42 protein-coding genes and 6 pseudogenes (2 of these 48 cut by a window edge) are annotated in these 57,671 nt (G+C 72.4%); 33 read left to right on the forward strand and 15 right to left on the reverse strand.

Annotated elements, in window-relative coordinates; genetic code table 11:
• A protein-coding gene (locus ET495_RS00245; protein ID WP_129201682.1) for an ABC transporter ATP-binding protein crosses the window boundary here: on the reverse strand, positions 1–30 show its start. 948 nt of this gene lie to the left of the window's left edge; the window shows 30 of its 978 coding nt (coding positions 1–30); its start codon is at positions 28–30; its stop codon lies off the left edge, out of view.
• Between the two features lie 251 nt (positions 31–281).
• Between ET495_RS00245 and ET495_RS00250 the strand changes: the two are divergent.
• A pseudogene (locus tag ET495_RS00250) lies at positions 282–1,186 on the forward strand (Bax inhibitor-1/YccA family protein).
• Between the two features lie 65 nt (positions 1,187–1,251).
• Positions 1,252–2,658, forward strand: a complete 1,407-nt coding sequence (locus ET495_RS00255) for a cystathionine beta-synthase (protein ID WP_129201684.1) — start codon at positions 1,252–1,254, stop codon at positions 2,656–2,658.
• Between the two features lie 21 nt (positions 2,659–2,679).
• Here the strand turns inward: ET495_RS00255 and ET495_RS00260 are convergent, their stop codons facing one another.
• Complete coding sequence (locus ET495_RS00260; RefSeq protein WP_129201686.1) at positions 2,680–3,366, reverse strand: DUF4190 domain-containing protein; 687 nt, start codon at positions 3,364–3,366, stop codon at positions 2,680–2,682.
• A 180-nt stretch (positions 3,367–3,546) separates the two neighbouring features.
• Between ET495_RS00260 and ET495_RS00265 the strand changes: the two genes are divergently transcribed.
• Positions 3,547–3,948 (forward strand): FKBP-type peptidyl-prolyl cis-trans isomerase, encoded by a 402-nt coding sequence (locus ET495_RS00265; protein WP_129205800.1) that lies wholly within the window; start codon positions 3,547–3,549, stop codon positions 3,946–3,948.
• An 84-nt stretch (positions 3,949–4,032) separates the two neighbouring features.
• On the opposite strand, the gene uxuA is transcribed toward ET495_RS00265, so the two are convergent.
• Both uxuA and ET495_RS00275 read right to left on the reverse strand, forming a co-directional pair.
• On the reverse strand, positions 4,033–5,154 hold the full coding sequence (gene uxuA / locus ET495_RS00270) for a mannonate dehydratase (protein ID WP_129201688.1): 1,122 nt from the start codon (positions 5,152–5,154) through the stop codon (positions 4,033–4,035).
• A 25-nt stretch (positions 5,155–5,179) separates the two neighbouring features.
• Positions 5,180–6,712: a mannitol dehydrogenase family protein gene (locus tag ET495_RS00275; protein WP_129201690.1), complete on the reverse strand. Its 1,533-nt coding sequence runs from the start codon at positions 6,710–6,712 to the stop codon at positions 5,180–5,182.
• A 168-nt stretch (positions 6,713–6,880) separates the two neighbouring features.
• Here ET495_RS00275 and ET495_RS00280 point away from each other — a divergent pair, with 168 nt between their 5' ends.
• Positions 6,881–8,923, forward strand: a complete 2,043-nt coding sequence (locus ET495_RS00280; RefSeq protein ID WP_129201692.1) for an alpha-glucuronidase — start codon at positions 6,881–6,883, stop codon at positions 8,921–8,923.
• 50 nt (positions 8,924–8,973) lie between these two features.
• Here the strand turns inward: ET495_RS00280 and ET495_RS00285 are convergent, their stop codons facing one another.
• The 4 genes and pseudogenes from ET495_RS00285 to ET495_RS00300 all read right to left on the reverse strand — a co-directional run bounded on the left by ET495_RS00285 (position 8,974) and on the right by ET495_RS00300 (position 13,031).
• The gene (locus ET495_RS00285) at positions 8,974–9,720 is read right to left on the reverse strand and encodes a DUF624 domain-containing protein (RefSeq protein WP_162616315.1); all 747 of its coding nucleotides are present in this window, start codon (positions 9,718–9,720) and stop codon (positions 8,974–8,976) included.
• Positions 9,721–9,798: 78 nt separating this feature from the next.
• The gene (uxaC, locus tag ET495_RS00290) at positions 9,799–11,226 is read right to left on the reverse strand and encodes a glucuronate isomerase (protein ID WP_129201696.1); all 1,428 of its coding nucleotides are present in this window, start codon (positions 11,224–11,226) and stop codon (positions 9,799–9,801) included.
• Positions 11,227–11,377: 151 nt separating this feature from the next.
• Positions 11,378–12,598, reverse strand: coding sequence for a class I SAM-dependent methyltransferase (locus ET495_RS00295; RefSeq protein WP_129201698.1), 1,221 nt, complete (start codon positions 12,596–12,598; stop codon positions 11,378–11,380).
• Positions 12,599–12,618: 20 nt separating this feature from the next.
• Positions 12,619–13,031, reverse strand: a pseudogene (locus ET495_RS00300) (DUF5997 family protein).
• Between the two features lie 88 nt (positions 13,032–13,119).
• Here ET495_RS00300 and ET495_RS00305 point away from each other — a divergent pair.
• On the forward strand, positions 13,120–13,926 hold the full coding sequence (locus tag ET495_RS00305) for a LysR substrate-binding domain-containing protein (RefSeq protein ID WP_129201700.1): 807 nt from the start codon (positions 13,120–13,122) through the stop codon (positions 13,924–13,926).
• A 50-nt stretch (positions 13,927–13,976) separates the two neighbouring features.
• Here the strand turns inward: ET495_RS00305 and ET495_RS00310 are convergent.
• Positions 13,977–15,532: pseudogene (locus tag ET495_RS00310) on the reverse strand (ATP-dependent DNA ligase).
• 151 nt (positions 15,533–15,683) lie between these two features.
• Between ET495_RS00310 and arsM the strand changes: the two are divergent.
• Complete coding sequence (gene arsM / locus ET495_RS00315; protein WP_129201702.1) at positions 15,684–16,454, forward strand: arsenite methyltransferase; 771 nt, start codon at positions 15,684–15,686, stop codon at positions 16,452–16,454.
• 47 nt (positions 16,455–16,501) lie between these two features.
• On the opposite strand, the gene msrA is transcribed toward arsM, so the two are convergent.
• The gene (msrA, locus tag ET495_RS00320) at positions 16,502–17,173 is read right to left on the reverse strand and encodes a peptide-methionine (S)-S-oxide reductase MsrA (protein WP_129201704.1); all 672 of its coding nucleotides are present in this window, start codon (positions 17,171–17,173) and stop codon (positions 16,502–16,504) included.
• A gap of 298 nt (positions 17,174–17,471) precedes the next feature.
• Between msrA and ET495_RS00325 the strand changes: the two genes are divergently transcribed.
• Genes ET495_RS00325 through ilvA form a run of 3 tightly spaced genes read left to right on the forward strand, consistent with a single transcriptional unit; the run spans position 17,472 to position 21,174 of the window.
• The gene (locus ET495_RS00325; protein ID WP_129201706.1) at positions 17,472–18,695 is read left to right on the forward strand and encodes a cystathionine gamma-synthase; all 1,224 of its coding nucleotides are present in this window, start codon (positions 17,472–17,474) and stop codon (positions 18,693–18,695) included.
• Positions 18,692–19,957 (forward strand): AI-2E family transporter, encoded by a 1,266-nt coding sequence (locus tag ET495_RS00330; RefSeq protein WP_129201708.1) that lies wholly within the window; start codon positions 18,692–18,694, stop codon positions 19,955–19,957. Before ET495_RS00325 ends, ET495_RS00330 begins: the two co-directional genes overlap by 4 nt.
• Positions 19,954–21,174 carry a threonine ammonia-lyase gene (ilvA, locus tag ET495_RS00335; RefSeq protein ID WP_129201710.1) on the forward strand — a complete coding sequence of 407 codons (1,221 nt, stop codon included), beginning with the start codon at positions 19,954–19,956 and terminating at the stop codon, positions 21,172–21,174. Before ET495_RS00330 ends, ilvA begins: the two co-directional genes overlap by 4 nt.
• Before the next feature lie 15 nt (positions 21,175–21,189).
• Here the strand turns inward: ilvA and greA are convergent, their stop codons facing one another.
• Both greA and ET495_RS00345 read right to left on the reverse strand, forming a co-directional pair.
• Complete coding sequence (gene greA, locus ET495_RS00340) at positions 21,190–21,672, reverse strand: transcription elongation factor GreA (RefSeq protein WP_129201712.1); 483 nt, start codon at positions 21,670–21,672, stop codon at positions 21,190–21,192.
• Between the two features lie 144 nt (positions 21,673–21,816).
• Positions 21,817–22,221, reverse strand: a complete 405-nt coding sequence (locus ET495_RS00345; protein ID WP_129201714.1) for a DUF4307 domain-containing protein — start codon at positions 22,219–22,221, stop codon at positions 21,817–21,819.
• Between the two features lie 142 nt (positions 22,222–22,363).
• Between ET495_RS00345 and mca the strand changes: the two genes are divergently transcribed.
• From mca to ET495_RS00360, 4 genes and pseudogenes are all read left to right on the forward strand, one after another.
• Positions 22,364–23,245: a mycothiol conjugate amidase Mca gene (gene mca / locus ET495_RS00350; RefSeq protein ID WP_129201716.1), complete on the forward strand. Its 882-nt coding sequence runs from the start codon at positions 22,364–22,366 to the stop codon at positions 23,243–23,245.
• Positions 23,242–23,613 (forward strand): hypothetical protein, encoded by a 372-nt coding sequence (locus ET495_RS18290; protein ID WP_245993196.1) that lies wholly within the window; start codon positions 23,242–23,244, stop codon positions 23,611–23,613. Before mca ends, ET495_RS18290 begins: the two co-directional genes overlap by 4 nt.
• Entirely contained in the window at positions 23,610–24,407 is a 798-nt protein-coding gene (locus ET495_RS18295; RefSeq protein ID WP_245993197.1) for a carbon-nitrogen hydrolase family protein, read from the forward strand. Before ET495_RS18290 ends, ET495_RS18295 begins: the two co-directional genes overlap by 4 nt.
• Positions 24,408–24,491: 84 nt before the next feature.
• A pseudogene (locus ET495_RS00360) lies at positions 24,492–26,110 on the forward strand (ABC-F family ATP-binding cassette domain-containing protein).
• 124 nt (positions 26,111–26,234) lie between these two features.
• Here the strand turns inward: ET495_RS00360 and xseA are convergent.
• Complete coding sequence (xseA, locus tag ET495_RS00365) at positions 26,235–27,485, reverse strand: exodeoxyribonuclease VII large subunit (protein WP_129201719.1); 1,251 nt, start codon at positions 27,483–27,485, stop codon at positions 26,235–26,237.
• A gap of 68 nt (positions 27,486–27,553) precedes the next feature.
• On the opposite strand from xseA, the gene ET495_RS00370 reads away from it, so the two are divergent.
• Positions 27,554–28,594, forward strand: coding sequence for a 4-hydroxy-3-methylbut-2-enyl diphosphate reductase (locus ET495_RS00370; RefSeq protein ID WP_129201721.1), 1,041 nt, complete (start codon positions 27,554–27,556; stop codon positions 28,592–28,594).
• Between the two features lie 58 nt (positions 28,595–28,652).
• Here the strand turns inward: ET495_RS00370 and ET495_RS00375 are convergent, their stop codons facing one another.
• Positions 28,653–30,137 carry a DNA recombination protein RmuC gene (locus tag ET495_RS00375; protein ID WP_129201723.1) on the reverse strand — a complete coding sequence of 495 codons (1,485 nt, stop codon included), beginning with the start codon at positions 30,135–30,137 and terminating at the stop codon, positions 28,653–28,655.
• Positions 30,138–30,341: 204 nt separating this feature from the next.
• Between ET495_RS00375 and ET495_RS00380 the strand changes: the two genes are divergently transcribed.
• The 12 genes and pseudogenes from ET495_RS00380 to ET495_RS00435 all read left to right on the forward strand — a co-directional run bounded on the left by ET495_RS00380 (position 30,342) and on the right by ET495_RS00435 (position 46,634).
• Positions 30,342–31,196 (forward strand): ABC transporter ATP-binding protein, encoded by an 855-nt coding sequence (locus ET495_RS00380; RefSeq protein ID WP_245993201.1) that lies wholly within the window; start codon positions 30,342–30,344, stop codon positions 31,194–31,196.
• A complete protein-coding gene (locus ET495_RS00385; RefSeq protein ID WP_129201725.1) occupies positions 31,166–32,758 on the forward strand; it encodes a hypothetical protein in 1,593 nt (530 codons plus the stop codon). The genes ET495_RS00380 and ET495_RS00385 overlap by 31 nt, the downstream gene beginning before the upstream one ends.
• A gap of 86 nt (positions 32,759–32,844) precedes the next feature.
• Complete coding sequence (locus ET495_RS00390) at positions 32,845–33,660, forward strand: DinB family protein (RefSeq protein ID WP_129201727.1); 816 nt, start codon at positions 32,845–32,847, stop codon at positions 33,658–33,660.
• Positions 33,661–33,671: 11 nt separating this feature from the next.
• Positions 33,672–34,757, forward strand: a complete 1,086-nt coding sequence (ychF, locus tag ET495_RS00395; RefSeq protein ID WP_129201729.1) for a redox-regulated ATPase YchF — start codon at positions 33,672–33,674, stop codon at positions 34,755–34,757.
• An 88-nt stretch (positions 34,758–34,845) separates the two neighbouring features.
• Complete coding sequence (locus ET495_RS00400; RefSeq protein ID WP_245993203.1) at positions 34,846–35,646, forward strand: class I SAM-dependent methyltransferase; 801 nt, start codon at positions 34,846–34,848, stop codon at positions 35,644–35,646.
• Between the two features lie 329 nt (positions 35,647–35,975).
• Positions 35,976–37,652 carry a peptide ABC transporter substrate-binding protein gene (locus ET495_RS00405; RefSeq protein ID WP_129201731.1) on the forward strand — a complete coding sequence of 559 codons (1,677 nt, stop codon included), beginning with the start codon at positions 35,976–35,978 and terminating at the stop codon, positions 37,650–37,652.
• 93 nt (positions 37,653–37,745) lie between these two features.
• A pseudogene (locus tag ET495_RS00410) lies at positions 37,746–38,671 on the forward strand (ABC transporter permease).
• On the forward strand, positions 38,664–39,671 hold the full coding sequence (locus tag ET495_RS00415) for an ABC transporter permease (protein ID WP_129201733.1): 1,008 nt from the start codon (positions 38,664–38,666) through the stop codon (positions 39,669–39,671). The pseudogene ET495_RS00410 and the gene ET495_RS00415 overlap by 8 nt, the downstream one beginning before the upstream one ends.
• Positions 39,668–41,655: pseudogene (locus ET495_RS00420) on the forward strand (dipeptide ABC transporter ATP-binding protein). The gene ET495_RS00415 and the pseudogene ET495_RS00420 overlap by 4 nt, the downstream one beginning before the upstream one ends.
• Positions 41,656–41,923: 268 nt before the next feature.
• On the forward strand, positions 41,924–43,756 hold the full coding sequence (locus ET495_RS00425; RefSeq protein WP_129201735.1) for an ABC transporter family substrate-binding protein: 1,833 nt from the start codon (positions 41,924–41,926) through the stop codon (positions 43,754–43,756).
• A gap of 218 nt (positions 43,757–43,974) precedes the next feature.
• Positions 43,975–45,585 carry an ABC transporter permease gene (locus tag ET495_RS00430; RefSeq protein ID WP_211340877.1) on the forward strand — a complete coding sequence of 537 codons (1,611 nt, stop codon included), beginning with the start codon at positions 43,975–43,977 and terminating at the stop codon, positions 45,583–45,585.
• On the forward strand, positions 45,582–46,634 hold the full coding sequence (locus tag ET495_RS00435; RefSeq protein ID WP_129201737.1) for an ABC transporter permease: 1,053 nt from the start codon (positions 45,582–45,584) through the stop codon (positions 46,632–46,634). Before ET495_RS00430 ends, ET495_RS00435 begins: the two co-directional genes overlap by 4 nt.
• 112 nt (positions 46,635–46,746) lie before the next feature.
• Here the strand turns inward: ET495_RS00435 and ET495_RS00440 are convergent, their stop codons facing one another.
• Positions 46,747–47,274, reverse strand: coding sequence for a PH domain-containing protein (locus tag ET495_RS00440; RefSeq protein WP_245993205.1), 528 nt, complete (start codon positions 47,272–47,274; stop codon positions 46,747–46,749).
• Between the two features lie 53 nt (positions 47,275–47,327).
• Here ET495_RS00440 and ET495_RS00445 point away from each other — a divergent pair, with 53 nt between their 5' ends.
• From ET495_RS00445 to ET495_RS00480, 7 genes are all read left to right on the forward strand, one after another.
• Positions 47,328–49,040, forward strand: coding sequence for an ABC transporter ATP-binding protein (locus ET495_RS00445; protein WP_129201739.1), 1,713 nt, complete (start codon positions 47,328–47,330; stop codon positions 49,038–49,040).
• Positions 49,041–49,133: 93 nt separating this feature from the next.
• Positions 49,134–51,053: a translational GTPase TypA gene (gene typA, locus ET495_RS00450; RefSeq protein WP_129201741.1), complete on the forward strand. Its 1,920-nt coding sequence runs from the start codon at positions 49,134–49,136 to the stop codon at positions 51,051–51,053.
• Positions 51,054–51,063: 10 nt separating this feature from the next.
• Complete coding sequence (locus tag ET495_RS00455) at positions 51,064–52,191, forward strand: PIG-L family deacetylase (RefSeq protein ID WP_162616316.1); 1,128 nt, start codon at positions 51,064–51,066, stop codon at positions 52,189–52,191.
• Complete coding sequence (locus tag ET495_RS00460; protein ID WP_129201745.1) at positions 52,188–52,628, forward strand: hypothetical protein; 441 nt, start codon at positions 52,188–52,190, stop codon at positions 52,626–52,628. The genes ET495_RS00455 and ET495_RS00460 overlap by 4 nt, the downstream gene beginning before the upstream one ends.
• A gap of 175 nt (positions 52,629–52,803) precedes the next feature.
• Complete coding sequence (locus tag ET495_RS00465) at positions 52,804–55,905, forward strand: VanW family protein (RefSeq protein ID WP_245993206.1); 3,102 nt, start codon at positions 52,804–52,806, stop codon at positions 55,903–55,905.
• Complete coding sequence (locus ET495_RS00475; protein ID WP_129201747.1) at positions 55,902–56,867, forward strand: prephenate dehydratase; 966 nt, start codon at positions 55,902–55,904, stop codon at positions 56,865–56,867. Before ET495_RS00465 ends, ET495_RS00475 begins: the two co-directional genes overlap by 4 nt.
• Positions 56,864–57,671: the 5' portion of a prephenate dehydrogenase gene (locus ET495_RS00480; protein WP_245993208.1), read on the forward strand. 227 nt of this gene lie beyond the right edge of the window; only the first 808 of its 1,035 coding nucleotides appear in the window; it begins with the start codon at positions 56,864–56,866; its stop codon lies off the right edge, out of view. Before ET495_RS00475 ends, ET495_RS00480 begins: the two co-directional genes overlap by 4 nt.

The following is a 57,671-nucleotide window of genomic DNA, read 5'->3' on the forward strand; positions in this document are numbered from 1 at the left end:
ACGCTTGGTCAGGCCGTGTGCCTCGATCATGGGGTGAGCGTATGTTGCCGCGTGGCATGGCGACACAGGGTGTTCACCGATTAACACCCCGATTGTCCGACATCCGAGGACACCGAGTTCGAGGACACCGAGTTCGAGGACACCGAGTTCGAGGACACCGAGGACGTGGCGCCTGCGACGACGAGCAGGGATGATGGGAACCGCCCGGGCCCCCGGCGCGTTGGCACAGGGGACAGGGCGGCAGACGCATGGCCCGGACCGGGCCGGACCAGGAGGAGCTTGTGAGCAACCCCTACTTCTCGAACAGTGCGGTCTTCGGTGAGCCTCGGCGCACCGGGCGCCGCGGGGGCGTCGGCACCGCGCAGCCGCCGCGTCCTGGCGCGGCGGAGCCGGTGCAGTACGGGCAGCAGTACGGGCAGACGGCCTACCAGGCCGGCACGTACGGCACCCAGGCGGCCGATGCCGCCTCGCTGGAGAACCTGTACAACGCCCCGTCGGCGACGACGGCGGACACCAAGCGCCTGACGTACGACGACGTCATCATCAAGACCGGCGGGCTGCTCGCCCTGCTCGTGGTGGTCGCGGCGGCGACGTGGCAGCTCGCCCCGGCGATCTGGCCGCTCGGGATGATCGTCGGGCTGGTGCTCGGCCTGGTCAACTCCTTCAAGAAGAACCCGAGCCCGGTGCTCATCACGCTCTACACGCTCGCACAGGGCGTGTTCCTCGGCGGCATCTCGTTCGCGTTCGAGAACTTCGGCGTGGTCGGCGGGCAGCCCGTCCAGGGCCTGGTCATCCAGGCCGTCCTCGCCACGATGGTCACCTTCGCGGCCGCGCTGTTCCTCTACAAGTCCGGGCGTGTCCGCGTGACGCCCAAGTTCCAGCGCTGGCTGATGATCGCCCTCGTCGGGTTCCTGGCGTTCCAGCTCATCAACCTCGTGCTCGTGTGGACCGGCGTGCTCTCGGGCGCGGGCGCTCGCGGGGCGGGCTCGGCGTCGTCGTCGGGCTCGTGGCGGTGGGCCTGGCCGCGGCCTCGCTGATCGTCGACTTCGACTCGATCAAGCGCGGTGTCGACCAGGGCGTGCCGGCGAAGTTCGCGTGGGCGGCGGCGTTCGGGCTGATGGTCACGCTCATCTGGATGTACCTGGAGTTCCTGCGGCTGCTGGCGATCCTGCAGGGCCGGGACTGACGCCGGGGGCAGGAGGGGCGCGGCAGCCGCGGCCCTCCTGCCTCGCCATGGGGCAGGATGACCCCATGCGCTACGCCACCCACGTGTCCGACCTGGTAGGCCACACCCCCCTGGTCAAGCTCAACACCGTGACCGCGGGCCTGTCGGCGACGATCCTCGCCAAGGTCGAGTACCTCAACCCCGGCGGCTCCGTGAAGGACCGCATCGCGCTGAAGATGATCGAGGCCGCCGAGGCGTCGGGAGAGCTCAAGCCCGGCGGCACGATCGTCGAGCCGACGTCGGGCAACACCGGCGTCGGGCTCGCGCTCGTGGCGCAGCGCAAGGGCTACCAGTGCGTGTTCGTGTGCCCCGACAAGGTCAGCAAGGACAAGCGCGACGTGCTCGCCGCCTACGGGGCACGCGTCGTCGTGACCCCGACGGCGGTCGCCCCCGAGGACCCGAACTCGTACTACTCGGTCAGCGACCGGCTCCTGCGGGAGATCCCGGGGGCGTGGAAGCCCAACCAGTACGCCAACCCGAACGGGCCCGCCTCGCACTACGAGTCGACGGGGCCGGAGATCTGGGCGGACACCGACGGACGCGTGACGCACTTCGTCGCAGGGGTCGGCACGGGCGGGACCATCACCGGCACGGGCCGGTACCTGCACGACGCGTCCGCGGCGCGCGCGGACGAAGACGGCGGACGGGTGCGCGTCGTCGGCGTCGACCCGGCCGGCTCGGTCTACTCGGGCGGCGACGGGCGGCCCTACCTCGTCGAGGGTGTGGGCGAGGACTTCTGGCCGGCGGCCTACGACCCGGCCGTGCCCGACGAGATCATCGCCGTCACCGACGCCGACTCGTTTGCCATGACCCGGCGGCTCGCGAAGGAGGAGGCGCTGCTGGTCGGCGGCTCGTGCGGCATGGCCGTGACGGCCGCGCTGCGCCTGGCTCGGCGCCTCGAGGACGAGGACCCGCAGGCCGCAGCGAAGGCCGTCATCGTCGTCCTGCTGCCCGACTCCGGGCGCGGCTACATGTCGAAGATCTTCGACGACGCCTGGATGCGTTCCTACGGGTTCCTCGACGCGTCGCAGGGCGTGACCGCCGGTGACGTGCTGCGCTCGAAGGCGGGCGACCTGCCCCAGCTCGTCCACGCGCACCCGACGGACACCGTGCACGACGCCATCGAGATGCTGCGCGAGTACGGCGTGTCCCAGATGCCCGTCGTCGTGGCAGAGCCGCCCGTCAAGATCGGTGAGGTGGCGGGCTCGCTCACCGAGCGCACGCTGCTCGACCTCGTGTTCAGCGGCAAGGCCGGGCTCGCGGACCCGGTGAGCGCCCACATGGAGGAACGGTTCCCGCAGGTCGGTGCGGGCGAGGGCATCGAAGCGGTCCGTGACGCCCTGCACGGCGCGGACGCGCTGCTCGTGGTCGAGGACGGCAACCCGGTGGGCGTGCTGACGCGGCACGACCTGCTGGGGTACCTGGCCCGCTGAGACGGCCGGGCTCGTGGCCCGTCAGTCGGTGTAGCTGCCCGTCGCGGGGGTGCCGTCGTAGTTGCCGGCGAGGCACAGGGCGTTGCGACTGCCCAGGGCCCAGGCGGTCTCGTTCGGGGTCGAGAACGTGATGCCGACCGTCTGGAGGTCGGTGCCGTCGGTGACGTAGGCGGAGATGGCGCTCGCGCAGAACGTGTCCGCCTGCGCCGACAGCGTGGCAGTGCCCGGGAAGTCGCCGGCCGGGAACGTCGTGATGGCGAACACCTCCCAGCGGTGCGGCCCGTCGCACGGAACGATGGCGGCCTTCTCGAGAGACGCGCCGTCAGCGATGTCGAAGCACTGCCCGACGGTGTCGGGTTCGGCGGCGATCCGATCGAGGTTGTCCTGGTGGCGAGCCACGGCCAGGCCGACCAGGGCGAGAGCGATGACCAGCCAGACGAAACCCAGGACGATTCCTGCGATCGTCATCCCGCGGCCCTTGCGGCCGGACTTCTTGACCCTGGACAGGCCGACGAACCCGAAGATGATCGCCAGCACGGAGGCCCCGGCAAGACCCAGCACGAGCGCGGCGACGGCGAACCGGTCGGTTCCCTGCGCCGGCGCGGGACGGCCGACGGTGCCCGGCTCCGGCGTGGGCTCCGGCGTGGACTCCTGTGCGGGTGCAGGCTGCGGTGCCGGGCCTGAGGGGTTGATGCCGGGCGTCGTCATGAGTGCTCCATCGGGTCGCAGGATCGGGCGTGGCCCAGGGCACGAAGTTGATCGCGTGCGTGGTCGCCGGTCAAACGCGACGGCGCGGTTTGGCCAAGCGTCCCCTGCGCGACGCGGGCCGGCCGCGCCCGGTCCGCGTAGGCTTGCCCGGGCACATTCCCGACCGTGAAGAGGTACCACGTGACCACGCTCCCCAACGCCTCCGGCACCTTCGGCGACAAGCCGGAGCTCACGTTCCCCGAGGGCGGCGCACCGGCCGGCCTCCAGGTGCAGGTTCTCGCGGAGGGCACCGGGCCCGTCGTCGAGGCCGGGCGCACCATCGTCGTCAACTACCTCGGGCAGACGTGGGGCGGCCACGTCTTCGACAACTCGTACGACCGCGGCACGACCATCGACTTCCCGATCGGTGTCGGCGCCGTCATCGGCGGCTGGGACAAGGGCCTGGTCGGACGCAACGTGGGTGACCGCGTGCTGCTGTCGGTGCCGCCGGAGCACGGCTACGGCTCGCGCGGCGTGCCGCAGGCCGGCATCGGCGGGTCGGACACCCTGGTCTTCGTGGTGGACGTGGTCGGCGTCCGCTGACCTCGCCGCACGACGCCGCGGCGCCGGTGACCTCCATGGTCACCGGCGCCGCGGCTTTTCGTGCGCTCTGCGCTCGTGCCGGGCTCAGCCCTCGTAGCGGACGGCGTCCCAGACGCCCAGAAGGTACTGGATGCCCAGCGCACGGTCGTACAGCCCGTAGCCGGGGCGGGGGGTGTTCCCGCGGTTCTCGTCCCACAGGTGACGGCCGTGGTCGGGGCGGATGTACCCGGTGTACCCAGCCTCGGCGTAGGCCCTCATGATGCCGACCGTGTCGATCGAGCCTTCGCACGCCCGGTGGGCGACCTCGGTGAAGTCCCCGTTGGGGAAGTGCTTGATGTTGCGCACGTGGCTGAAGTGGATGCGGTCCATGAACGTCCTGACCGCGTCGACCGGGTCGGAGTCGGGGTTCGACCCGAACGATCCGAGGCACAGCGTCAGGCCGTTGTAGGGGGACTCGTTGAGCGACAGGACGCGAGCCAGGTCGGCCTTGCGCGAGACGACGCGCGGCCAGCCGAAGATGTCGAACGCCGGGTCGTCGGGGTGGACGCCGAGCTTGACGTCGAACTCCTCGCACGTGGGGATCACCGCGTCGAGGAAGTACTTGTAGCTGGCGTACATGTCCTCGCGTGTGACGCCGACGTACGCCTCCTTGAGCTCCTGGAACGACGCGAGCCGCTCGGGCTCCCACCCGGGCAGCGTGAGCCCGCCGTCGTCGAGGTTCATCGAGGCGATGAGCGTCTCGGGCGTGAGCCGGTCGACGACGGCCTTCTCGTAGAACAGTGCCGTGGAGCCGTCGGGGAGCGGGTGGAACATGTCGGTGCGCAGCCAGTCGAACACCGGCATGAAGTTGTAGCAGACGACCTTGACCCCGGCCCGGCCCAGGCGCTCGATCGTGAGGCGGTAGTTCTCGATCGCCTCGTCGCGGGTCATCCCGAGCACGGTCTTGCCGAGCTTGATCGACTCGTGCACGTTGACCGACTCGACGACGTCGGCGCGGAACGTCTTGGTGATGCCCTGGGTTCGGTGCGCCGCGGTCAGGCGCTCGATGTGGGCGATCTCGGCGGCGATCTCGCCCTCCTGCCACACGTCGCCTGCCTGCTTGTAGTGCAGTGACCACACGATCGTCTCGACGCCCGGAATCTGCCGGATGTCGTCCAGTGCGACCGTGTCGTTGCCCTCGCCGTACCAGCGGAAGCCCATCTTCATCGTCGTCGTCCCTCTCAGCTTCGGTTCACAGCAGGCCGTCGCCCGCGGCCGCGAGCGCGCGTGCGTGCTCGGTGACGGCGGCCAGCAGGCCGGGGTGGGTCGCGGCGCTGTCGGGCAGCACCCCGGGGACGGCCAGCAGCGCACGCGCGACGCTCGCCGCGTCGTCGCCGGCGTCGGTCGCGGTGGCCGTCAGGGTGGCGGCACCGGCCGGGTCGCCCAGGTCGACGCCGTCGCGCACCGCGCGGCGGACGAACTCGCTCCACGCGGCCAGGCCGAATGCGATGCCCTGCGGCACGCGGCCGGCCTCCAGGTGGTGGCGCAGTGCGGCACCCCAGCGGAACGGGATCTTCTGGGTGCCGTCCGTCGAGACCTGGCGGGTGGTGTGGCCCGTGGCCGGGTTGGCGAACCGGTCGAGCAGGTCCCGGCCGTAGGCGGGCAGGTCGGCGCCCGCGGGCGGCGTCACCGACGGCAGCGCGTCGTCGAACAGGTAGGCGGAGGCGTGCTCGGCGATCTCGGGGGCGACGACGGCCTCGGCCATCGTCGCGTAGCCGAACAGCCGCCCGGCGTAGGCGATGAGGGAGTGGGTGCCGTTGAGCATGCGCAGCTTGGCCTCCTCCCAGCTGGTGACACCGTGCGCGTCGACGATCCGTGCGCCGGCCAGCTCCCATGCGGGGCGCGGGCCGATGAACGCGTCCTCGATCACCCACTGCCGGAACGGCTCGGCGCTGATCGCGGCGTCGTCGCGTGCGCCGAGGATCTCTTCGACGCGGTCGAGCGTCGCCGACGTGACGGCCGGGGTGATGCGATCGACCATCGAGCTCGGCCAGGTCGTGGACTCGTCGATCCAGGTGCGGAACGCGGCACCCTCGGGGCCGGGGGCCGCAGCGGCGACGAACTCGTCGGTCACCGCTTTGAGCACCTTGCCGTTGTGGGCCATGTTGTCGCAGCTCAGCACGGTGACGACGGGGCCGCCGGCGCGGAAGCGCGCGCCCAGGCCGCGCACGAGCAGGCCGACCGCGGTCGCGGCGGGTGCGGCGCCGTCGGTCGCGGGCGATCCGGTGGCGAGCTCGGCGGCGAACGCCTCGACGTCGGGGCGGGCCTGGTCGAGGTCGAGATGGCCCGCGCGCGTGCGGACGTAGCCCTTCTCGGTCACGGTCAACGTGATGACGTGGGTGGTCGGAGCGGCCATCGCGGCCAGCAGGCGCGGCGTCTCGTCGCCGGGGTAGGCGACGTCGAGCACCGACGCGACGACCTGCGCGCGTTCGACGACGCCGCCGTCGGCGTCGCGGCCGACGGTCAGCACGGTGTACCGGCCGCCCTGCTCGCGCAGCGCCGGCACCAGCGAGGGGGTGCGCTCGACGTCGCCCAGGATGCCCCAGGTCAGGTCGCCCGACGCCGCCATCGCGTCCTGCGTGTACAGCGCCTGGTGCGCGCGGTGGAACGCGCCCCAGCCCAGGTGGACGATGCCGACGCCCGTCGGTACGGCAGGCGGTGCGGCGACGCCGTCCGGGAGCGGGGTGCCGGGGCCGAGCCGACGTGTCGCGGGGGTGGGGTGCATGAGCGTGGTTCCTTCGACGCAATGAAAACGTTCGCGCTCAGCCTAACCAGGACTTTCGCCGTCCGGGAGACGTAGGCTGCAATCGTTTCCTCTCCGTCGCCCTGACGGCCCCCCGACGGCACGACCGCACGACCGCACGACCTGACCGACCTGACCGACCTGATTGCCATGGAGCACATCGCCGTGACCCGGACGCCCCACCTACCGTCCCTTCCTGTCGACCCATCCGTTCATCCCGCGTGGTTGCCGCAGGCGGCGTTCGCGCCGCTCGGCTCGCGGCGCGTCGCCGTCGCCGTCGACGACTCGCCCGTCGCGCGCACCGTGCTCGCCGAGGTCACCGCGGCCGTGGCCGCGCACGGCGGCGAGTCCGTCGCACCCGGCGCGGCCGACGTCGAGCTCGCGCTGCGCCCCGACGCCGCCGCGGACCCCGAGGCGTTCACGCTGACCCGCGCCGCCGGCGTCGTCGCGGTGACGGCCGCCGACGCGCGCGGGCTGCTCTACGGCCTGTACCACCTGGTGCGCCTGGGCGAGGAGGCGTTCACCGGCGCCGACGGCACCTGGACGATCGCGCCGCACACGCCGCTGCGCATGCTCGACCACTGGGACAACATCGCCGTCCACCCCGTCATGGGGCAGGTCGAGCGCGGCTACGCGGGCGGTTCCATCTTCTACGACGACGGCGCCGTACGCGCCGACCTCACCCGCGTCGCGCAGTACGCGCGGCTCCTGGCGGCGTCGGGCATCAACCGTGTCGCGATCAACAACGTCAACGTCGGCCCGCTCGAGACGCGACTGCTCGACGACCTGCTGCCCGACGTCGCGCGCATCGCGGGCGTGTTCCGGCCCTACGGCATCACCACGCACGTGTCCGTCTCGTGGGCCGCGCCCGTGCGCCTGGGCGGGCTGACGACGTCGGACCCGTTCGCACCCGAGGTGCAGGAGTGGTGGGCGCGTGCCGCCGACCGCGTGTGGGCCGCCGTCCCCGACTTCGGCGGGTTCGTCATCAAGGCCGACTCCGAGGGCCAGCCCGGCCCGTTCGCCTACGGCCGCACGCACGCCGACGGCGCGAACATGCTCGCCGCCGCCGTCGCACCGCACGGCGGCCTCATCCACTGGCGTGCGTTCGTGTACAACCACCAGCAGGACTGGCGCGACCGGCGCACCGACCGCGCCAAGGCCGCGTACGAGCACTTCGCCCCCTACGACGGCACGTTCGCCGACAACGTGATCGTGCAGATCAAGCACGGCCCGCTCGACTTCCAGGTCCGCGAGGCGATGTCGCCCGCGATCGCGGCCATGCCGGGCACGCGGGTCGCGCCCGAGTTCCAGGTCACCACGGAGTACCTCGGGCACCAGAAGCACGCGGTGTACCTGGGGCGCATGTGGTCGCAGCTGCTCGGCTTCCCGTACTGGGGCACGGGCGGCCGCACGCTCGCCGACGTCGCAGCCGGGCGTCACCCCGACGGCGACGGCACGCGCGTGGGTGGGCTCGCCGCGGTCTCCAACGTGGGCGACGACGTCTTCTGGACCGGGCACCCGCTCGCCCAGGCCAACCTCTACGCCTGGGGCCGCCTCACGTGGGACCCGTCCGCCGACCCGGTCGCGATCCTCGACGAGTGGATCGGCCTGACGTTCCCCGACGCCCCCGCCGTGGTGCGCGAGACGCTGCACGCCGTGCTCGACGAGTCGTGGGAGACGTACGAGCAGTACACGGCCCCGCTCGGGGTGTGCTTCATGGTCCAGCCCGGATCGCACTACGGGCCTTCGCCCGACGGGTACGAGTACTCGCCGTGGGGCACCTACCACTTCGCCGACCGTGACGGCATCGGCGTCGACCGCACCCGCGCGACGGGCACCGGGTTCACCGGGCAGTACCCGGCCCCGTGGTGCGACGTCTACGAGTCGCTCGAGACGTGCCCCGACGAGCTCCTGCTGTTCTTCCACCACGTGCCCTACACGCACGTGCTCCACAGCGGCAAGACGGTGGTCCAGCACGTGTACGACACGCATTTCGAGGGGCTCGAACGCGTGCTGGAGTCCGTGCGTCGCTGGACGGAGACGCTGGATGCGTTCCCGGCCGACCTCGCCGACCGGGTCACGGAGCGGTTCGCCGAGCAGGTCCGCTCGACGACGGACTGGCGCGACGTGATCAACACGTACTTCCTGCGTCATTCGGGCGTCCCGGACGCCCACGCCCGCCAGATCTTCTGACACCCGCCCCGCCGCCCCGCGCGAGCACCGTGCGGGGCGGCGCGGGCGTGTCAGGCGTCCGGCGCGGCCGTAAAACGGTCGTAGATGTCGCTGAAGGCAGGCTTGGCGTTCTGGTACCAGAACCAGACCCAGACGCCGATGAGTGCCAGGCTCCACTCGCCGAGGAACATCAGGCCCGTGACCGCGATCAGGAGCAGGGCCAGCACGCCGAAGGTCGTGCGCTTGGTCGCGCCCAAGTAGTAGACGGCCAGGCGCGCGACGTCGCGCGTGCGGAACGAGAAGAACGTCGCGATGGCGAGGGCGTGCATCGCCCACGCGGCGACGACCACGGAGATGAGGACGAGCACGATCCGGTACGCGGCGCCGATGCCGGCGACCTCGCCGTTGGCGAGCGTGAAGCCGGTGATGCCGAGCACGACGAGCGCTGGGACCCAGAGCCGCAGCACGTCGGCCCAGTTGAGCCGGTACCCGCGCCAGAACGCGCGCGCCGGGGCCAGGTCCTCGTCGGTGTAACGGGCGCGCACCGTGTAGAGCCCGGCCGACAGGGCGGGGCCGAGGGGTACGGCCGCGAGCGCGAAGAACGGCACGTTCGCCGCGGACGCGTCGAGCAGGAAGGTGAGGGCGATCGTCGGCAGCGATGTGAGCACCAGCAGTGCCGTGAGCACGATGTACCAGTAGATCGATTTCGTGGCGCGGCCCAGGACCCCCTCGCCGAAGTCGCCCGGCGTCCGGTGTGCAGGGCGCGCGGGAGGGTCGAAGGGGGTCGGCGCGGCGCCCTGGGGCTCGTCGGTGCTCACGGTGTCGAGGCTAGTGCTCGTGAGCTCGTGCACCGGCGAGCCTGGCGGGTGACACCCGGTCGCCCGCGGTGCGCCGCCTCACCGGGCCGCATATGCGAGCCTCGGCAGCCGGTAGGCGAGGTCGACCGCCGTGTCGGCGGCCTCGTCCAGGTCCAGGCGGTGCTCGGCCACCAGGCGGGCCAGGGACCCGGCGTCGATGCGGCGCGCCAGGTCGTGCCGCGCCGGGATCGAGCAGAACGCGCGGGTGTCGTCGACGAAGCCCGACAGGTTGGCGAACCCTGCCGTCTCGGTCGCCGTCTCCCGGAACCGGCGCATCGCCTCGGGCGAGTCGATGAACCACCACGGCGCGCCCAGCCGCATCGCGGGGTACACGCCCGCCAGCGGCGCCAGCTCGCGTGAGTACACGTCCTCGTCGATCGTGAAGACGATGGTGCGGAAGCCCGGGTGGTGACCGAACGCGTCGAGCATGGGTTGCAGCGCGCGCGTGAACTCGACCGCGACGGGGATGTCGTAGCCCTTGTCGGAGCCGTAGCGGCGCGTCATGCGGCGCGCGTGCCCGCGCTCGACACCCGGGTGGATCTGCATGACCAGGCCGTCCTCGCTGGCCATGCGGGCCATCTCGAACAGCATGTGCGCGCTGAACGCGGCCACCTGCGCGCCCGTGACGGGGCGGCCGTTGAACGCCGCGTCGAACAGGCGGGCGGCATCGTCGTCGGGCAGCGGCGTGGTGTCCGGGGTGGCGGGGCCGTGGTCGGTGGCGACGCCGCCCGCGGCCTTGAAGCGCAGGCGCTGGGCGCGCAGCGCGTCCAGGTAGGTGGCGTAGTCGTTCACCTGGACGCCTGCGGCGGCCCCGGTGGCCAGCACGTCGTGCGTGAACGTCAGGTTGTCGAGCAGCAGCAGCGGGTCGGGGCGGAACGTGGGCAGCACGCGCTCGCCCATGCCCTGCGCCGCGAGCGCGTGGTGATGCTCGAGCGACGCCCACGCCGGGTCGGTGGTGCCGATGACCTCGATGTCGAAGCGGTCGAGCAGCGCGCGCGGGCGGAACCCGGGGTCGGCGATCTCGGCGGCGATGCGGTCGTAGATCGCGTCGGCGGTCTCGGCCGACGGGCGCTGCGTCACGCCGAAGATCTCGACGAGCTCGTGCTCCATCCAGAAGCGCGTGGGCGTGCCGCGGAACGCCGGCCAGTGCTCGCAGAACCGCCGCCAGATCGCGCGCGGGTCGGCCTCCACCGGGGCGGAGCCGTCGACGGCGGGCACGCCCAGCTCGTGCAGGGCGTACCGGCCCTGGGAGATGATCATGCGCAGCAGGTAGTGGTCGGGGACGACGAGCAGCTCGGCCGGGTCGGTGAACGGCGTGTCGTGCGCGAACCACTCGACCGGCACGTGGCCGTGCATCGAGACGATGGGCAAGGACCGCGTCTGCTGGTAGATCTCGCGTGCGATCGGCCTGGTCACCGGATCGGCCGGCAGGGCGCGGTCCTCGTGCAGGGTCCAGGGCTGCGTCATCGTGCTGAGCTCCTCGCTCGGGAGAGGGTGGCGTCGGCGCCACGGCTGCGAACGTTTGCAGCATAGCGACCCGAGGCTCGGCGTCGAGCGGCGAGAGCGCGTCGTGACGCCTTCGGTGCGCCCCGCGTGTCCGCCTCCGGTGGCACGCGCCTCAGCGCCGCACGCTGCGCGTGACCGTGAACCGCGGATCGCGCGCCACCTGCTCGGTCGGCCCGACCGCCCGCGCCAGCGCGCCGCGGTAGCGCAGCACCGAGTTGTACACGCACCACAGCTCGCCGCCGGGCCGCAGCACGCGCGCCGCCGTCGCGAACATGCGGTGCGCCGCGTCCGTGGACAACGCCGCCCGGTCGTGGAACGGCGGGTTGCACACGACCAGGTCGGCGCTCGCGTCGGCCTCGCCCGCCCCGGCGTCGTCGCGCAGCACCGTGACACGCTCGCCGACGCCGTTGGCTAGTGCCGTCGCCCGGGCCGACGCCGCGGCCGCCGCCGAACGGTCGGTCGCCACGACGCGCGTGCCGGGGTCGCGCAGCGCGAGCACGGTGGCCAGCAGTCCCGTGCCGCAGCCGAGGTCGAGCGCGTCGGCCGCCGCGGGCCAGCGGTCGGCCGTGCGCAGCAGGGCGCGCGTCCCCAGGTCGAGCGCCGCGCCCGCGAACACGCCGCCGTGCGCCACCACCGTGACTCCCGCACCCGGCGGCAGGCCCGCCGCGGCGAGCAGCTCGGCGTCGTGCAGTACCGCCGTGACGGGGTACGACGGCGGGCGCGAGCGGCGCGGTCCGGAGGCGACCAGGGCGCGCGACTTACCGCGCGCGAGCGTGGCGCGCACGTGCGTGAACGAGGCGGCCAGGACGTCGTTCATGGCGTGCGTCATGTGCTTGACCCGCCCCCCGGCGAGCAGCACGACGTCGTCGGCGGCCTCGCGAGCCACCAGGTCGGCGACCTCCTGCAGCGCGGCGAGCGAGCGGGGGAGCTGGAGCAGCACGACGCGTGCCCCGCGCACCGACGCAGGTTCGAGGGCGTCGAAGGTCTGCAGGTCGAACGGCGAGCCGTGCAACGGCCCCGCGTTCGCGGCCCTCAGGTTGGCGGCGACGGCCCGCTCGGCCGTGACGGCGTCGGTGTGCAGCCGCAGGGCCGCGACGTCGAGGGCGCGCGCGCCGACCGTCAGCGCCCCGAAGCGGTCCCCGACGACGACGACGTCCCCGGCCGCCGTGCTCGCGAGCAGGGGCGCGGCCTCGTCGAGCAGCAGCCGGTCGGTTGCGTCGACGGCGACGGGGCCGTCGGGACGGGTGCCGTCCTCGGGCCAGGGGGTGAGGACGGCGAGCGTGTCACGCAGCCGGGTCGCGGCGTCGTCGGGCACGTCGGGCACGTCGGTCATGCGGCGCTCGGTCGTGCCGCTCAGTCGCGCGGGGCCGTGCGACGGGCGGCGCGGGTGGCCTCGAGGGCCGCCTTCTGCGCCATGCGGTCCTCCTCCTCGCGCACCTTGGCCGCGACCTCGCGCTCGTGGACCAGCCAGGCGGGCGGGTCGGCGCGCAGCTCGTCGATCTGCGCGGTGGTCAGCGGCTCGGTGATGCCGCCCCGCGCCAGGCCCGCGATGGACACGCCCAGCCGCCCGGCGACCACGGGCCGCGGGTGCGGGCCCTCGCGGCGCAGCGTGGCGAGCCACTCGGGCGGGTTCTTCTCCAGCTCCTCGAGCTCGCCGCGCGTGATGCCGTTCTCCTGGAACTGCGGGGAGTGGCGGGCAGGTAGACGCCGAGTCGCTTGGCCGCGTTCGACGGCTTGAGAACCTGCTGCGAGAAGGGTGTGGCCATGCGGCCTAGGGTACGTGCCGCGCCCGCGCCGCGGCGGCGGGCGCGACCCAGGTGACCGCTGCCGCGGGCGCCCACGTAGCCTGGCCCGGTGAGCGAGCAGCCTGCGGGGTCCTTCCGGCTCGGGTACGTGCCCGGTGCGACGCCCGGCAAGTGGGCGCGCACCTGGCGCGAGCGCCTGCCCGACGTGCCGCTCGAGCTCGTGCAGGTCGAGGCGGCCGACGCCGTCGCGGCCCTCGAACGCGGCGACGTCGACGCCGCGATCGCCCGTCTGCCCGTCGACAAGACGCGCCTGAGCGCCATCGCGCTGTACGAGGAGCTGCCCGTCGTCGTCGTCTCGCGCGACCACCTGCTCGCGGCCACCGACGACGACGAGCCGGTGGCGGCCTCGGACCTCGCCGACGACGTCGTCCACCTGGCCGACGACGACGTGCTGTACGCGCCGGGCGTGCCCGTGCCGGGCCTGCGGCCCGTCGCCTACCGCGAGGACGGGTCGGTCGACCCGGCCGGGGCGGCGCCGCGCCCGCCGACGACGGCCGAGGCCGTCGCGTGGGTCGCGGCCGGCGCGGGCGTGACGATCGTGCCGATGTCGCTCGCCCGGCTGCACCACCGCAAGGACGTCACGCACCGCGTGCTCGACGGCGGCCCGACGGCGCCGGTCGGCCTCGTGTGGGTCTCGGAACGGACCACGGACCTGGTCGACGAGCTCATCGGGATCGTGCGCGGACGCACGGTCAACAGCTCGCGAGGGCGTGCCACGCCGCCCGCTTCGCGGCAGCCGGAACCGCCGCAGCCTGCCCGTCCGCGCCGCGCTCCTGCCGGCCGCCCGCGCCGGACCCCGCCCCGAAGCGCCGCGGGCGCCGCTGACACGTGCCGGTCCGCGCCGACCCGGTGCTGACCTGCGCCGCCCCGCGCTGACCTGCGCCGCCCCGTGCCGACCTGCGCGGGTCAGCCGCGCGGTGGGAGCAGCGCGCGCACCGCGTCGATCGTGTCGGCCTCGGCGGCGGGCTTGTCGTCGCGGTAGCGCAGCACGCGCGCGAAGCGCAGGGCGACCCCGCCGGAGTAGCGCGCCGAGCGCTGCACCCCGTCGAACGCGACCTCGACGACCTGCTCGGGGCGCACCCGCACGACCCAGCCGTCGGCGGGGCCGTCGGCGAGGTCCGTGAACCTGGCGGTCTGCCAGGCGAGCATGTCGTCGCTCATCCCCTTGAACGTCTTGCCGAGCATGGCCCACCCGTCCGTGCCGCCGGTGCCGCCGCCCGGGACGCGGGCGCCCAGGTGGATGTTCGACAGCCACCCGGAGCGCCGCCCCGACCCGCGTTCGACCGCCAGCACCACGAGGTCCAGCGTGTGCCGCGGCTTGACCTTGACCCACGCGCCGCCTCGGCGTCCGGCGTCGTAGGCCGCGGTGAGGCTCTTGACCACGACACCCTCGTGACCGCTTGCGAGCACGTCGGCGAAGAACTCGGTGGCCGTCGCGGGGTCGGCGGTCACGATGCGCCGCACCAGGGCCGACGGCGGTGCGAGGCGTTCGAGCGCGGCGAACCGGTCGGCCTCGGGCTCATCGAGCAGGTCGTGCCCGTCGACGTGGAGCGCGTCGAAGAGGTAGGCGGTGAGCGGCACCCGCGCGGCGGCGTCCTCGCCGCGGCTTCCCGTGCGGGCGGCGGTCTCCTGGAACGGCAGGGGGCGTCCGTCGGCGCCCAGCGCGATGGCCTCGCCGTCGAGCACGACGGCGTCGGCGGGCAGCGAGCGCATCAGGGCGACGAGCTCGGGCAGGCGGTCGGTGACGTCGTCGAGCGAGCGGGTGTAGATCGCGACGTCGTCGCCGTGGCGGTGCAGCTGGACGCGGATGCCGTCGATCTTGGCCTCGACGGCCACGGGCGTGTCGAGCCCGGACAGCGCCGTCGCGACGTCGGGCGCTGGCGAGGCGAGCATGGGCCGCACGGGCCGCCCGACCTCGAGGCGGAACGCCGCGAGGGCGTCCGCGCCTCCGCTGAGCGCGGCCCGCGCGATGGGCCCGGACAGGGCGCTGAACATGGCCGCCCGGCGCACCGCGGCGAGCGGGACGTGCGCGGCGGCGGCGACGGCGTCGAGCAGGAGCGAGTCGAGGGCGCCCTGCCGCAGCTCGCCGAGGATCAGGCCGTGCAGGAATCGCTGCTCCTCGGCGGTGGCGGCGGTGAGCAGGCGGTCGAGCGTGGCGGCGCGGGCGGCCTGGGCGCCGGCGCCCACGGTGGCGGCGAGCGTGCCGAGCGCGGTGTCGACGTCGCGCGGCGTGAGGGTCGGCGTGCGGGCGGGCTCCGGGGGCGGGACAGCGAACGCCAGCCGATGCCTGAGCGCCGCTGCCGTGGACGTCCGGAGAGGAACGCTGCGACGATCTCGACGAGGTCGACGTCGTCGTCGTGGGCGGCGTCGTGCAGCGCGCGCGCGAGCAGGTCCCGTTTGGCGAGCCGTGACCGCGTGGCGGCGACGGCGGCGGAGGTGGCGACGACGTCGTGGAACAGCACGCCGTCGATGCTGCCACCTGCGTGGACGGCCCGCCCGTGCCGCGTGCGCGGGCGCACGAGCACGCGACGCCATCCTATTGACATGTATCGATATGGGGAGCACAGTTTCCTATCGACGCACGTCGATGTACGCGACCCGATGGAGGTTCCGATGGCTGTGGACGAGACACTGCGCGAGCAGGTCCGTGACCGGTACGCACGCGCTGCACGCAGCGCGCAGAGCGGAACCGGCGCAGACACGGGCGACTGCTGCGGCGGGGTCTGCGGCCCGGGACCGCAGAAGGTCGTGTTCGGCGCAGGGCTGTACCAGCCGGACCAGATCGGCGCGCTGCCCGAGACCGCGGTGCTCGCCTCGCTCGGCTGCGGCAACCCGACGGCCGTCGCCGAGCTGCGCGTGGGCGAGCGCGTGCTCGACCTCGGCTCCGGCGGCGGGATCGACGTCCTGCTCTCGGCCCGCCGCGTCGGCCCCACGGGCTTCGCGTACGGCGTCGACATGACGAACGAGATGCTCGACCTCGCGCGCTCCAACGCCACCCAGGCCGGCGTCGCCAACGTCGAGTTCCGCCACGGCACCATCGAGGACCTGCCGTTCGACGACGCGTCCATCGACGTCGTCATCTCCAACTGCGTCATCAACCTGTCCACCGACAAGGACGCCGTGCTCGCCGAGATGTTCCGCGTCCTGGCCCCCGGCGGGCGGATCGGCGTGTCCGACGTCGTCGCCGAGGACCACGTCACGCCCGAGCAGCGTGCCGAGCGCGGATCGTACGTCGGCTGCATCGCCGGGGCGATGTCACGCCAGGAGTACGTCGACGGGCTCGCGGCCGCCGGGTTCACCGACACCCAGGTCACGTTCACGCACGAGGCGGCCCCGGGGCTGCACGGTGCGATCGTCCGGGCCGTCAAGCCGGCAACCCCCTGACCCACCGCGACCGCTGCCCGGCCCACGCCGGGCAGCGGCGCGGCCGGTCAGACGGCCGCGGGGTACGGCACGCCCGTCTTCGCGTGGCAGCGGTACCCGTGGGGGTTCTTGTCGAGATACTGCTGGTGGTAGTCCTCGGCGTAGAAGAACGGCCCGGCCTCCTCGGCCGAGCGCATCTCCGTGGTGATCGGGTCGAACCCGCGCCCGGTCAGCACCTCGCCGTACACCGTCGCGGTGGCGCGCACCGCGGCCTCCTGCTCGGGCGTCGTCCAGTAGATCGCCGACCGGTACTGCGTGCCGACGTCGTTGCCCTGCCGGTTGCCCGACGTCGGGTCGTGCCGCTCCCAGAACGTGCGCAGCAGGTCCTCCTCGGACACCACCGACGGGTCGTAGGCCACCAGCGTCGTCTCGGTGTGGCCCGTGCAGGCGGTGCACACCTCCTGGTAGGTGGGGTTCGGCGTCGTCCCGCCCATGTACCCCACGGCGGTGCTCACCACGCCGGGGACCCGCCAGAAGATCTCCTCGGCACCCCAGAAGCACCCCATCGCCAGATACAGGACGCGCGTGCCCTCCGGCCACGGCCCGGTGATCGACGTGCCCAGCACGGTGTGCGGGGCAGGGTTGGCCAGCAGCGGCGCCGTGCGGCCGGGCAGCGCGTCCTCGGGCGCGATCGGGGCCCGCGTGTCGGTCGAGAACAAGCGGTCGAAGAACGAGCTCACAAGTCGTGCCTCCTCCTGGGCGCGCCCGGTGCCGTAGACACGCGTGGTGGCGCTCCCGGTGGTGGCAACGGCGCGGCGTCCACAGGTGTTCCGCCGCCCGCGGGCGGCGGAACGCAGACCGGCCTAGGGTGCCGCGCATGGTTCCCGGACCACGACGACCCGACTCCGCCCGACGCGCCCGCCAGGGGCCCAGGGACACGCGCACGCACGGCCGGGAAGGACGCCGACATGCTCGAACGCGCCGAGAAGGCCGACCCTCTGCGGCGCCTCCCGCACCCCGGACCATAAGGTGGTTCCCGTGACCACGGACGACTGGACAGACACCGGCTTCTCCACCAGAGCGATCCACGCCGGGCAGGAACCGGACCCGACCACGGGCGCCGTCGTGCCTCCCGTCTACCTCACGAGCACCTACAAGCAGGACGGCGTCGGCGGGCTGCGCGGCGGGTACGAGTACTCGCGCTCGGCCAACCCCACGCGCACCGCGCTCGAGACCGCCCTCGCCGCGGCCGAGGCCGGGTCCTCGCCGGCGCACGGCTTCGCCTTCGCCTCGGGCCTGGCCGCCGAGGACACGCTGCTGCGCGCCGTGCTGCGCCCGGGCGACCACGTCCTGCTGCCCGACGACGCGTACGGCGGCACCTACCGCCTCATCGCGCGCGTCTTCGGCGCCTGGGGCGTGGAGCACACCGCCGTCGACCTGACCGACACCGCCGCCGTCGCCGCCGCCGTGCGGCCCGGCACCACGCGCGTGGTCTGGGTCGAGACCCCGACCAACCCGCTGCTCGGCATCAGCGACATCGCGGCGCTGGCCGCGGTCGCGCACGACGCCGGCGCGCTGCTCGTCGTCGACAACACGTTCGCCACGCCCTACCTCCAGACGCCGCTCGCGCTCGGCGCCGACGTCGTCGTCCACTCGACCACCAAGTACGTGGGCGGGCACAGCGACGTCGTCGGCGGGGCGCTCGTGGTGGCCGACGGCGTCGCGATCCCCGGCGGTCGCACCGCCCCGAACGGCGAGGCGGACGTCGCGGGGGCCGTCCGGTTCCACCAGAACTCCTCGGGCGCGGTCGCCGACCCGTTCGCGGCATGGCTGACGCTGCGCGGGCTCAAGACCCTCGCGGTGCGCATGGACCGCCACCAGTCCAACGCGCTCGCCGTCGCCCGCTACCTCGAGTCGCACCCGCGCGTGACGCGCGTGCTCTACCCGGGTCTGGAGTCGCACCCGGGCCACGCGCTCGCGGCACGGCAGATGAGCGGGTTCGGCGGCATGGTGTCGTTCCAGGTCGGCAGCGAGGCCACGGCTCTCGACGTCGTCGGGCGTACGCGCGTGTTCACGCTCGCCGAGTCGCTCGGCGGGGTCGAGTCGCTCATCGAGCACCCCGGCCGCATGACGCACGCGTCGGTCGCGGGCTCGGCGCTCGAGGTGCCCTCCGACCTGGTGCGGGTCTCGGTCGGGATCGAGGACGCCGCCGACCTCGTCGCCGACCTGGAGCAGGCACTCACGCCCTCGGTGGCGCCGTGAGCGTCGAGCCGGTGCGGCCGGGCGCCCACCCCGTCCCTGGCTCGGTGCGCGCGGCTGCTGCGTGGTCGTGGCGGCTGCTGCTGATCGGCCTGCTCGTCGCCGCCGTGCTGTGGCTGCTGTCCCAGCTCAAGACGATCGTCGTGCCCGTCGCCGTCGCCGTGCTGCTCGCGGTGCTGCTGCGGCCGTTGCGGGACACGCTCGAACGGTGGCTGAGGCTGCGGCGCGGGCTCGCCACCGCCGTGTCGATGCTCGGGTTCCTCGCCGTCGTCGTCGCGCTCGTCGCGCTCGCGGGGCGGCAGATCGTGGCCGGGTTCACCGACCTCGCCGACCAGGCCGTCGCGGGCTTCGACGAGGTCCGTGCCTGGCTCGCGTCGGGCCCCCTGGACATCGGCACCGACCAGCTCAACGGCTACTGGGAGCAGATCAGCGACGCCCTGACCGACGCGGGCGGGACGAGCACCATCGTCACCGGCGCCCTCGGCGCGGCGACGACCGTGGGCCATGTGCTCGTCGGCGCGCTCATCGCGCTCTTCTGCACCGTGTTCTTCCTCATCGACGGACGCGGGATCTGGACGTGGCTGGTCAACCTCCTGCCCATGGGCGCGCGCGAGAAGGTCCACCAGGCCGGCCGGCGCGGCATCGTGACCTTGTCCGCCTACGTCCGCACCCAGGTGCTCGTGGCGCTGGTCGACGCCGCCGGCATCGGCATCGGCTCCGCGTTCTTCGTGCCGGCCCTCGCTCTGCCGCTCGGCATCCTCGTGTTCGTCGGGTCGTTCGTGCCCATCGTGGGCGCGATCGTGACGGGCGTGATCGCGTGCGTCGTGGTGCTCGTGGCGCAGGGGTGGGTGGCCGCGCTCATCATGCTCGCGATCGTCCTGCTCGTGCAGCAGATCGAGGGACACGTGCTCCAGCCGTTCCTCATGGGCCACGCCGTGTCGCTGCACCCGGTGGCCGTCGTGCTCGTGGTGGCCGCCGGGTCGCTCGCGGCGGGGATCATCGGTGCGCTGTTCTCGGTGCCGCTGGCCGCCGTGCTCAACACGGTGATGCTCTACCTGCACGGCACCGACAAGTTCCCCGCGCTCGGCACCGACGACCACCTGCCGCTCCTGAGACGGCGGCCCTCGCTGCCGGCGCTCGGGCTCTCGCAGCGCACAGGTCTGCGGTGGGTGCGCGCCGAGGGCCCGGAGCCCGACGCCGACGACCCGACGGGCGACGTGGACGCCCGCGAGGCGACCCGGCGCGACGACGGAGACGACCGGTGACGCCCTCGGTGACGCTGGCCGACGTGCAGGCCGCCGCCCACCTGCTCGACGGCGTCGCGATCCGCACCCCCGTCCAGCCGTTCCGTGCGCTCGCCGAGACCGCGGGCGTGCCCGTCATGCTCAAGCTGGAGAACCTGCAGCGCGCCGGCTCGTTCAAGATCCGCGGCGCGTACACGCGCATGGCCCGCCTGACCGAGGCCGAGCGTGGGGCCGGCGTCGTGGCCGCCTCCGCCGGCAACCACGCGCAGGGCGTCGCCCTCGGTGCCCAGCTCCTCGGCATCGACGCCGTCGTGTACATGCCCGTCGACGCGCCGCTGCCCAAGCTTGCCGCGACGCGCGGCTACGGCGCCGACGTCCGGCTGGTCGGCACCAGCGTCGACGAGGCGCTGGTGGCCGCGCGCGCCGAGGCCGCCCGGTCCGGGCGCGTGCTCATCCACCCGTTCGACCACGTCGACGTCGTCGCCGGTCAGGGCACCGTCGCGCTCGAGATCCTCGACCAGGTGCCCGACGTGGGCACCGTCGTCGTGCCGCTCGGCGGCGGCGGGCTCGTGGCGGGCATCGCGACGGTGCTGGCCGAGGCCGCGCCGCACGTGCGCGTCGTCGGCGTTCAGGCGGAGATCGCGGCGGCGTACCCGGCGTCCATGGCCGCGGGCCACCCCGTGCCGCGCAGGCTCGGACCCACGATGGCGGACGGCATCGCCGTGGGTACCCCGGGCGACGTGCCGTTCGAGATCCTCGAACGGCTGGGCGTCGAGATCCGCACCGTCAGCGAGGAGCAGATGTCACGCGCGCTGCTGCTCGTGGCCGAACGGGCCAAGCTGGTCGTCGAGCCCTCGGGCGCGGCGGGGGTCGCGGCCGTCATGGCCGACCCGGCCGGGCTCGCCGGCACCGTCGTGCCGCTGCTGACCGGTGGCAACATCGACCCGCTGCTGCTCATGCGCGTCATCCAGCACGGCATGGTCGCCGCCGGCCGGTACCTGCAGCTGCGCGTCCGGGTCGACGACAAGCCGGGCGCGCTGGCCACGCTCGTGCAGACCGTCGCGGCCGCGGACGGCAACATCATGCACGTCGACCACACGCGCACCGACGTCGAGCTCGGCGTGTCCGACGTGATGGTGACGCTCCAGGTCGAGGCCAAGGGGCCCGAGCACTGCGCGCAGATCCTCTCGGCCCTGCGCGCAGCCGGGTTCGAGGCTCAGGCCCCGCAACGAAGCTGACCGAGGTCGCGGGCGTCAGCCGACGAACGGCTTGGCGCCCGTGATCTCGACGGTGAACTCCTTGCCGTTGGGGGCGACGTAGCTCACCGTGTCGCCGATCGCGTGGCCGTCGATGGCCGCGCCGAGCGGTGAGGTGGGGGAGTACACGTCGACGTCCGTGGTGCCCGCGATCTCGCGCGAGCCGAGAAGGAACGTCATGGGCTCGCCTGCGAGCAGCACGTCGACGAGCATGCCGGCCTCGACCATCCCGTCGTCGGGAGGCGTGCCGATGTGGGCCGAGCGCAGCTTCTCCGTGAGCTCACGGATGCGCGCCTCGTTCTTGCCCTGTTCCTCGCGGGCGGCGTGGTAGCCGCCGTTCTCCTTGAGGTCGCCCTCGTCTCGGGCGGCCGCGATGCGCTCGGCGATCTCGGCGCGGGCGGGCCCGGAGAGGTGCTCCAGCTCAGCCTTCAGCCGGTCGTGAGCCTCCTGGGTGAGCCAGGTGACAGCAGAATCGGACACGAGGGCTCTCCTTTCGTGATGCTCGGAAGCCTGGCCGTGGCCGCACGTCATCGCACCGACACGCGTCGGCACGCGTGTCGGTCGGGACCAGAACTGCGTGAATCCCTCAGCCTATCCCGCCACGGGGTGGCACAGGCAAGTCGATCAGCCGCGAGTGCACCCGTCGACGACACCGGCATCCGCGAGCTGCGACGTCCGCAACGTCACGGTGTAGCGCGCCGTACCCGACTCGCTCGGTCCCACCGGGACGCGCATCGAGCCCACCTCGGCGAAGCTCTTCGACAGCGCGCCCACCGTGCACACCGCCGTCGTCCCCGGGGGCATCGACACCTGGAAGTCGATCTCGATCTCCTCGGCGCTCGTCACCCGGAACGAGACGACGTCGGCCTGGACCGGGTCCCGCTGATGCTGGACGACGGCGAACCATGCCGCGAGCGCGACGGCCGCCGCCAGGGCGAGGACGACGGCCACCTTGGCGCCGCGCGACAGCCCGGACGAGGCGCGCCCATACCGGTCGGCGGGCGGCGTGGGCGGGACGGCGGTGCTCATGGAGCATGATTGTTGTCGATGCGCGCGGCGCGCCTCGACCCCCCACGGGGCAGGATCGTGTGACGTTGCGCTGAAATGTCCGTGATCGTGGAGGTCAGCCTTGTCTCGCGCCCCTCTTGGCACCCCCGGCCGCCTGCGGCTGATGGCCGTGCACGCACATCCCGACGACGAGTCGAGCAAGGGTGCCGCGACAGCGGCCCGCTACGCCGCCGAGGGCGCCGAGGTGCTGGTGCTGACCTGCACGGGCGGTGAGCGGGGCGACGTGCTCAATCCCGCCTTCGAAGTGCCGGCCGGCCACGAGTTCGAGTCGCTCGCAGGCAAGCGGGCCGTGCGCCGTCTGGAGATGGCGGCCGCCGCGCAGGCCCTGGGCGTCCAGCAGCACTGGCTCGGGTTCGTCGACTCGGGCCTGCCCGAGGGCGACCCGCTGCCCCCGCTGCCCGACGACGCGTTCGCGCGCCTGCCCCTCGATGTCGCGGCCGCACCGGTCGTCGAGGCGGTGCGACGGTTCCGCCCCCACGTCATCACGACGTACGACCCCAGCGGCGGCTACCCGCACCCCGACCACATCTACACGCACACCGTGTCGATGGAGGCGTGGGAGGCCGCAGGCGACGCGTCACGCTACGTCGTCGGCGGCGGTGCCGAGCCGTGGACGCCGCTCAAGCTCTACTACGGGCACGGGTTCTCCCTCGCCCGCCTGCGTGCCGTCCACGAGGCCATGGAGGGCCAGGGTCTCGAGTCGCCGTTCGGCTCGTGGATCGAGTCGCGCGCCGCGCGCGAGATCCCCGAGCGGCAGGTCACCACGCGCGTGCGCGTCGACCAGTACTTCCCGCAGCGCGACGCAGCGCTCGTCGCCCACGCCTCGCAGATCGACCCCGACGGCTTCTTCTTCGCGGTGCCGCGCGACGTCGAGGCCGACGTGTGGCCGTGGGAGGAGTATGAGCTCGCCGCCTCGCGGGTGCCCACCCACCCCGGCGAGGACGATCTGTTCGCCGGCATCCGCGGGACGGAGGCCGCCCGATGATCGCGCTCGCCCACCAGCTCGCGGCCGGGCTCGCCGCCGCGCCGACCCCGTCGCCGTCGCCGGCCGAGCAGCTCGACACGACCACCGTGACACCCGGTATCGAAGGGTTCATCGCGACCTTCCTGCTGGCGCTCGCCGCCATCGGGCTGTTCCTGCTCATGGCGCGATCGCTGCGCCGCACGAGCCACAACGCGCAGGCGCGGGGCATGGACGTCGCCGAGTCGGCCCGTGGCGTCCGCACCACACGATTGCCCGTGCGGGCACCCGAGCCGACCGTCCCCGGGGTGCTCGACGGCGGATCGCCGGTCGCGAGCCCCGAGACGGGCGACCCCGGCGACGCGGGCGACGCGGGCGAGCCGCGAGCGTGACGGTGCGCCTCACACTCGGGCAGATCGAGGCCAGCGCCGACCACGCCGCCAACCGTGCGGCCGTCACCGACGTCGTGCGCGAGGCGGCCCGAGAGGGCAGCGACCTCGTCGTCCTGCCGGAGTACGCCTCGGGCTACGACCCGCGCGCCGTCGGCCCGGCACACGCCGAGCCGCTCGACGGCCCCTTCGTCACCCTGCTGCGAGAGCTCGCCCGCGAGCACGGCCTGAGCGTCGTCGCAGGGACGACGCTGCCGGGTGCGGCGCCAGCGAGGGCCGTCAACGCCGTCGTCGTCGCCGCCGACGACGGCGAGATCGCGGGCGTGTACCGCAAGGTCCACCTGTACGACGCGTTCGGCGTGCGCGAGTCGGACACCCTCGAACCCGGCCCGGCAGACGCCGCACCGGTCACGTTCCGCGTGGGCGACCTCACGTTCGGCCTCCTGACCTGCTACGACCTGCGCTTCCCCGAGTCGGCGCGCCGAGCGGCCGACGCCGGCGCCGAGGCGCTGCTCGTGCCCGCGGCGTGGGCCTCGGGCCCGCTCAAGGCCGACCACTGGCGCACCCTGCTGCGCGCCCGGGCGATCGAGAACACGTCCGCCGTGGTCGGCGTCGGCCTCGCGGGCCGCGGCGTGACGGGCCGATCACTCGTCGCCACCGCCGACGGCACGGTCACCCTGGAACTCGACGCGACTCCCGCCACCGCGACGACGACGCTCGACCCCGCCGCGATCACCGCCACCCGCCGCACCAACCCCGCGCTGGCCAACCGCCGCTACACCACGACACCGAGGTAGCGCCCGGCGCCGTCGGGCCGCCGCGCACGACCCCTCGCGTCAAAAGGCATTGCCGGAGCGCGGGTGCCAGGCGAGCATGCGGGCATGGGTCATCTGGAGGTCGCGCACGTCGAGTACGTCCTGCCGGACGGGCGGACACTGCTCGACGACGTCTCCTTCCGGGTGGGGGAGGGCAGCGTCACGGCGCTCGTCGGCCCCAACGGTGCCGGCAAGACGACGCTGCTGCGCCTGGTGACGGGCGAGCTCACGCCGTCGGCGGGTGCGGTCACCATCAGCGGTGGGCTCGGCGTCATGCGCCAGTTCGTGGGCTCCGTGCGCGACACGAGCACCGTGCGCGACCTGCTCGTCGACGTCGCCCCGCCGCGCGTGCGCGACGCGGCCCGCGCGGTCGACGCCGCCGAGCTGCGCGTCATGGAGGTCGACGACGAGACCGCCCAGATGTCCTACGCCCAGGCGCTCGCGGACTGGGCCGACGCGCGGGGCTACGAGGCCGAGACGCTGTGGGACGAGTGCACGACGGCGGCCCTCGGCGTCCCGTTCGAGCGCGCGCAATGGCGTGAGGTGCGCACCCTGAGCGGCGGCGAGCAGAAGCGGCTCGTGCTCGAGGCGTTGCTGCGTGGCCCCGACGAGGTGCTGCTGCTCGACGAACCGGACAACTACCTCGACGTTCCCGGGAAACGGTGGCTCGAGGAGCAGCTGCGCGCCACGCGCAAGACGGTGCTGTTCGTCAGCCACGACCGCGAGCTGCTGGCACGCGTGGCCGACCGGATCGTCGCGCTCGAGCCCGCGCCGTCGGGGGCGGACGCATGGGTGCACGGCGGGACGTTCGCCACCTTCCACCAGGCGCGCCGCGAGCGCTTCGCGCGCTTCGAGGAGCTGCGTCGCCGGTGGGACGAGAAGCACGAACAGCTCCTGCGGCTGGTGCGCGACCTGCGGCAGGCGGCGGCGAACAGCGACGGCATGTCCTCGCGGTACCGCGCCGCGCAGACCAGGCTGCGCAAGTTCGAGGAGGCCGGCCCGCCTCCCGAGCCGCCTCGCGAGCAGGACATCTCCATGCGGTTGCGCGGGGACGTACCGGCCTGCGTGCCGTGATCTGTGAGGGCCTCGAGCTGACCGGACTCATGAAGCCGTTCGACCTCGAGGTGTTCTACGGCGAACGCGTCGCGGTGCTCGGGTCGAACGGGTCGGGCAAGTCCCACTTCCTGCGGTTGCTGGCCGGCGAGCAGGTCGCGCACGACGGCATCTGGCGCCTGGGCGCGCGCGTCGTGCCCGGGTTCTTCGCCCAGACCCACGCGCACCCCGAGCTCGTCGGCCGCACGCTGCTGGAGATCCTGTGGCAGGACCACGCGCAGGACAAGGGCCGCGCGATGCCCGCGCTGCGCCGCTACGAGCTGACGGCCGCGGCCGACCGCCCGTTCGAGAAGCTCTCGGGCGGGCAGCAGGCGAGGTTCCAGATCTTGCTGCTCGAACTGTCCGGCTGCACAGCGCTGCTGCTCGACGAGCCCACCGACAACCTCGACCTCGAGTCGGCCGAGGCGCTGCAGGACGGGCTCGAAGCCTTCGAGGGCACGGTCATGGCCGTCACCCACGACCGCTGGTTCGCGCGCTCGTTCGACAGGTTCCTCGTCTTCGGGTCGGACGGCGTGGTGCGCGAAGCGACCGAGCCCGTGTGGGACGAGCGGCGGGTGGAGCGGACCCGGTAGACGCCGGGCGGCCGGCGCCCCGGGCGCTCACGTCGCGTCAGGTCGGCCTCCTGCGCGGCCGACCATCGGCGAGACGGCGACCCGGTCCACGCCGGACGATCCCTCGCCCTCGAAGCGCGCCGCGTCACGCCTCGCCGTCGACGGTCGCGGCCAGCTCGCCGCGCGCGAGCCGCAGCCGCACCGGCGTGCCGGGGGCGGCGTCGTCGGGCGCACGAACCACGTGCCCGTCCGCGCGCTGCACGACGGCGTAGCCGCGCTCGAGAGTCGACGCCGGAGACAACGCGCGGACCTGGGCCTCAAGGCGCCCGACCTCGCCCGACGCCGCGAGCAGCGCCGCGTTGAGCAGGTGCCGCGCGTGCCGGACCGTGTGCGCGACGTCGCGCTCCCGGCTCTCGACCATGGTCAGGGGCCGGGCGAGCACGGGGCGCGAGCGGACGCCGTCGAGCCCGTGCTGCTCGCGGTCGAGGCGGGCGCGCAGCGCGTGCCGCATGGACCGCCGCGCCTGCTCGATGCGTCGTCGCTCCTCCGCGACGTCGGGAACAACGTGCTTGGCGGCGTCGGTGGGCGTCGAGGCGCGCACGTCGGCGACGAGGTCGAGCAGCGGCGAGTCCTGCTCGTGCCCGATCGCCGAGACCAGCGGAGTGCGGCAGGCGGCGGCCGCGCGCACGAGCGCCTCGTCGCTGAACGGCAGCAGATCCTCAAGAGCGCCCCCGCCGCGTGCGACCACGATGACCTCGACCTCGGGCAGCGCGTCGAGCTCGGCGATCGCGTCCCGGACCTCGCGCACCGCGCTCGCGCCCTGCACGGCGACCTCACGCACCGCGAACCGCACCTGCGGCCAGCGGGCCTGCGCGTTCTTCATGACATCGTGCTTGGCGTCCGAGTTGCGCCCCGTGACCAGGCCGACGACGTGCGGCAGGAACGGGAGCGGCACCTTGCGGGAGTCGTCGAACAGGCCCTCGGCGGCCAGGACCCGGCGCAGGTGCTCGATGCGCGCGAGCAGCTCACCGACACCGACCGCGCGGATCTCCGCGGCGCGCAGCGTCAACGACCCGTTGCCCTTGTAGAAGTCCGGTTTGGCGTGCACGACGACGCGCGCGCCTTCCTCAAGGGTCGCCGTGCTCGCCTGGAGCACGGACGACAGGACGGAGACCGTGACGGAGACCTTCTCGTCGACGTCGCGCAGGGTCAGGTACTGCATCCACGCCCCGGGGCGTTCACGGAACTGGATGATCTGACCTTCGACCCACACGTCCCCCAGGCGTGCGATCCAGCCGCGGATCTTCTCGGAGACGACGGCGACCGACCAGGGTGCCTCGGGGCTGGTCGGGGGTGCGGCGGCGGGTGCGGTGCTCACCAGCCCAGCGTGCCGCATGCCTCCGACATCCACCCTGTTGCGGTCCGGCCACGAGGTCTTCACACGCGCGCTCCTAGACTGGTGCGGTGACCGCTCCCACCACCGAGACACCCGCCGACGCGCCCAAGCGCGTGCTGCTCGCCGCGCCGCGCGGCTACTGCGCCGGCGTCGACCGCGCCGTCGTCGCCGTCGAGAAGGCGCTTGAGACGTACGGTGCGCCCGTGTACGTGCGCAAGGAGATCGTGCACAACAAGCACGTCGTCGAGACGCTCCGCGAGCGCGGTGCGGTCTTCGTCAACGACACCGACGAGGTCCCCGAGGGTGCGCGGCTCGTGTTCTCCGCGCACGGGGTCTCGCCCGCGGTGCGCGACGCCGCTGCCGCGCGCCACCTCGCGACGATCGACGCGACCTGCCCCCTGGTGACCAAGGTGCACAAGGAGGCCGTGCGGTTCGCGGCCGACGACTACGACATCCTGCTCATCGGCCACACGGGCCACGAGGAGGTCGAGGGCACCGCGGGCGAGGCGCCCGAGCACGTGCAGGTCGTCAACTCGCCCGACGAGGTCGACAAGGTCGTGGTCCGTGACCCGGCCAAGGTCGTGTGGATCTCGCAGACGACGCTGTCGGTCGACGAGACGATGGAGACGGTGCGCCGCCTGCGCGAGCGCTTCCCGTCGTTGCAGGACCCGCCGAGCGACGACATCTGCTACGCGACCCAGAACCGCCAGGTGGCCGTCAAGAAGCTCGCCCCGGACGCCGACGTCGTCATCGTCGTCGGCTCCGCGAACTCGTCGAACTCGGTGCGGCTCGTCGAGGTCGCGCTCCAGGCCGGGGCAGGTGCGGCCTACCGCGTCGACCGCGCCGCCGAGATCGAGGACGCCTGGCTCGACCGCGCGACAACCGTGGGGGTGACCTCGGGCGCCTCCGTGCCGGAGATCCTCGTCCAGGACGTCATCGCGCGGCTCGGGACCCACGGGTTCGGGCAGGTCGAGGAGGTGCGCACCGCGACCGAGGAGCTCATGTTCTCGCTGCCGCGCGAGCTGCGCGCCGGACTCAAGGCCGCGGGCCGGGACGACAAGCGGCCGCGGCGCGAGAACCGGCCCGCGCTGCCCGTCGCCGAGGCCTGAGGCCGGGGGCCTGGAGCTTCACCCCGCCGCGGAGGCCTGAAGCCGGGCCCCGGGAGCCTCACCCCGCCGCAGCCTCGTCGTCGGGGGCTGAGAGCTTCTGCAGGGCCTTCTGGTCGGAGCCGGCGAGCGACTCGATGGCCACGACGCGCTCCTCCTCCGCAGCGAGCAGCTCGGGCTTGGTGATGGCGCGCGGCGACGCGTCGATCCCCGTGAGCTCGTCGATCGCCTTCGACCCGTCGACGACGTCGAGCGCGACCATCCGGCGTGCGGAGGTCAGCACCTGGCTCTCGAGCGACCCGATCATCTTGTTGTAGTGCGTGGTCGCCGAGGCGATCGCGTTGCCCGTGCGCGTGATGTGCCCGGTCATGGTCACGAGGCGCGAGTACAGCTCCTTGCCGACCGTGAGGACCTTCTGGGCGTTCTCGGCCAGCGCCTCCTGCCGCCACGCGTAGGCGATGGTCTTGAGCAGGGCGAGCATGGTCATCGGAGTCGCCAGGATGACGTTCTGCCGGGCCGCGTACTCCATGAGGCTCGGGTCGCGCTCCACGGCGGCGGACAGGAACGCCTCCGCCGGGACGAACATGACCACGAACTCGGGGGCGGGGGAGAACTGCTCCCAGTACTCCTTGCCCGCGAGGTCGTCGATGTGCTTGCGCACGTGCCGCACGTGCGCGTCGAGCCTGGCCTCCCGGCGGTTCGGATCGTCGGTCTGCTGAGCCTCCAGGTAGCCGAGGAACGCGACCTTGGCGTCGACGACGACGTGCTTGCCGCCCGCGAGGTGGACCACCATGTCGGGTCGCAGCGTGCCGCCGTCGGTCGCGACGGATGCCTGCTCCTCGAAGTCGACGTTCCTCAGCATGCCGGCAGCCTCGACGACGCGGCGGAGCTGGAGCTCGCCCCATGCCCCGCGCGTCTGCGACGACCGCAGTGCGGTGACCAGGTCGCCGGTGCCCTTGGTGAGCTCGGAGTTTGCGACGGAGAGCTGGCGCAGGTGCTCGGTCAGCGTCGACTGGCCCTCGATCCGTGACTTCTCGGCCTGCGCGACCTCGGCGCGCACCTGCTCGAGCGACTTGCTCAGCGGTTCCACCAGGGCCTTGATGGCCTGCTCGCGCTGGACCAGTGCCTCCTCGTTCTTGACCGTGGAGGCGCGCAGCGTCTGGTTCGCCAGCTCGAGGAACTGCTGGGAGTTGGCCTGCAGGGCCTCGCCCGCCACAGACCGGAAGCGCTGCCTCTCGGCCTCCTGGTCGGCCTTGACCTCGTCAAGCCGCGCCTTTGCGGCCTCGCGTTCCTGCGCCAGACGGCGCTCGGCCTCGGCGCGCGCTTCAGCCAGGCGCCGGGCCGCGTCGTCGGACTCCCGCGCGAGCTGCTCGCGCAGGCCCGCCGCCTCGCGGCGCAGCCCCTCCAACTCCGCGTGCCCGCGCGCCAGCTCCAAGTCGGCGGAACGGCGGGCTGCGCCCGCGCGGTTCGTCGCCGCGAGCCAGCCCACGAGCGTGCCCACGGCGAGGGCTGCGATCAGGAGGCCGATCCAGGTCGTCGTCGTCATGCCCGCAGCGTCGCACGCGCTACCGACAAGGCCTCCGCGGGAGGCTCACGGGGACGGCGACCTGCCGCCGGCCGACGCGGTCTGGACGATCTGGGCCGACTCCCGAGGACGGCGCGGGCACCGGTCGCGGTCGGGCGAGCGATGGACGAACGCCTCGCGTGGTCCGTGTCGGTGCCGCCACCTAGTGTTCGGACGTACGCCGCGATGCCCGTCCCGACGAAACAGGTGATCCCGCTGTCCGCGCCAGTCCCGGAGCACGACCAGCAGCAGCCCCCCGTACCGCCGCCCGACCCGCGCGCGGCCCTGAGCCTGCGCGGCCTGTGGAAGCGATTCGGGCAGAAGATCGCCGTCGCCGGCATCAGCCTGGACGTCGCCGCCGGCTCGTTCTACGGCCTCGTGGGGCCGAACGGCGCCGGCAAGACCACGACGCTGTCGATGGCGACGGGACTCCTGCGCCCCGACTTCGGCACGGCCACCGTGCTCGGCACGGACATGTGGACCGACACGCTCGCCGCCAAGCGCCTGCTCGGTGTCCTCCCCGACGGCGTCCGGCTGTTCGACCGGCTCACCGGCGCACAGCTCATCACCTACGCGGGGCTGCTGCGCGGCCTCGACCGGTCGACGGTCGCGGAGCGCACCGAGGACCTGCTGCGGGCCATGGACCTGCTCGCCGACCGTGACACCTTCGTCGTCGACTACTCCGCCGGCATGACCAAGAAGGTCGCGCTGGCTGCCGCGATGATCCACGCCCCGCGCGTCCTCGTCCTCGACGAGCCCTTCGAGGCCGTCGATCCGGTCAGCGCCGCCAACATCCGCGACATCCTGCACGCCTACGTCGACGACGGCGGGAGCGTCGTCGTCTCGTCCCACGTCATGGACCTGGTGCAGCGCATGTGCAGCCACGTCGCCGTCATCGCGGGCGGGCACGTGCTGGCCGCCGGCACCGTCGACGAGGTCCGCGGCGAGCAGACGCTCGAGGACCGGTTCGTCGAGCTCGTCGGCGGGCGCAAGGAAGGGGAGGGGCTCGCGTGGTTGCGCAGTTCGTCCGCCTCAAGCTGACGCTCATGGCCAACACGTTCCGGCGGAGCGTGTGGCAGACGATCGGCGTCGTCCTTGGGTCGCTCTACGCTGCGGGCGTCCTGGTCGTCGCCGTCGGCGGCGCGATCGCGGGCGGCACGAGCGACGCCGTCGTGACCGGGCAGGTCCTGATTGTGGTGGGTGCCGTGCTCGTGCTCGGCTGGTGGCTCGTGCCGGTGTTCCTCTACGGCGTGGACGCCACGCTCGACCCGCACCGGTTCGCGACGTACGCGATCCCGCGGACCCGCCTGCTGGCCGGGCTCGCGGTCGCCGGGGTCGTGTCGATCCCGGGGATCGCGACGCTGCTGGCCACCGTCGGTGCGGCGTTCGCGTGGTGGCGCACGCCGACGGCGGTGCTCGCCGCGCTGGTCGGCGCCGTCCTCGCGGTCGCGCTCTGCGTCGTCGGCTCGCGAGCGGTCACGACGGCGCTCTCCCCGCTCCTGGAGTCGCGGCGGTCGCGTGAGGTGCTGACGATCATCACGATCGTGCCGCTCATGCTGTTCGGTCCGGCGTTCTCGTGGTTCGCGCAGCGCACGGAGTCGGCGGCCGAGGCGGGGGCCGACGCCGTTCCGCAGGCGCTCGCGGACATCTCCGCCCTGGTCTCGTGGACGCCCTTCGGCGCACCGTGGGGCCTGGCTGCCGCGGTGCACGACGGCGCGTGGGTGGCGGCCCTAGGACGGCTCGCCGTCGCGGTCGCGACCCTCGCCGTCGCCGTCTGGGTCTGGGACCGCGCGCTGACCCGCACGCTCGAACGGCCGGTCGAGGGCGGCGGCAAGGGCGCACGGGGCAAGGGCCTGGGCCTGTTCGACCGGTTCCCGGCGACGCCCGTCGGCGCCGTCGCGGCGCGCGCCGCGATCTACTGGGTGCGCGACCCGCGCTATTCGACCTCCATCCTGCTCATCCCGCTGCTGCCCGTGGTGCTGTTCTTCGCGACCCGCTCCGGCGGCAGCGAGGTCATCGTGATCCTCGCGCCGCTGGCGGCGTGGATCGCAGGGTTCGCCATCTCCAACGACATCGGCTACGACCACACGGCCTTCGCGCTGCACGTGGCGACCGGGATCCGCGGGAGCGTCGACAGGTGGGGCCGGGCCGTCCCGGTGCTCGTCGTGGGTATGCCGCTGGTCGTGGCATACGCGCTGGTGGCCGCCGCCCTGTCCGGCCGATGGGAGTGGCTGCCGCCGCTGCTGGGACTGAGCGTGGGCACGCTCGCGGCGTCGACCGGGGTGTCGAGCCTGGTCTCCGCCCGGTGGCTCTATCCGGTGCCCAGGCCGGGGGAGAGCCCTTTCAAGCAGCCGCAGGGCGCGGCGGGGGCCACGATGGTCGCCCAAGCGGCGAGCACGGGCCTCGTCGGGCTCGTGTCGCTGCCAGGCGTGGCTCTGACGCTCCTGGCGATCCTGTTGCCGAGCCCGGTGCTGGGATGGGTCGCGCTCGTCGTGGCTCCCGTCGTCGGCATCGTCACCCTGGTGGTCGGTGTGCGCTGGGGATCACGCATCTACGACCTCCGGGCGCCCGAGCTCCTCCAACGCGTGCTGTCGTACGCCTGAGCCGAGCCTGCGGCGAGTGCCCATGGTCCGGACGGGCCGGCACCCACGCCGCGCCGTCGGGGCACGGACCGGCATACCGTCGGCGCATGGTCCGTTTCACCCGTGACGACGATCTGCGTGGTCTCGAGCTCGACGGCGCCGCGGCCGCCGGGGCCCGGATCCGCCTGACCGACCTGTCGGGCGCGCGGTTCGACCAGAGCTACCTGACGGGCGCCGTGATGCGCGGCGTCGACCTCTCGGACGCCGACGTCGACGGTGCCATCAGTGGGCTCGTCGTCAACGGTGTCGCCGTCGAGCCGCTCGTCGACGCGGAGCTGAACCGCAGGTTCCCCGGACGCGAGCACCGGCGCTCGGCCCACCCCGCCGAGCAGCTGCGTGCGTTCGAGGCGGCCCAGGAGCGGTGGACCGCGGCGATCGACCGCGCGACCGCGCGCCCGGGACTGCGCGACGCTCGCGTCGACGGAGAGTGGTCGATCTCGCAGACGCTGCGGCACCTCGTGCTCGCAACCGACGGCTGGCTGCGCCACGGGGTGCTGGGCATCGACGACGCGTTCAGCCCGATCGGCGTTCCGTTCGCCGAGTGGGAGGCCCAGGCCGCGTCGATCGGCATCGACCCGCAGGCCGCGCCGTCGTGGGCCGACGTGCTCGACGTGCGCGCGGACCGCGTCGCGCAGGTGCGACGCTTCCTGACGCAGGCGACGCCGGAGCAGTTCGCCGCACCCACGCCCGGCCTGCCCCCGTGGTACGACGACGTGCCCGAGGACGAGCGGCGGTCACGGAGCGTGGGCCGCTGCCTCGGCGTCATCGGGAACGAGGAGTGGGAGCACCTACGGTTCACGTTGCGCGACCTGGACCGCCTCGACGCGGACCGCGCCGCGCTCGACCAGGGCCGCGCCCCGTAGACTTTCGCGACGTGGCTCTCACCATCGGCATCGTCGGACTGCCCAACGTCGGCAAGTCCACCCTCTTCAACGCCCTCACCCGCAACCAGGTGCTCGCGGCGAACTACCCGTTCGCGACCATCGAGCCGAACGTGGGCGTGGTGCCGCTGCCGGACCCCCGCCTGGAGACGCTCGCAGGCATCTTCGGCAGCGAGCGGATCCTGCCCGCGACGGTGTCGTTCGTCGACATCGCCGGCATCGTCAAGGGCGCGTCGGAGGGCGAGGGACTGGGCAACAAGTTCCTGGCCAACATCCGCGAGGCCGATGCGATCTGCCAGGTGACGCGCGTCTTCTCCGACCCCGACGTCGTGCGCGTCGAGGGTTCGACCGATGCAGCGGGCGACATCGAGACCATCGCGACCGAGCTCATCCTGGCCGACCTCCAGACCCTCGAGAAGGCGCTGCCGCGCATCGAGAAGGAGGTCAAGATCAAGAAGGGCGACCCTGCGCTGCTCGACGCCGGCAAGAAGGCCCAGGTCATCCTCGAAGGCGGCACCACCCTGTTCCAGGGAGCGAAGGCGGCGGGCCTCGACCTGGCCGACGTCGCCTCGTTCCAGCTCATGACGGCCAAGCCGTTCATCTACGTCTTCAACACCGACGACGCCGGCCTCGCGGACGAGGCCCTGCAGGCCGAGCTGCGTGCCCTCGTCGCCCCGGCCGACGCCATCTTCCTCGACGCCAAGTTCGAGTCGGAGCTCGTCGAGCTGGAGCCCGAGGAGGCCAAGGAGATGCTGGAGGCCAGCGGCCAGGAGGAGTCGGGCCTCGACCAGCTCGCGAAGGTCGGGTTCCACACGCTCGGCCTGCAGACCTACCTCACGGCTGGTCCCAAGGAGTCGCGCGCCTGGACCATCCGCAAGGGCTGGAAGGCCCCGCAGGCGGCCGGCGTCATCCACACCGACTTCGAGCGCGGCTTCATCAAGGCCGAGGTCATCGGGTTCGAGGACCTCGTCGCGGCGGGCTCTGTCGCGGCGGCCCGAGCGGCGGGCAAGGCCCGCATCGAGGGCAAGGACTACGTGATGGCGGACGGCGACGTCGTGGAGTTCCGCTTCAACGTCTGACTCGTCGGCTCTGCGGGCGACGCCCGCCCCGTGAGACATCCGAGAATTCGCAGGGCACGGGTCCGGTGTGCGACCTACCGTCGGAACCATGACCACGGCACTGGGCGACGACGAGCGGGCCGCCTGGTACGAGGCGGAGAACCCCTGGGGGCCCGACGACGACTTCTTCCTGGCGCTCGCGTGCGAGCGTCCCGAGCGGCGCGTGCTCGACCTCGGGTGCGGCACCGGCCGCCTGACGCTTGCGTTGGCCCGCGCGGGGCATCTGGTCACGGGTGTCGACCCGGATCGGGCCGCGCTCGCGCTGGCCCGGGGCAAGCCCGGGGCGGACGACGTCATCTGGGTCGAGGGCACGTCGTCGGTGCTGGGCGACGCCGAGTTCGACGTCGCGCTCATGACGGGGCACGTGGCCCAGGCGATCGTCGACCCGCGGGACTGGGTCGAGACGCTCGCGGACCTGAGGCGTGTGCTCGTGCCGGGCGGCACGCTGGCGTTCGATGCGCGCGATCCCGCGGCACGGGCGTGGGAGCGATGGAACCCCGCCGACTCGCGCGAGGCGGTGACGCTCGCGGACGGTTCACAGGCGGTGGGGTGGTACGACGTCACGGATGTGTCGGCTGACGGCGTCGTCACCTTCGACGACCATCGGGTGCTCGCCGACGGCACCGCGACCGTCGAGGAGGGGTGTCTCGCCTTCCGCCCCGAGGCTCGGCTGCGCGCCGACCTCGCTGCGGCGGGGTTCGTGGTCGACGCCGTGCACGGGGCTGGCTCGGTGAGCCCGTGGGCGCGGGTGTCGGCGAGCTCGTGGTCGTCGCGCACCGCTGAGCCAGCGTGGCGGCCTGAGCGCCAAGGCCGTGCAGATCGCGCCGTGTTTGTGAGGGAGCCTGTGTAACGGTGTCGGATCGTCGGCCGCAGCGGCGACGGCGAGGCCGACGCGGGCCTGGCGCGTGGGGCTCGCGCGCGTGGCCTGCGAGAACGTCGCGAGGTCTTCCGTCCCCCGCTGCCTCTCCGGGGTGCAGTCCGCGTGAATCCGGCGTTAAGTACTGATACCGAGTCGGTAACGGTTCTAGCCGACAGGCCGGGCAATCTAGACAGCGTCCCGGTGCGACCCCATAGCATCAGCCCGGTCCGCAATATGGACCGGTTGCGCTCCAGGCCACGTCGGTAGGCGCGCTTCGGTCATCGGCACCACACCTGCCGCTGCCTCAACGGAGGAGAGATATGAAGATCAGGCGTATAGCCGGGCTGACCGCCATGGTCGCGACCGGCGCGCTGGCCCTGTCGGCCTGCTCGTCGGGCGGTCCGAGCGACGGAGCCGCGACGAACGCGAACGCGACCGGTGCATCGGCCGGCGTCGTGTCCGCGTGGGGTGGAGAGCCCCAGAACCCGCTGATCCCCACCAACACCAACGAGGTCAGCGGCGGCAAGATCCTCGACCTGATCTTCGCCGGTCTGGTCTACTACGACGCCGATGGTGCACCGCACAACGAGGTCGCGGACTCCATCACGTCGGACGACAACGTGACGTGGACGATCAAGCTCAAGGACGGCAAGACCTTCTCCGACGGGACCCCGGTCAAGGCCGAGAACTTCGTCAAGGCGTGGAACTTCGGGGCGACGACGTATCCGGACGTGCCGCAGCAGCTCTCGAACTACTTCTTCAACATCTTCGAGGGCTACGACAAGACGACGGTCTGCGCCGACGAGGCCTGCGAGGCGTTCCTCGCTCCCGAGTCGACCGAGCTGTCCGGGCTCAAGGTCGTGGACGACCTGACGTTCACCGCGACCCTGACCTCGCCGCAGTCGGACTTCCCGCTGCGCCTGGGCTACTCGGCGTACTACCCGCTGCCGGACTCCGCGTTCGACGACATGGAGGCGTTCGGCGAGAACCCGGTCGGCAACGGTCCTTACGTGCTCACCGAGTGGAACCACAACGTCGAGGCGAAGCTCGCCCCGAACGACGCGTACGACGGTGACCGCAAGGCGCAGAACGGCGGCGTGGACATCAAGTTCTACACCGAGCTCGAGCCCGCCTACCAGGACCTGCTCTCCGGGCAGCTCGACGTGCTCGACCAGGTTCCGGACTCGGCCTTCGGGACGTTCGAGGCCGACCTCGGCGACCGTGCCGTGAACCAGCCGGCCGCGATCTTCCAGTCGTTCACCATCCCGGGCAACCTGCCTCACTTCGGTCAGGACGACGAGGGCAGGCTCCGCCGCCAGGCGATCTCGATGGCGATCGACCGCAAGCAGATCACCGACGTGATCTTCCAGGGCACGCGGACGCCCGCGACCGACTTCACGTCGCCGGTCATCGACGGCTGGTCGGACAGCGTGCCGGGCAACGAGGTGCTCAAGTTCGACGCGGCCAAGGCCAAGGACCTGTGGGCCCAGGCGGACGCCATCTCCCCGTGGGAGGGCACGTTCACCATCGCGTACAACGCCGACGGCGGTCACCAGAGCTGGGTCGAGGCAGTCACGAACTCGATCAAGAACACGCTGGGGATCGACGCCGAGGGCAAGAGCTACCCGGACTTCGCCACGTTCCGGTCCGACATCACGGGCCGCACGATGACCGGGGCGTTCCGCTCTGGCTGGCAGGCCGACTACCCGTCGCTGTACAACTTCCTCGGCCCGCTCTACGGCACCGGGGCAGGGTCGAACGACGGCGACTACTCGAACGCGACTGTCGACCAGCTCCTCACCGAGGGTCTCAAGGCCGACTCGGTCGACGACGCGAACGCGCTGTTCCAGCAGGTCCAGGAGCAGCTCTTCAAGGACCTGCCGGCGATTCCGCTGTGGTACTCGAACGCGACCGGCGGCTCGGGTGAGGCAGTCGACAACGTCAAGTTCGGGTGGAACAGCGTCCCGCTGCTCTACGCGGTCACCAAGCAGGGCTGACCGGACTCGCGTCACGCCGCCCCGGGGCCGGAGAATCGGCCCTGGGGCGGCGTGACGCCGTAGTGCAGTGTGTGCGAGTGAAAGGCAACCTTGATGGCCTGGTACGCAGCCAGACGACTACTGCAGATGGTTCCCGTCTTCATCGGGGCGACGCTGCTGATCTATGCGATGGTCTTCCTCCTACCGGGAGACCCGATCGCGGCGCTCGGGGGTGACCGTGGCCTGCCGCCGGCCGTCGCGGAGCAGATCCGCGCCCAGTACAACCTCGATCAGCCGTTCCTGGTCCAGTACGGCCTGTACCTCAAGGGCCTGCTCTCGGGCGACTTCGGTATGTCGTTCTCCCGCCGCCCGTGGCCGACCTCCTGGTCGCGGCGTTCCCGACCACTCTCAAGCTCGCGGCCATGACGCTGGTGATCGAGTCCGTGGCGGGCATCGGCGTAGGTCTGTGGGCGGGCATCCGCAAGGGCGGGATCTTCGACTCGACGTTCCTGGTCATCTCGCTCGTGCTGATCGCCGTCCCGATCTTCGTGGTCGGTTTCGCCGCCCAGGTGCTGTTCGGCGTCAAGCTGGGCTGGGTTCCGCCCACCGTGGGGAGCAACGTCTCGTTCCGGACGCTGATCTTGCCCGCGTGCGTTCTGGCGACGGCGTCGTTCGCGTACATCTTGAGGTTGACGAGAACGTCGGTCGCCGAGAACCGCACGGCCGATCACGTCCGCACCGCGATCGCCAAGGGCCTGCCGACCGGCCGTGTCACCCGCGTGCACGTGCTGCGCAACTCGCTGATCCCCGTCGTGACCTACATCGGCACGGACGTGGGCGCGCTGCTCGGCGGTGCGGTCGTGACCGAGGGGATCTTCAACATCCCGGGCGTCGGGAACCTGCTCTTCACGGCGATCACCCGTCACGAGGCGCCGACGATCGTCTCCGTGACGACATTCCTTGTGATCGTCTACCTGATCTCGAACCTGATCGTCGACCTGCTGTATGCCGTGCTCGACCCGAGGATCCGTTATGCCTGACGCACCGCTCGACGACAACCCCGCCACTGGCGTTCCCGGCGACCGCGTCGTTGCGACGACGGCGCGCCCGGGCCAGGCGCACTTCGCTGCCGACCTCGACCAGACGCCGGTGCTCGACGCGGTGGACGCCCCTGACGAGGGCGCCGCGCCGACGAGCCTGTGGAAGGACGCCTGGATCCAGATGCGCGGTCGCGTGCTGTTCTGGGTCTCGGCCGGGCTCATCCTGCTCGTGGTTCTTGTCGCACTGTTCCCGCAGGTCTTCTCCCAGACCGACCCGCGGTTCTGCGACCTGGGCAGGTCGGTCGGCGCGCCGCGCGCCGGCCACTGGTTCGGGTTCGACCGGCAGGGGTGCGACGTGTACGCGCGCGTCATCTTCGGTGCGCGGGCCTCGGTGACCGTCGGCGTGCTGACGACGCTCGGCGTCACCGTGGTCGGTGTCGTCGTGGGGTCGATCGCGGGCTACTTCGGCAAGTGGTTCGACGCGGTCCTGTCGCGCATCACCGACATCTTCTTCGCGATCCCGCTCCTGCTCGCCGCGATCCTCGTCGCGTCGGTGTTCTCCCAGCACCGCACGACGCTGCTGGTCGCGTCGGTGCTGGCGGTGTTCGGCTGGCCACAGATCGCTCGCATCACCCGCGGTGCCGTGCTCAGCGTGAAGAACAACGAGTTCGTGACCGCCGCGCAAGCCCTCGGCATCTCCCGGCCGGGCATCCTCGTGCGGCACATCGTGCCGAACGCGATCGCCCCGGTGATCGCGACGGCGACGGTCGCGCTGGGCACCTTCATCGTGGCCGAGGCGACGCTGTCGTTCCTGGGCGTGGGTCTTCCGCCGTCGGTCGTCTCGTGGGGTGGCGACATCTCGCGGGCGCAGCAGGTCATCCGCACCTCGCCCCAGCTTCTCCTGTTCCCGGGCACGGCTCTTGGCCTGACCGTGCTCAGCTTCATCATGATGGGCGACGTCGTGCGCGACGCCCTCGACCCGAAGGCGCGCACCCGATGACGACTCCCGCCACTTCCACGGCCCACGACGTCCCGGGCACCGTGCAGCCGCTCCTCGAGGTCACGGGCCTCGAGGTCTCGTTCAAGACGTCGCAGGGCACCCTCCAGGCCGTGCGCGGCGTCGACCTGACCGTCTACCCGGGTCAGTCCGTCGCGATCGTCGGCGAGTCCGGCTCGGGCAAGTCGACGACGGCGCACGCCGTCATCAACCTCCTGCCGGGCACGGGGGAGATCACGCGTGGCTCGATCAAGTTCGACGGACGTGAGCTCGTCGGCGCGGGCAAGAAGGAGATCGTCGACCTGCGCGGACGCGAGATCGGCCTGGTCCCGCAGGACCCGATGTCGAACCTCAACCCCGTGTGGCGCATCGGCTTCCAGATCAAGGAAGCGCTGAAGGCCAACGGTGTGGACACGCGCCAGCGTCGTCAGAAGCTGACGGACGGGCTCGTCGAGATCGAGTCGACGCCGTCGGGCGACGACCTGTACCTCAGCAGCGCCGGCAAGAAGGCGCTGCTCGCGGCGCTGGGCGCCGCGGGCCGCGACGAGGCCGCGATCGCCAGGGCGGACGCGGAGCTGCTGGTCGGTTCGACGACGCGGGCGCAGGCGGTCGGCATCCTGGATGCTGCGGGCCTTTCCGACGCCGCCGCGGTCGCCGCGGAGCACGTCACGGGCGCCTCGGCGACCGATCGCGTCGCCGGCCTGCTCGCGGAGGCCGGCCTCGGCGACGCGGAGCGACGCGCGCGGCAGTACCCCCACGAGTACTCGGGCGGCATGCGTCAGCGTGCGCTCATCGCGATGGGCCTGGCCGCCCGGCCGAAGCTGCTCATCGCGGACGAGCCGACGTCGGCGCTCGACGTGACGGTGCAGAAGAAGATCCTCGACCACCTCGAGGCGCTCACGACGGAGCTCGGCACGGCGGTCCTGTTCATCACGCACGACCTGGGGCTGGCGGCGGAACGCGCCGAGCACCTGGTGGTCATGTACAAGGGCAGGGTCGTCGAGTCGGGGCCGTCGCGGCAGATCCTGAGCGCACCGCGGCACCCTTACACGCAGCGTCTGGTGGCGGCCGCGCCGTCGCTGGCCAGCCGCCGCATCCAGAGCGCGCACGCGGCCGGCATCGAGACCGAGGAGCTGCTGGCCTCGCACGCGGACTCGGGCACGGCCAAGCGCGGCGACAACGTCGTGGAGGTTCGTGACCTGACGAAGGTCTTCCGCATCCGTGGGTCGCGGCCGGGCGCGGGGACGGACTTCACCGCGGTCGACTCGATCAGCTTCACGCTGCCGCGTGGCTCGACCCTCGCGCTGGTGGGGAGTCCGGCTCGGGCAAGTCGACGGCCGCCAACATGGTGCTGGGCCTGCTGGAGCCGACGGCGGGCACGGTGGAGTTCGACGGCGTCGACATCACGTCGCTCAAGGGCAAGGAGGCGTTCGCGTTCCGCCGGCGCATCCAGCCGGTGTTCCAGAACCCGTACGGCTCGCTCGATCCGGTGTTCTCGATCTACCGGACCATCGAGGAGCCGCTGCGCGTGCACCGGGTGGGCGACGCCAAGGCGCGCGAGGCGCGCGTGCGAGAGCTGCTCGACATGGTGGCACTGCCGTCGTCGATGATGCGCCGCTTCCCGAACGAGCTGTCGGGCGGGCAGCGCCAGCGCATCGCGATCGCGCGGGCGCTCGCGCTCAACCCTGAGGTGATCGTGCTCGACGAGGCCGTCTCGGCGCTCGACGTGCTCGTTCAGGCGCAGGTGCTGACGCTGCTCAACGACCTGCAGGCCGAGCTGGGGCTGTCCTACCTGTTCATCACGCACGACCTGGCCGTCGTGCGGCAGATCGCGGACAAGGTCTGCGTCATGCAGAACGGCATGATCGTCGAGCAGGGCGCGACGGACCAGATCTTCGACGCGCCCGAGCAGGACTACACGCGCGAGCTGCTCGCGGCGATCCCCGGCGCGAGCCTGGAGATCGGTCCGGACGTGCCCGTGTCGTGACCCTCGGCGCGACCTCGTACGACGGCGGCCGTCCCCTCGTGGGGCGGTCGCCGTCGTTCGTCCGGGGCGTGGAAGTGGCGCGCAAGGTGCAGTCGTTCTGACGCACCCCTTCAGTCCAGGTCGCGAAACGATAACGTCAACACTCGGTAAAGTGGACAAATCGGGCATAAGCGGGAATCGGTCTCCTAGATTCGACGCGTCCCGCGGCTCAGGCACGCGCCGGTCACCCCGGTTCCGCGCCCCGCACACCGCTCGATAAAGGACCACCATGAAGACCAGGCGTATTGCCGCCGCGATCGCCGCGGCCACCGCCGGCGCCATCGCGCTCTCGGCTTGCTCGACCCCGGATGTCACCGGCGTCGAGGGTGACGACATCCAGGCTGTCTCTGTTAGCTGGGGCCAGCCGTTCTTCTCGCAGAACAACCTCACCGCGAGTGGGAACTCGACCCACAACGCGAACATCCTCTACATGACGCAGGCGCAGCTCTACTTCTACAACGATGACCTCGAGCTGCAGTTCAACGAGGACTTCGGCACGATCGAGACCGTCTCCGAGAACCCGCTGACGGTCCAGATCACCATCAACGAGGGTGTCGTGTGGTCTGACGGCACGCCTGTCGACGCGGCGGACCTGATCCTCGCCTGGGGCGCGCAGAACCCCAAGTTCAACACCGTCCAGGACGACGACGTCGAGACCGACGACGACGGCAACGAGATCGTTCCCGAAGGCCAGGTCTGGTTCTCCGGCACCGGCCCCGTCATGGAGCTCGTCTCGCAGTTCCCGGAGGTCTCCGAGGACGGCCGCGCGGTCACCATGGTCTTCGACGGGACTCGCCCTGACTGGGTCACCGGCGTCAGCGTCCCGCCGGTCGCGGCCCACGTCGTCGCCGACCTCGCGCTCGACATCTCGGACCCCGACGAGGCCAAGGACGCGCTGATCGCCGCCTTCCGCGACAACGACACCGCGAAGCTCGCGGAGATCGCGGACACGTGGAACAGCGCCTTCAACTTCTCCTCCATGCCGAGCGACCCGCGCCTTCACCTGGCGACCGGCCCGTTCATCATGAGCGAGTTCGTCGAGAACCAGCACATCACGCTGGTGCGCAACGAGAAGTTCACCTGGGGCCCCACCCCGGAGGTCGACGAGATCACGATCCGCTTCATCGCGGACCCGCTCGCCCAGATCACCGCGCTCCAGAACGGTGAGGTCGACATCATCGCCCCGGACTCGACCCCGGACGTGCTCGCGACCCTCGCGGGCGTCGACGGCATCGTCTACGAGACCGGCGTCGAGGGCACCTGGGAGCACGTGGACCTCACGTTCAACAACGGCGGCCCGTTCGACCCGGCTGCCTACGGCGGCGACGCCGAGGCCGCTCGGCTCGTTCGCCAGGCGTTCCTCCTGAGCGTCCCGCGCCAGCAGATCATCGACACGCTGATCCGCCCGCTGCAGGACGACGCCACCGTGCGCAACTCGTTCCTGTTCGTCCCCGGCGCCCCCGGCTACTCGGAGACCGTCGCCGCCAACGGCTCCGACGTCTTCGCCGACACCGACATCGAGCAGGCCAAGGCGCTCCTGGCGCAGGCTCGCGAGCTGTACCCGGCGATGCCCGAGACGATCGACGTGCGCTTCCTCTACGGTGCGTCGAACCCGCGTCGCGCGAACCAGTTCCAGCTCATCCAGGCCTCGGCCGGGCAGGCCGGCTTCAACGTCATCGACGACGGCGACGACACCTGGGGCATGCGCCTCGGTGACGGCACCTACGACGCGACGCTGTTCGGCTGGCAGTCGACCAACACGTTCCTGCTGAACGCCGAGTCGAACTACGTCACCGGTGGCCAGAACAACTTCGGCGGGTTCTCCAACGCGGAGCTCGACGGCTTGTTCAAGCAGATCGCGGCCTCGCAGGACGACACGACCGGCGAGGTGCGCGCCATGGCCGCCCGCGTCGAGGAGATCCTGTTCCACGAGGGCTTCGGCCTGCCGGTCTTCCAGTTCCCGGGTGTGATCGCCCACAGCCCGCGCGTCGAGTACGTCTCGACGATCGCGCTGGCGCCGACGATCTTCTGGAACTTCTGGGAGTGGCAGATCGCGGGCTGACCTGCGACGAGCAGTCAGGTCCGGCTGAGCGCGTGACGCGCTCCCGACCGACTTAGGCTGCGGGGGTACCACGACGTTCGCGTCGCGGTACCCCCGCAGCGTTGACCGAGCCCCCGCTCTCCTCGCGCGCACCACCTAGACGGTCCGTGGTTCCACGGAGGCCCGGCTGGCGGCGGCGCACGATTCAGACTCCTCCTGACACCCGAGGCAAGGACTCCATGGCCACCACCGTGACATCTGACGTCGAGGGCGCTGACGCGTCACCTCGCCCGTCGGTGAAGAAGGGACCGTTCGCCCGGTCTGCGCCGATGATGACCTTCATCGCCCGGCGCGTGCTGTCGTCGCTGCTCGTGCTGCTCGGCGCCACGTTCATCGTCTTCATGCTGTTCTCGTACTCGGCGGACCCGCTCGAGGACCTGCGGTTCTCGAACGCCCCCAACGTCCAGCAGCTCATCGACGAGCGCGTCGCCCTGCTCAACCTCGACGTGCCGCCCGTGATCCGCTACTTCATGTGGCTGGGCAGCGTGCTTCGCGGTGACCTCGGCACGAGCTGGCAGACGGGTCAGAGCGTCGCCTCCATGCTCGGCTCGGCGATCCCCAGCACGGTGAGCCTGGTGCTTGCCGCGCTCGTGCTCGCGATCGGCCTCGGCGTCCTGGTGGGCATCGTCGCGGCCCTGCGCCAGTACACGCGCTTCGACTACGCGGTGACGTTCCTGTCGTTCGTCCTGTTCTCGCTGCCGTCCTTCTGGGTCGCGGTGCTGCTCAAGCTCTGGGGCGCCATCGGCTTCAACGACTTCCTGCGCGACCCGACCATCGCCTGGTACATGATCCTGCTGCTCTCGGCGATCTCGGGCGTCCTGTGGTCAGCCATCATCGGAGGCGCACGCCGCACGCGCTGGGTCTCGTTCGCCGCGTCGCTCGTCGCGACGGCCGGGATCCTGGCCTTCATCTCGGAGACCGACTGGATCCTTGACCCGAGTCTCGGTCACGTGGGCATCGCCGTGCTGGGCGCCGGCATCGCCTTCGCCGTCGTCGCCCTGACGGCCGGCCTGGCCAACCGGCGCGCGCTGTACGCCGCGCTGACCACCGCCGCCGTCGGCGTGGCGCTCAAGATCCCGCTGCAGTTCGTGTTCCACGGCGCCAACTGGGGGACCATCCTCCTGCTCGCGGCCGCCGCCATCGCCTCCGGATGCCTCATCGGCTGGCTCTTCGGCGGGTACGACCGCGGTGTCTCGATGCGCGCGGCGGCAATGACCGCCGTCGGCACCGGTGCGCTCCTGTTCATCGACCGCATCATGCAGGTCTGGTACTTCTACAACCGGGCGTCGCAGATCAACTTCCGGCCGATCTCGACCATCGGCGCCCAGACCCCGGGCCTGCGCGGCGACTTCTGGATCACCTCGCTCGACCAGTTCACGCACCTGCTGCTGCCGACGATCACGCTGATCCTGATCTCGTTCGCCGGCTACACGCGGTACACGCGAGCCTCGATGCTCGAGGTGATGAACCAGGACTACATCCGCACGGCCCGCGCCAAGGGCCTGCCCGAGCGTGTGGTCACCGTGCGGCACGCCTTCCGCAACGCGCTGATCCCGCTCGCCACCATCGTGCCGCTCGACGTCGCGGCCATGTTCGGCGGCGCCATCATCACCGAACGCATCTTCGCCTGGAGCGGCATGGGTGACCTGTTCATGAGGTCGCTGCAGCGCAACGACGTCGACCCGATCATGGGCCACTTCCTGGTCATCGGCTCCCTCCTGGTCATCGCCAGCATCCTGGTGGACTTCATCTACGCAGCCCTCGACCCTCGGATCCGGGTGAACGCATGAGCAACAGCACCGCCAACAACGGCCCCCAGGACGCCCTGGGGGAGTCCGTCGAGAACGCGATCGAGCTCAAGGAGGTCGAGGGTCTCTCGCAGGGGCGCATCGTCCTGCGACGCTTCCTGCGTCACCGCGGCGCGATGGCCTCCGTCATCGTGCTCGCCTCGCTCGTGCTGCTCGTGACGACGTCGATCGGCTGGGGTCCCATCCCGGGCTGGTGGCAGCACGGGTTCCGCGACCTCAACCCCGTGCTCAACCCGGCCGGCGCGCCCACCATGGGCTTCGACGGCGGGTTCACCATCGGCACGCACCCCTTCGGCCAGGACAACATCGGCCGCGACGTGTTCGCCATGGTCATGCGCGGTACGCAGCAGTCGCTGACCGTCATGGTCGTCATCGGGTTCGTGGCCACCGTCATCGGCGTGCTGCTCGGTGCGCTGTCGGGGTTCTTCCGCGGCTGGACCGACAACGTCCTCATGCGGTTCACCGACATGATCATCACGATCCCGGTCATCATGATCGGTGCGATCCTCGGCATCCTGGTCGGCGGTGCCGACCCGTGGTCCCTCGCGCTCGCGCTGTCCCTGGTGACCTGGACGACGATGGCGCGTCTCGTGCGTGCGCAGTTCCTCGCGCTGCGCGAGCAGGAGTTCGTCGACGCCGCCCGCGTGGCCGGAGCGTCGAACGCCCGGATCATGTTCAAGCACATCCTGCCGAACGCCGTCGGCGTCATCATCGTCAACGCCACCCTGCTCATGGCCTCGGCCATCCTGCTGGAGACCGCGCTGTCGTTCCTCGGGTTCGGCATCCGCCCGCCCGAGGTGTCGCTGGGCCAGCTCATCAACGAGTACCAGGCCGCGTTCGCCACCCGCCCGTGGCTGTTCTGGTGGCCGGGTGCCTTCATCGTGACGATCGCGCTGTGCGTCAACTTCATCGGTGACGGTCTGCGTGACGCGTTCGACCCGCGCCAGCGGCGCATCCCCACCAAGCGGGCGCTCGCCAAGGCCGACGCCAAGGCGATCAAGAAGGCCGCGAAGTCGCTCGCGGGCGTCTGACGATGCCGGGGCCGTCAGTGCAGCCGTCAGTGCACGAGGAACGACGCCACGCAGGCCGCGAGCAGCACCACCATCGCGGTCAGGGTGGCCACGTGCCAGCGCACGCGCGGCGTCACCCGCTCCACGCGGGGGCGTCGAGCAGCCCGGCGTCGCGCAGCTCCTCCCAGCGGGTCCGCACGATGATCGCGGCCTGCCCCGAAGCGCTGTTCGCGAGATCGCCCGTGCCGACCGACCCGCCGGAGTAGGTCGACGGCGGCAGGTTCTGGGCGGCGTCCTTGCCTGCCGCAGCCACGGAGGCCCTGCCGGGGGCGGGTGCCGCCCAGGCCGCGTAGTCGCCGTAGGCGGTGTGCAGCGTGAGCGCGAACTTCGTCTCGACCCGCTCGATGGTGGGCCACGGCAGCTCGACCGTCCGGGTCACGTTGCGCAGCTCGACGCCCGCGGGGCTTACGACGACGGCGGGACGCCAGTAGGCGGCCCACACCCACAGCACCACCAGCGCCACCGGGGCGACGAACGGCGCGGTCGCACCGGCGTCGGACACCAGTCCGGCGACCAGGGCACCGAGGCCGATCACCCCGACCACTACCGCAAGAACCCGGCCGAACCTCGACCGGTACTCCACCACCTCAGCCGACACCATGGCTCGATCGTCCCAGATCGGACGGCTCGTGCCCCACGGGAAGGATCACTCACGTGACTGACGAGACGACGGCCGGCGCACCCGGCTCCTCGGCGGACGCCAAGGCACCGATCCTCGAGGTCCGCGACCTGGGCGTCGAGTTCTTCGTCGACGGCGAGTGGTTCCCCGCCGCCGTCGACGTCTCGTACGACGTGCGCCCCGGCGAGGTCCTGGCCATCGTCGGTGAGTCCGGTTCGGGCAAGACGCAGACGTCGATGTCGCTCATCGGCCTGCTGCCGTCGAACGGGCGCTCGTCGGGCTCGGCCAGGCTGGCCGGGCGCGAGCTGCTGGGCCTGAACCACAAGCAGCTCTCGCACGTGCGCGGCAAGGACGTCTCGGTCATCTTCCAGGAGCCGATGACGGCGCTCAACCCCGTCTACACGGTCGGCTTCCAGATCGTGGAGACGCTGCGCGTGCACTTCGACATGGGCCCGGCCGAGGCGCGCGAGCGCGCGATCGAGCTGCTGCGCATGGTCGACCTGCCCGAGCCGGCCCGGTCCGTCGACAAGTACCCGCACCAGCTCTCGGGCGGGCAGCGACAGCGCGCCATGATCGCCCAGGCGCTCGCGTGCGAGCCCAAGCTGCTCATCGCCGACGAGCCCACCACGGCCCTCGACGTCACGGTCCAGGCCGAGATCCTCAAGCTCATGCGCGACCTGCGCCACCGCGTGGACGCCGGCATCATCCTCATCACGCACGACATGGGCGTGGTGGCGGACCTGGCCGACCGCGTCATGGTCATGAAGAACGGCCGCGTCGTCGAGTCCGGTTCGGCCGACTCGATCTTCAACCGGCCGCAGCACCCGTACACCCAGCAACTCCTCGACGCCGTCCCGCACCTGGGGTCGGCCACGGGCGGGGCGGCCCAGGTGGTCGAGCCGTCCCCGGCGCCCCAGCCCGGAACGGGCCTCGCGCTGGAGGCGAAGGGCCTCGTGCTGGAGTACCCGGCGCGCGGGCGCGTGCCCGCGTTCCGTGCGATCAACGGCATCGACCTGACCATCGGCAAGGGCGAGGTCGTCGGCCTGGTGGGCGAGTCCGGCTCGGGCAAGACGACGGTCGGCCGCGCCGCCGTCGGGCTGCTGCCCGTGGCCGACGGGTCGCTGAAGGTCAACGGCGTCGAGCTCGCGGGCGTCAAGCCCAAGACGCTGCGCTCGGTGCGTCAGGACGTGTCGATCGTGTTCCAGGACCCAGGCTCCTCGCTCAACCCGCGGCTGCCCATCGGCGAGTCGATCGGCGAGCCGCTCAAGCTGCACAAGATCGCCCGGGGTGCCGACCTGGACCGCCGTGTCGAGACGCTGCTCGACCAGGTGCACCTGCCGCGCGCGATGCGCAACCGCTACCCGCACGAGCTGTCGGGCGGCCAGCGCCAGCGCGTCGGCATCGCGCGCGCCCTCGCGCTGTCGCCCAAGCTGCTCATCGCGGACGAGCCGACGTCGGCGCTCGACGTGTCGGTGCAGGCGCGCGTGCTCGAGCTGTTCCAGGAGCTGCAGCGCGAGTACGGGTTCGCGTGCCTGTTCATCAGCCACGACCTGGCCGTCGTCGAGCTGCTGTCGAGCCGCATCGCCGTCATGCACAAGGGCGACCTGATCGAGGAGGGCCCGCGCGAGCAGATCCTGCACCACCCGCGCGAGCCGTACACGCGCCGTCTGCTGGCGGCCGTCCCGGTGCCGGACCCGGCCGAGCAGCGCATCCGCCGCGAGGAGCGGGACCGCCTGCTGGCCCACTGAGGCCGGTGGTGGGGGCGCCGCGGGCGGTGCGGGTAAGATGGCGTCGCCCGCAGCGCGTGCGGGAGAACCCACACCAAGGAATCGAGACCCTAGATGGCTGTGCGCTCTGACCTGCGCAACGTCGCGATCGTCGCTCACGTCGACCACGGCAAGACCACCCTCGTGGACGCGATGCTCAAGCAGGCAGGCGCGTTCGGCGCCCACCAGCACGTCGAGGACCGCGTCATGGACTCGGGCGACCTCGAGCGCGAGAAGGGCATCACGATCCTCGCCAAGAACACCGCGGTCCGGTACACCGGGCCGTCGGCGGCGGCGCACGGGGAGCCCGAGGGCATCACCATCAACGTCATCGACACCCCGGGCCACGCCGACTTCGGCGGCGAGGTCGAGCGCGGCCTGTCGATGGTCGACGGCGTGGTGCTGCTCGTCGACGCGTCCGAGGGGCCGCTGCCGCAGACGCGCTTCGTGCTGCGCAAGGCGCTCGCCGCGAAGCTGCCCGTCATCGTCGTCGTCAACAAGGTCGACCGGCCCGACTCGCGCATCACCGAGGTCGTGGGGGAGACCACCGACCTGCTGCTCGGCCTGGCCTCCGACCTGGCCGACGAGGTGCCGGACCTCGACCTCGACGCGATCCTCGACGTGCCCGTCGTGTACGCGGCGGCCAAGGTGGGTGCCGCGTCGCTCGCCCAGCCGGCCGACGGCGGCCTGCCGGACAACGACAACCTCGAGCCGCTGTTCGCGACCATCCTCGAGAAGATCCCCGCCCCGACGTACGAGGAGGGCGTGCCGCTCCAGGCGCACGTCACCAACCTCGACGCCTCGCCGTTCCTGGGGCGTCTCGCGCTGCTGCGCGTCTTCAACGGCACGATCCGCAAGGGGCAGCAGGTCGCGTGGGCCCGCCACGACGGCACGCTCGCGACCGTCAAGATCACCGAGCTGCTCGAGACCAAGGCCCTGGACCGCGTCCCGGCCGAGTCTGCCCGCCCCGGTGACATCGTCGCCGTCGCCGGCATCGCCGACATCATGATCGGCGAGACGCTCACCGACCTGAACGACCCGCGCCCGCTGCCGCTCATCACGGTCGACGACCCGGCCATCTCGATGACCGTCGGCATCAACACCTCGCCGCTGGCCGGCAAGGGCGGCAAGGGGCACAAGGTCACCGCCCGCCAGGTCAAGGACCGCCTCGACGCCGAACTGGTCGGCAACGTCTCCCTGCGGGTCCTGCCCACCGAGCGCCCCGACGCCTGGGAGGTCCAGGGCCGCGGCGAGCTGGCCCTGGCGATCCTCGTCGAGCAGATGCGCCGCGAGGGCTTCGAGCTGACCGTCGGCAAGCCGCAGGTCGTCACCCGCACCGTGGACGGCAAGATCCACGAGCCCATGGAGCGCATGACCATCGACGTCCCCGAGGAGTACCTCGGCGCCGTCACCCAGCTCCTCGCCCAGCGCAAGGGCCGCATGGAGACCATGTCGAACCACGGCACCGGCTGGGTCCGCATGGAGTTCATGGTCCCGGCGCGCGGCCTCATCGGGTTCCGCACGCGGTTCCTGACCGAGACGCGCGGCACGGGCATCGCGTCGTCGATCTCCGAGGGCTACGAGCCGTGGGCCGGCCCCATCGAGTCGCGCATGACGGGCTCGCTGGTGGCCGACCGCTCCGGCGTCGTCACGCCCTACGCCATGATCAACCTGCAGGAGCGCGGCTCGTTCTTCGTCGACCCCACGCAGGAGGTCTACGAGGGCATGATCGTCGGCGAGAACTCCCGCAACGAGGACATGGACGTCAACATCACCAAGGAGAAGAAGCTCACCAACATGCGCTCCTCCACGGCCGACAACTTCGAGAACCTCGTGCCGCCGCGCAAGCTCACGCTCGAGGAGTCGCTCGAGTTTGCGCAGGAGGACGAGTGCGTCGAGGTCACCCCCGAGGTGGTGCGCATCCGCAAGGTCGTGCTGGATGCGACCGAGCGTGCCCGGTCCGCGGCGCGGGCACGGGCAGCGGCCAAGGCCTGACGCTCGCCTCATGACGGACGCGGCCCGCGCGCGCGTCGCCCCCGGGGTGCCGTGGACGTCGGCCGACGTCGGCGGCGGGCTGGTCGCGGTCCACGCGCACCCCGACGACGAGACGCTGTCGACGGGGGCGCTCATCGCGTCGTTCGCCGCGGCCGGGCTGCCCGTGACCGTCGTGACGTGCACCCGCGGTGAGCGGGGCGAGGTCCTCGCGCTGCCCGGGACGTCGTCCGAGGGGCTCGCGGCGATCGAGGGCGACGGGCCTGCGCTGGCGGCGCACCGCACCGGGGAGCTGCGCGCGGCGCTGGCTGCGCTCGGCGGCGGCGACCCCGCCGCCGTCGGGCACACGTTCCTCGACAGGCTGCCGCTCCCGTCGCCGTTCCCTGCCGCTGCGGCACAGGCCGGCGAACACTCGCGCGCACATCTCGCGGCCGAGCGCGGGCACGCCGCGCAGGACGCGCGGTTCGAGGACTCCGGGATGGTCTGGCTGGCCCCCGGGGTCGCCGGCGGGGACCCCGCCGTCGTCGACGGCTTCGCGTTCGTCCCGCTCGACGACGCCGCCGCGCGGCTCGCCCTGCTCCTGCGGCGGTTGCGCCCGTCCGTCGTCGCCACCTACGAGGCCGGCGGCGGGTACGGGCACCCGGACCACGTGCGCGCGCACCAGGTCGCGGTGCGCGCGATCGCGCTGGCCGGCGACCCGGCGTTCGACGCCGCCGGCTCGCCCGCCCGGACGCGCGCGTGGGCGCCCGCGCTGTGGCAGCGCGTGGAGTCCGCAGCGGGGCTGCGCGCCCGGCGCGCCGCTCTCGCGGCCGCACCGGCGGCCCGGGCCCTCGCCGCACGGGCCGGGCTGACGTTCCCTTCGGCCACCGACCCGTTGCCCGCCCTCGCGCGCGACGACGACGTGCTCGCGTCCGCGCACGTCGCCAGCGTCGCGGTGCGACCGGTCCTCGGCAGGGTCGTGGCCGCCATGACGGCTCACGCCACGCAGATCCAGCACGTGACCACGCCCGGAGCGGCGAGCCCGGGCGTGCTCGGCTGGTACGCGCTGTCCCACGGGGTGCTCGACGCCATCGGCCAGGACGAGTCATATGTGGTCACGCAGCCCGGTTGTCGGCCGACGTCGGTAGGCTCGCGGGGATGAGCGAGAGTCTGGACCACGTCGACGCCGAGCTGCCCGCGCCTTCGGCGCCCGCGGCGCGTCCCGGCGTCGGCGGGACGGTGCTGCGGATGGCGCTCGCGCTCGCGCTCGGTCTCGCGCTCGGAGCGCTGGGCACCGCCACGCACCGCACGCTGTGGCACGGACTGCCGCTCGGGCTGGCCATCGCGCTCGCGCTGACGGCGTCGACCGGCGTGCTGTGCCGCGCGTGGGCGGGGCTCGGGACGCTCGCCGCTGCCGGGGTGGGCTGGATCGCCGCGGTGCAGGTGCTCTCACTCCAGGGGCAGGGCGGGGACGTGCTGGTCACCGACCCGGGGGCGTCGCTGCCCGTCGCGTGGGCCGGCATCGTGTGGACGTATGGCGGCGTGGCGCTCCTGGGTGCCGTCGCCTTTCTTCCCCGCCGGTGGTTTGCCCGACGATGACGCGAGTCTCCGCTGAACCTCCACGCCAACCTGCGTGGGACGTCGCACGCCGGGATATGCCGAATGCATAGGATTTGTCTTGCCGCCCGCGTCTCCAGAGGTTCGGACGAGCCGCACGACCCCCTCGGCTGCCGAAACACGGCAGCCACAGTCTGAGATGCACGGAGCGAACTCGATGGGTCAGCCGACCGAGCGCGACAGCGCGCCCGAGCCGAACACGCTCGAACCGGACGCGGCGCCAGCGCCCGACACGACGACGGACGACGACGTTCCCTACGTCCCGCCCGTGAAGGCGTACGAGCGCCCACCGGTCGGCTACCGCCCGGCGACGTCGACGATCTCCCGGTCCGAGCCGACACAGTCGCTGCCGGTCGTGGTCGGCACGGTCGCCGTGCCGGCACCTCCTGCCGTGAGCGCGTCCGGGCCGGCGGTACCCGCAGACGAGGGGGCCCCGCCGGAACCGGCGCCTTCGACGCCTTCCGCCGTGCCGCCGCCCGAGGCCGCGGTGGAGGCCCCCGCAGCGCCGTCGGCGAGCGACGCCGGTCCGCCTTCCGTGAGCCGGTCGAGTGCGCTCTTCCCGCTGAACCCGCAGACCGCGGTGCCCTCCGCCGCGTCCGCCGAGCCCGAGACCAGCGCAGGTGCCCCCGGCGTGCTCGGTGGTCTCGTGGGCGACGGCCAGCCGAGCCGCGCCCCGCGCGCGCTGCTGTGGACGGGCATCGGCGTCGTCGTGCTCGCCGGGCTCTACGCCGGCGCGCAGTGGGTGTACGCCGACAAGGTGCCCACCGGCACGCACGTGGCGGGTGTCGACCTCGGCGGCCTCAGCCACGACGAGGCCGTCGACCAGCTCGACGCGGCGCTCGTCACCCGTGCCAAGGAACCCGTGCAGATCACCGCAGGCGATGCCCAGACGACGGTCGACCCGGCCGCGGCCGGCCTCGCGCTCGACGCCGAGGCCACCGTGAGCCGGATCACGGGCTTCTCGCTGAGCCCCCTGCGCCTGTGGGCGCACCTGACGGGCGGTGACGACGCCAGTCCCGTCGTCACGGTCGACAAGGGCAAGCTCGACGAGGCCGTCGCCGGGCTGGTCGACGCGCTCGCCACCGAACCGGTCGACGGCACCGTCGCGTTCTCCGACGGCCAGGCGGTCGCGACGCCCGCCCAGGCCGGGACGCGCGTCGATCCCCAGGTCGCTGCCGCGACCCTGCGCACTCGGTGGCTCATGGACCCGGGGCCGTACGACCTGCCGACCGAGGCGGTCGCCCCCGAGATCACCCAGGAGGAGACGGACGCCGCGCTCGCGCAGGCGCAGAAGATCGTCTCTGCGCCCGTCGTCGTCGCGGTCGGCGACCAGCATCCCGAGCTGCCGGTGGACGCGCTCGCGTCCGTCGCGTCGTTCACGCCGCAGGACGGCGCTCTCCAGCCCGCGTTCGACGGCGAGAAGCTCGTCGCCGCCGTCGTCGCCCGGACGACCCACCTGCTCACCGAGCCCGACGACGCCCACTTCGAGTTCCAGGGCGGGCGCCCCGTCGTCGTCGGCGGCGCCCCCGGCACGACGCTCGACCCCGCGACGCTCGCGACGGCCGTGCAGACGGCCGCGCTGGGCGACGACCGGACGGCGCCGGTCGACCTCGTGCAGCGTGACCCGCAGCAGAGCCGCGAGGCGCTCGAGAAGCTCGGCGTCACCGAGGTCGTGTCGAGCTTCTCCACCCCGCTGACGAGCGAGCCCATCCGCACGCAGAACCTGCGCCGCGGCGCCGAGCTGCTCACGGGCCACCTCATCGAGCCGGGCGAGACGTTCTCGCTGCTCAACGCTCTCAGCCCGATCACGGTCGCGAACGGCTACAAGTCGGCCGGGGTCATCTCCAACGGCGTCCACACCGAGGGCGTCGGCGGCGGTCTGTCGCAGATGGCGACCACCACGTACAACGCGGGCTACTTCGCGGGGTTCGAGGACGTCGAGCACCGCCCGCACTCGGTGTCCTTCACCCGGTACCCGGCGGGCCGCGAGGCCACGATCGCCGTCGGCTCGCTCGACATGCGGTTCAAGAACAACTCGCCGTACGGTGCCGTGATGCAGGCATGGGTCGACGGCGGCCAGCTGCACGTCCAGATCTGGAGCACCAAGTACTTCCAGGTCGAGACCTCGGCGAGCGGCAAGACCAACGTGGTGTCCCGACGGTGGTGCACAAGTCGGGTGCGAACTGCGCCGCCTACCCTGGCGGCCAGCCGGGCTTCACCATCACCAACTTCCGCAAGGTCACCCACGACGGTGCCGTCGTCATCGACGAGAAGTTCACGTGGACCTACAAGCCTGACAACCCCGTCGTGTGCGACTCGGGGAGCGCGGCACCGCCGGCCGGCCCGGACGCGGGGGAGGACTGATGCTCGGCCGCATCGAGCGCGAGTCGTCCGCGCACGCCGCCCTCGCGGCCCAGGCCGGCGGCTGGTCGGGCCTGGTCGTCCCCGACGGCGGAGCACCGGCCGCCGCCGGGCCGCAGGAGCTCGTCGAGCTCCTCGACCTCGGCACCGCGGCGGACACGCTCGCCACGGTCGCCAGCATCACGGACCTGGCAGCCGTCGTGCACCTGGGCCACCCCGAGCAGCCGGCACCCGCGCTGGAGGAGGCGCTGCTCGCGGGCGACCGCTCGCTCATGATCACCGCGGCCGCCGCGGTGCGCACGCAGTGGGTCTGGGTGGGTCACCCGGAGGCGACCGGGGCGCCGTCGTCATCGACGAGGCCGGGCTGCGCGACTGCCGGGACGTGCTGCGGACGCTGGGCGTCAGCCCGCGGCTGGTGCCCGCCCGCACGCCCATCGAGGAACGCGCGGCGATCGCGGGCCCTGACGGCTCGCTGGTCGTGGAACGGCCCCGGGTCCCGGCCGGGTTCGTGGAGCTTGCCGGCTCGGAGCGCCTCGGCGCCCTGCCGCAGGTCTGGTACGGGCTGCTGGAGTCGCGTGACATCTGGCCACGGTTCGCCGGGCCCGCCCAGGTGTGGCTCGCGTTCGGGCCCTACGACGACCACCGCGGGTCGTTGCAGCCCACGCTCGCCGTGATCGCTGACGCCGGTGTCGACCTCCAGCACCTGCGCTCGCATCCGTCGACCCTCGGGCCGCACGTCTTCTTCACGTCGTTCCTGTGCCCGCGCGACGAGGTGCTCGACACGCTCGCCGCCGATCTGGACGCGCGCGGCATCGCGCACCGGACGCTCGCCGTCCTGCCCGGGCACGGCTTCGTCCCCGGGCCGGACGCGCTCGCCCCGCGGTGGGCCGGGGCGTGAGCGAGCCAGGCGCGGGCGTCGCCTATCTCGGGCCCGAGGGCACGTTCACCCATGAGGCGGTGCTGGAATGGGCGCGCCGCGCCGGCGTGGACGCACCGGCGGGCGGGACGCGGGCGCTCGAGTCCGTCGGCGAGGTGCACGACGCCGTCGCGCGCAGCGCCGCCGCCCGAGGCGTCGTCGCGATCGAGAGCTCGGTCGAGGGCTACGTGGTCCCGTCGGTCGACGCGCTCCTCGGTTCCGCGGACGTCGTCGCCGTCGACGAGGTGGTGCTGCCGATCTCGTTCGACGCGTTCGTGCGGCCCGGGCACGGTGAGCTCACCGAGGCGACCGCGCACCCGCACGGGCTCGCCCAGGTGTCGAGGTTCGTCGTGGCGCACGGGCTGCGGCCCGTCCCGGCGTCGTCGAACGCCGCCGCGTGCCGCGACGTGGCGCCGCACCAGGTGGCGTTCGGGCCCCGTGTGTGCGGCGACCTGTACGGCCTGGAGACGCTTGCCCGCGGTGTCGAGGACTTCCGTGGGGCGCGCACCCGGTTCCTCGTGCTGGCCCGCCGCGACGAGGCGCGTGGCGTGCTCGCCGCGACGCGGGACGCCGTGGACCCGGGCGCGACGGCGTGGCGCACCATGCTGGCCGTCACGCCGGTCGTCACCGGGCCGGGTGTGCTGGCGCGGATCACCGCCGCGTTCGGCGAGCGGCGCGTCAACATGTCGTCTCTGGTCACGCGGCCGCTCAAGGCGAGCGCGCAGCAGTATGTGTTCGTGGTCACGCTCGACGCCGCGCCGTGGGACGCCCCGGTGCGCGCTCTCCTGCGGGACCTGCTGGCCGCGGGCGACTCGCTCAAGGTGCTGGGCGCCTACCCCGGCGACCCGGGCGAGGGCGGGCTCGACGGCGTGCTGCCGGACCACGTCCCCCTGGGCTCGGTCGTGGCGGGCGACGCCGATCTCGACCGAGGGCTCCTGTGGTGACCGACCGCCGTTCGCCGCGCGCGGGCAGGGCGGCCGACGCTGCCGTCGGCCCGGTGTTCGAGCACGTCGCGGTCCTCGGGCTCGGCCTGGTCGGCGGGTCGCTCGCGCGGCTGCTCGCCGCGCGCGGTGTGACCGTCGTCGGGCAGGACGTCGACGCGGCGACCGTGGCGGCCGCACGTGCCACGGGGCTGACGGCGACCGGTTCGGTCGCCGAGGCCGTCGCGGGTGCCGACCTGGTGGTGCTCGCGGTGCCGCTGCGCGCGATGCGCGCGACTGCCGCCGAGGTCGCACGCCACCTGGCCGACGACGTCACGCTGACCGATGTCGGCAGCGTCAAGAGCCCGGTGCGGCAGGCCGTCGAGGCGGCCGGGCTGGGCGACCGGTTCGTCGGCGCCCACCCGATGGCGGGGACCGAGCGCAGCGGGTTCGCGGCGTCGTCGGCGGGACTGCTCGACGGCGCACCGTGGGCGGTGACGGCGCCCGCGCGGGGAGCGGGCGATGCCGCCGAGCGGCTCGCGCGAATCCTGCGCCTGGTCACGGGGCCGCTCGGCGGGACGGCGGCCGTGCTCACCGACGACGTGCACGACGAGGCCGTCGCGCTCGTCAGCCACGTTCCGCACGTCCTGGCGACCCAGCTCCTCAACGCGGTCGCGGGCGCCCCGGTGCGCGACGCGGCCCTGGGCCTGGCCGCGGGGTCCTTCCGGGACGGGACCCGCGTGGCGTTCACCGACCCCGCGCGCACCGAGGCGATGGTCACGGAGAACGCCGCGTGGGTGGCGCCGGCGCTGCGCAAGACGATCCGCG

It is taken from the genome of Xylanimonas allomyrinae (assembly GCF_004135345.1).
Classification (GTDB): Bacteria; Actinomycetota; Actinomycetes; order Actinomycetales; family Cellulomonadaceae; genus Xylanimonas; species Xylanimonas allomyrinae.

What these genes read in the sequence shown, in the direction of transcription:
- mca (WP_129201716.1), top strand. Translation starts at nt 22,364, where the DNA reads ATGGCCGTGCACGCACATCCCGACGACGAGTCGAGCAAGGGTGCCGCG.
- uxuA (WP_129201688.1), bottom strand. Translation starts at nt 5,154, where the DNA reads ATGAAGATGGGCTTCCGCTGGTACGGCGAGGGCAACGACACGGTCGCA.
- ET495_RS00430 (WP_211340877.1), top strand. Translation starts at nt 43,975, where the DNA reads ATGGCCACCACCGTGACATCTGACGTCGAGGGCGCTGACGCGTCACCT.
- ET495_RS00415 (WP_129201733.1), top strand. Translation starts at nt 38,664, where the DNA reads ATGCCTGACGCACCGCTCGACGACAACCCCGCCACTGGCGTTCCCGGC.
- ET495_RS00405 (WP_129201731.1), top strand. Translation starts at nt 35,976, where the DNA reads ATGAAGATCAGGCGTATAGCCGGGCTGACCGCCATGGTCGCGACCGGC.
- typA (WP_129201741.1), top strand. Translation starts at nt 49,134, where the DNA reads ATGGCTGTGCGCTCTGACCTGCGCAACGTCGCGATCGTCGCTCACGTC.
- ET495_RS00435 (WP_129201737.1), top strand. Translation starts at nt 45,582, where the DNA reads ATGAGCAACAGCACCGCCAACAACGGCCCCCAGGACGCCCTGGGGGAG.
- ET495_RS00275 (WP_129201690.1), bottom strand. Translation starts at nt 6,712, where the DNA reads ATGCACCCCACCCCCGCGACACGTCGGCTCGGCCCCGGCACCCCGCTC.
- ET495_RS18290 (WP_245993196.1), top strand. Translation starts at nt 23,242, where the DNA reads ATGATCGCGCTCGCCCACCAGCTCGCGGCCGGGCTCGCCGCCGCGCCG.
- ET495_RS00380 (WP_245993201.1), top strand. Translation starts at nt 30,342, where the DNA reads ATGCCCGTCCCGACGAAACAGGTGATCCCGCTGTCCGCGCCAGTCCCG.
- ET495_RS00460 (WP_129201745.1), top strand. Translation starts at nt 52,188, where the DNA reads ATGAGCGAGAGTCTGGACCACGTCGACGCCGAGCTGCCCGCGCCTTCG.
- ET495_RS00400 (WP_245993203.1), top strand. Translation starts at nt 34,846, where the DNA reads ATGACCACGGCACTGGGCGACGACGAGCGGGCCGCCTGGTACGAGGCG.
- ET495_RS00345 (WP_129201714.1), bottom strand. Translation starts at nt 22,221, where the DNA reads ATGAGCACCGCCGTCCCGCCCACGCCGCCCGCCGACCGGTATGGGCGC.
- ET495_RS00440 (WP_245993205.1), bottom strand. Translation starts at nt 47,274, where the DNA reads ATGGTGTCGGCTGAGGTGGTGGAGTACCGGTCGAGGTTCGGCCGGGTT.
- uxaC (WP_129201696.1), bottom strand. Translation starts at nt 11,226, where the DNA reads ATGACGCAGCCCTGGACCCTGCACGAGGACCGCGCCCTGCCGGCCGAT.
- arsM (WP_129201702.1), top strand. Translation starts at nt 15,684, where the DNA reads ATGGCTGTGGACGAGACACTGCGCGAGCAGGTCCGTGACCGGTACGCA.
- ET495_RS00375 (WP_129201723.1), bottom strand. Translation starts at nt 30,137, where the DNA reads ATGACGACGACGACCTGGATCGGCCTCCTGATCGCAGCCCTCGCCGTG.
- xseA (WP_129201719.1), bottom strand. Translation starts at nt 27,485, where the DNA reads ATGCGGCACGCTGGGCTGGTGAGCACCGCACCCGCCGCCGCACCCCCG.
- ET495_RS00465 (WP_245993206.1), top strand. Translation starts at nt 52,804, where the DNA reads ATGGGTCAGCCGACCGAGCGCGACAGCGCGCCCGAGCCGAACACGCTC.
- ET495_RS00295 (WP_129201698.1), bottom strand. Translation starts at nt 12,598, where the DNA reads ATGACCGACGTGCCCGACGTGCCCGACGACGCCGCGACCCGGCTGCGT.
- ET495_RS00455 (WP_162616316.1), top strand. Translation starts at nt 51,064, where the DNA reads ATGACGGACGCGGCCCGCGCGCGCGTCGCCCCCGGGGTGCCGTGGACG.
- ET495_RS00280 (WP_129201692.1), top strand. Translation starts at nt 6,881, where the DNA reads ATGGAGCACATCGCCGTGACCCGGACGCCCCACCTACCGTCCCTTCCT.
- ET495_RS00425 (WP_129201735.1), top strand. Translation starts at nt 41,924, where the DNA reads ATGAAGACCAGGCGTATTGCCGCCGCGATCGCCGCGGCCACCGCCGGC.
- ET495_RS00390 (WP_129201727.1), top strand. Translation starts at nt 32,845, where the DNA reads ATGGTCCGTTTCACCCGTGACGACGATCTGCGTGGTCTCGAGCTCGAC.
- ET495_RS00255 (WP_129201684.1), top strand. Translation starts at nt 1,252, where the DNA reads ATGCGCTACGCCACCCACGTGTCCGACCTGGTAGGCCACACCCCCCTG.
- ET495_RS00260 (WP_129201686.1), bottom strand. Translation starts at nt 3,366, where the DNA reads ATGACGACGCCCGGCATCAACCCCTCAGGCCCGGCACCGCAGCCTGCA.